The sequence below is a fragment of the Hymenobacter sp. BT188 genome, assembly GCF_014333585.1.
Lineage (GTDB): Bacteria > Bacteroidota > Bacteroidia > Cytophagales > Hymenobacteraceae > Hymenobacter.
Genome location: NZ_JACSCW010000001.1, coordinates 461,372 through 519,042 on the forward strand (window position 1 = coordinate 461,372; position 57,671 = coordinate 519,042).

Sequence of the window (57,671 nt, forward strand, 5' to 3'; positions counted from 1 at the left end):
CGCATCGAGACGGAAGCCAAACTTCGCTTCTTCACCAACTTCTCCCACGAGCTGCGCACGCCTCTCACCCTCATTCTGGGCCCAGTAGAGGAAATGCTGACCGCCAGCGCCGATTTATCAGCCGGGCAGCGCCACGATTTAACCTTGGTGCACCGCAATACGCAGCGGTTGTTGCAGCTGGTTAATCAGCTCATGGATTTCCGCAAAATTGAAGTAGGCAAAATGCCCGTTCGGGCATCGGAGGGCAATATTGTGGCTTTCGTGCGCGAGATTATGGACGTGTTCGAGAAGTCGGCCCGGCAGCGTGGTATCATGCTCCGTTTTTTGCCCGCTGAACCCATTATTCCGCTGTGGTTTGATGTCAATATTCTGGATAAGGTCTTCTTTAACCTGCTATCTAACGCTCTGAAATTCACTCCCGACCGGGGCCAAATCACAGTCAGCATTCAGCGCGTACCCACCGACAATACAGTGCGCGTGAGCGTGGAAGATACGGGCAGCGGCATCTCGGAGCAAGACCGGGAGCACATTTTCGAATGGTTTTATCAAGGGCATCAGCCAACTGCCAAAGGCTCGGGCATGGGCTTGGCACTAGCCATGGGCCTTGTGCGCCTGCACCAAGGGCAATTATCGTTTACTAGTCAGCCGGGGCAGGGCAGCACCTTTGTCGTGACTCTACCGCTGGAGCTGCCAGCAGCGCTCCGCAGCAATACACCCTATGCGGGCCTGCCCACTAGCTTCGCTCAGGAGGAAGAAATGCCCCCCAGATCGAAAGAAGACCCAACACCCACGCCTGTTTCTGCGAGCGAGTCCTTGATATTGGTGATTGAGGATAATGAAGACGTGCGGGAATTTGTGGTGCAGAAGCTGGCGCCGCACTTTCAAGTATCATCGGCTGCCGATGGTGACACCGGCTTGCGCCTAGCTGCCGAAACCATTCCGGACCTGATTGTGTGTGATGTGATGCTGCCCGGCCTGAGCGGGCTGGAAGTAGTAACCCAGCTACGTGCTGATTGGCGCACCTCGCATATACCAGTAGTCATGCTCACGGCTCGCAACGCCCCCGAGCAGCAAGTGGAAGGCGTGCAGTCGGGCGCCGACTTATATCTGACCAAGCCTTTCAACCCAACGTTTCTGTTGGAAAGCATCCGCACCTTGCTGGCCAACCGGGCCCACCTGCGCGAGCACTTCCGCCGCGAATTATCAGTAGATACGGCCACGGTCGCTCCCCAGCGCGTGGATCAGAAATTCCTGGCTGAACTCACTGCCATTGTAGAGGCCAACCTCACGCGCTCCGACCTGAGCGTGGAAGATGTAGCGCGCAGCTTGGGCATCTCGCGGGTGCAGCTCTACCGCAAAGTGAAGGCCCTGCTGGGCACCGGCGTCACCGACTTTATTCAGGGCATCCGCCTGACTAAAGCACGCCAAGTTTTGCTCGACGACAGCCTGACTATTGCTGAAGTAGCGTACCAAATGGGCTTCTCTTCGCCCTCATATTTCTCCACCGCTTTCAAAGCCAAGTACCAGATTTCGCCTTCCGAGTTCAAAGCTCTGCACGTTACGCCCCAAAGCTGAATCAAATTTGAAAGGCAGGTATCATGAGCGAAACCCTGGTTTTAAAAATGAATCAGGAATTGTATTTAAGTTATTGATTACAAATGATTTGAGCATTACGTAAACGTTGTATCAAAAATGGAAGACTTTGGAATAATAGAGCACGCTTAGCTAGGCTTCACGACCGAATTTTGAGAAAAAAACAAACGGTCGTGAAAAACAGCAAAGTAGTCTTCTGGTCCATCGTCATTGCCCTGGGGGGCTTTTTGTTTGGCTTTGATACGGCCGTTATATCCGGCGCGGAAAAAGCTATTCAGCAGCTCTGGCAACTCACAGCTTTCGAGCACGGGTTCACCATATCCATCGCGCTTATAGGTACGGTGCTCGGCGCCTTGCTGGGGGGCATTCCTTCCGATAGACTGGGTCGCCGCAAGACCCTGATCTGGATTGCGGTCCTCTACTTCGTCTCGGCTTTGGGCGCGGCCATGGCTCCGAGCTGGGTGCCTTTTCTGATCTTCCGCTTCCTTGGTGGTCTGGGGGTAGGCGCCTCCTCCGTCACGGCCCCGCTCTACATTTCCGAGATTTCACCAGCCGCCTCCCGGGGCCGCATGGTGGCGCTGTTTCAGTTCAACATCGTCTTTGGAATCCTGATTGCCTACCTCTCCAACTACCTGCTCGCTGATAGCGGCGACGCGGCCTGGCGCTGGATGCTCGGCGTGCAAGTGTTCCCGGCCGCCGCATTTTTACTCCTACTTTTCCGCGTCCCCGAAAGCCCCCGTTGGCTGATCACGAAGAAGGGTCTGGTAGAAGAGGGCCGCGAAATTCTGCGCATCATCAACCCCACTTCATTCGACAGTGACGTCACGGCTATCCTGACGTCGCAGGCTCAGGAAGGTGCCGGGGGGGAGTCGCTCTTCACCAGGAAGCATATTGGGCCGGTAATGCTGGCCGTGCTGTTCGCCGTTTTCAATCAGGTTTCCGGCATCAATGCTATCCTGTATTATGCCCCCCGCATCTTCGAAATGACGGGCCTTGGCACCAACTCGGCCCTGCTTTCGTCGGCAGGCTTGGGCCTGATCAACTTCGCCTTTACCCTGCTGGCCATGAACTTCATCGACCGGTTTGGCCGCCGCAAACTAATGCTCATTGGCTCCTTTGGCCTGATTGTCACGCTCGGTTTGGTAGCACGTTCTTTCTACACCGAGCAGTTTACGGGCTTCACGGTACCCATCCTTTTGTTTGTGTACATCGCCTTTTTCGCCTTCTCACAAGGCGCTGTTATCTGGGTATTTATCTCCGAAATCTTCCCCAATAGCGTGCGCGCTAAAGGGCAGGCGCTGGGTAGCTCCACGCACTGGATCATGGCAACCATCATCGCCTTCACCTTCCCTTATTTCGCCGAGCACCTTGGCGGCGGCCACACCTTCCTCTTTTTCTGCCTGATGATGGTGCTGCAATTAATCTTTGTGTGGCGCTTCATGCCTGAGACGAAAGGCACCAGCCTAGAGCAAGTTGAGAAGATCTTGGTGGTGCATTAAGAGTCTATCATAGAAGGCAAAAAGCCCCCCACAAGAACGTCATGCAGAGCACAGCGAAGCAGCTCGCGTGCTGAAGCCTAATTAGTAATCCAGCTAAACACGCGAGATGCTTCGCTGTGCTCTGCATGACCGCCTGATTGGATTGTGGCAATGGTCACCTGATTTAAAAGCGTCTTTCCGAAAACGATTACAGCTGCCGGGTTGCTTTTGCCCACCAGCGCTGGTCAGCTTTTTACTCCCTCTACTTTATACAACTCCCATGAAAAAGCTTGTACTCATGCGCCGCCGGACACTCCTGCCCACGGCGCTGGCTGCTCTGCTGCTGACGGCCCCAAACCTCGTCGCAGCCCACAACCGAATAGAACGGATCAGTGTCTATAAGGCTGACATCCAGGTAACTGGTCAGGTAGTGGACGACAAGGGCGCGGGCATACCCGGCGTAACCGTGCTTGTGAAAGGCACCACCAACGGCACCGCTACCGACCCCGACGGCCGCTTCAGCCTCACCGTCCCGGACGATGCGGTGCTGACCTTTTCTTCTATCGGGTTTTTGTCGCAGGAAATCGTAGTCGGTGGCCGCACCAGTATCAACGTAACGATGGCCTCCGATACCAAAACCCTGGACGAAGTGGTGGTGACGGGCTACCAGACCCAGCGCAAAGCCGACCTGACCGGTGCCGTATCGGTAGTCAAAACCGAGGAAATCAAGGACATGGCCTCCAACGATGTAACCCGCAACCTACAGGGCCGGGTGCCGGGCGTGAACATCACTACCGACGGCGCGCCGGGTAGCTCGGCTACCGTGCGCATTCGCGGCATCGGCACCTTGGGTAACAACGACCCGCTCTACGTCATCGACGGAATTCCGACGCGGGAAGGCATCAACCAGATCAACCAGAATGACATCGAGTCAATTCAGGTGCTGAAAGACGCTTCGGCCGCCAGCATCTACGGTTCGCGGGCCAGTAACGGCGTCATTATCATCACGACCAAGAAGGCCAAGCAGGGCGCTACGCGGGTAGATTTCTCGACCTTCTTCACCCTCCAGACGCCGGGTCCGCACATCCAGATGCTCAATACCCTGGACTATGGACGGGTGTACTGGCAGGCGGCCACCAACGACGGCGCCGTGCCCAGCCGTCCCTTTTACACGTTTCAGACGCGCACGGGTCCCGACGGCCGGCCAGTGCTTGACCAGGTTATTGTGCCCGAGTTTATCGACAAAGAGCAAACGATGCGCGCTGCCGATACCGACTGGTTTAAGGAAACCCAGCAGAACGCCCTGATTCAGAGCTACAACCTAAGCGTGAGCAGCGGCGGCGAGCGGGGAGGAGCGTTGTTCTCCCTGAACTACTACGATAATTCCGGTACTCTTAAACACTCTGGCTTTAACCGCTACACGGCCCGCCTCAACTCCGATTACAACTTCCTGGGGGGCAAATTAAAGATTGGCGAAAACCTGACCATCGTCAAGTCGCAGCGAGCGGAGTTCGACCTGAACCTGGTGCGCGACCGGACCACCCAGTTGCCCTCTATCGTTCCTGTGCGCACCGTGGATGGCATCGGCTGGGGCGGACCCGTGGAAGGCATGAGCGACCGTGACAATCCCTTGCGCCTGCTCGCTGACAACCAGCAGAACCGCTCCAACACGGGTCGGGCCTTCGGTAATGTGTTTGCCGACGCCGAACTGCTGCCCGGCCTGCACCTACGCACCAGCTTCGGCATCGACTACAGCATGTACAAGTTCCGCCAGATCTACAAAACCTATAAGGCTGGTTTCCTCTCCGAAGCGAATAACCGGGTCACCGACAACCAGCGCTTCTTCGGCAACTGGGTGTGGCAGAACACTTTGAACTACGACATGACGCTGGGGGGCAAACATCAGCTCAACTTCGTGGCCGGCACCGAGCGCATCAGCTACTACGACGAGGGCAGCTACGCTTCCCGCACCAACTTCGCCAGCGAAGACCTGACCTACGCCTACCTCGACGCGGGCGCGGCCAACAAAGACAACGGCGGCTCCGGCACTGCCTACAAGCTGGCTTCCTACTTCGGTAAATTTAACTACTCGTTGGCTGACAAGTACTTAGCCTCTGTGACCATCCGCCGTGATGGCTCCTCCCGCTTTGGTGAAGACAACCGGTTCGGGGTATTTCCGGCCGCGTCGGTGGGCTGGCGCTTGAGCGAAGAGAACTTCGTGAAAAACACGGCGCCGTTCTTTGCTGACCTGAAGCTGCGCGCCGGCTGGGGCCAAACCGGTAACCAGGACATCGCCAACTTCGCCTCCCGCGGCCTCTACCAGTCGCTGCTAGGCACCCTGGACCCCAACTTTGAGTACGACCGCGGCACGGCTTACGACATTTTCGGCAACGACACCAATTTGCCTTCCGGCTACCGCCGCGTACAGCAGGCCAACCCTGATCTGAAGTGGGAAACCACCACCCAAACCAACCTCGGTGTTGACTTCGGCTTGCTGGATAACCGCCTCACAGGTTCGGTCGATTACTTCATCAAGAAAAGCGAAGACATCCTCGTGAATTTGCCTTACCTAGCCGTAGTAGGCGAGGGCGGCGACAAGTTTGTGAACGGCGCTTCGATCGAAAACAAGGGCTGGGAATTTCTGGTAGGCTACCAGAATGAGCTGGTTAACGGCCTGACGTACAGTATCACCGGCAACCTCTCTACATACCGCAACAAGCTCACTTTCCTGCCTGATGAGGTTATCAATGCTTACGGCGGGAACGGCCAGGACGTAACTCGCTTGGGCCACTCCATCAACGCGGTGTACGGCTACGTAGCCGACGGCTTGTATCAGAATACCAACGAAGTAAGCGAAGGTCCCACGCAAGTAGGCGCCGCTCCCGGCCGTATCCGCTACAAGGACCTGAACGGCGACGGCAAAGTTGACAATTTCGACCAGACCTGGATTACCGAAGGCGTGCCGGACTTCAACTACGGCCTCAACCTGGGCGCTGGCTACAAAGGCTTCGACGTGCAAGTGTTCCTGCAAGGGGTGCAAGGCTTGGAGGCTTATAACAACGCCAAATTCCGGACTGACTTCGCATCCATCGCTTCGGGTGAGAACTGGGGTGAGCGCCTACTCGATGCTTGGTCGCCAACTAACACAGGCTCCTCGATTCCGGCTCTTACCCTGCAAAACTCCAACAACGAAGGCCGCGCTTCGACCTACTTCATCGAAAATGCTTCTTACCTGAAGCTGCGCAATATCCAGCTGGGCTATTCGCTGCCCTCTACCTTGGTAAACAAGATCAAGCTGCAAGGAGTGCGCGTGTACGTGCAGAGCCAGAACTTATTCACTGTCAAGAGCAAGGAGTACACCGGTCCGGACCCTGAGGTAACCAACTACCAGTACCCGGTTCCCCGCATTTTCACCACCGGACTCAACGTTTCCTTCTAATCATCCGCCAGCCTTACTATCATGAAAATTCTGAAAACCAGCGTCCTGGCTATTTCGCTGCTCGCCCTTTCCCCTGGCTGCAACGACAAAGAGTTCCTCAATGTGCAGCCCACCGGCGCGCTCAGCGACGACCAGCTGAATACCGCCGCCAATATTGAAAAGCAGGTTATTGCCACCTACTCCCAACTTGGCAACGACGTGTACCGCGCGCCTTACACCTCGCTGTGGCCCTACGGCAACGTCCGCGCCGGCGACGCTTACAAAGGTGGCAACGGCACAGCCGACGTGGATGCGTTTCACTTCTACGAAACCTTCACCTTCAACCGCGTCGATGTAGGCAACACCGACGAGCTGTGGTTCCTGATCTACATTGGCATTTCGCGGGCCAACGACGCCCTTCGCCGCCTGGAAACCGTTGATGCGGCAGCCATGCCGAATAAGGCCATTCGCCAGGGCGAGATGCGCTTTCTCCGCGGCCACTTCTACTTTATGCTGAAGGAGCTTTTCAAGCGCGTTCCCTACATTGACGAGAAAGTGCCCACTGCGGAGTACGCTACTGTTTCGAACGTAGCCCTAACTAACGACGAGCTATGGACTAAGATTGCCGACGACTTCCGCTTTGCTGTGGCTAATCTGCCTGACGCTCAGCCTGAAATTGGGCGGGCCAATAAATCGGCGGCGCAGGCTTATCTGGCCAAAACGCTTCTTTTTCAGGCTTACGTACAGAGCGACAACAACGCTGTTACGTCCGTTGATCAGGCTAAGCTTCAGGAGGTTGTAGCCTTAACTGACCAGGTAATTGCTTCGGGCAAGTACTCGCTGCACTCTGATTTTGCCACCAACTTCCTGACGGCCGGCGATAACGGCGTGGAGTCGGTGTTTGCTATCCAGTTTTCGCGCAACGATGGCACCCCCAAAGGCCGCACGGACCGTGGCAACTGCCTGAACTATCCAATGAACCCCGACTATGGCTGCTGCGGGTTTCATCAGCCCAGCCAGAACCTCGTTAACGCCTTCAAGACGGACACCCAGGGGCTGCCGCTGTTTGAGACCTTCAACAACTCGGACCTAAGCGCTCCTGCTGATTTCCAGGCCAATACCGTCGATCCGCGCCTCGATCATTCTGTTGGCATTCCGTCTCATCCTTACAAATACTCGCCGTCATTCATCTTTGAAACCTCCTGGCTCCGCGATCAGAATACCTATGGGGTGTATATGTCGATGAAGGAAAACGTGCTGCCCTCGGATCCGAGCTTCCAGAAAACGCCCCCCTTCATGACCTCATCGAAGAACTGGACCATCATCCGCTACGCCGATGTGCTGCTCTGGAAAGCGGAAGCCTTGATTGAGTTAAATCGTGCGGCCGAAGCGCTGCCCATCATCAACCGGATTCGGCAACGGGCCCAGAACAGCACGGCCCGGTTGAAAACCACCACCGGCGCCAACATCTCCAACTACCGGATCGGCCAGTATTCGGCCGGAGCTTGGAACCAAGCCTACGCCCGCCAGGCGCTGCGCTTTGAGCGTCGCTTAGAATTTGCGTTGGAAGGGCAGCGCTTCTTCGACCTCGTACGCTGGGGAATCGCCGCTGAGTACTTGAATACTTACTTCGAAAAGGAGAAAACGAAGCGTCAGCATCTGAAGGACGCCCGCTTCACCCGCGGCCGCGACGAATACCTGCCAATTCCGTTAAACCAAATCAACTTCAGCAAAGGACTTTATCAGCAGAATCCGGGTTGGTAGGCGCGGCAAACGATTGCCTCACCCCCTAGCCCCCTCTCTTAGGGGAGGGGAGTAACTAGCTTTTAGTTTTTCTAGACGAGTATTTTGTAGCAGTCTAATTTTTAGAGCTAGTTCTCCCTCTCCCCTAGGAGAGGGGGCTAGGGGGTGAGGCCCGTCGATTGAACGCTACCATAATCATAAAATCAACTTCTTATGCAAAATACAGTTGTGTGCTTCGGTGAAACGCTCTGGGATGTGTTGCCCTCGGGCAAACAGCCGGGCGGGGCCCCCTTCAACGTAGCGGTGCACCTGCATCAATTCGGACAACCCGTGGAGCTGATCAGCCGGGTCGGCGACGACGATCTGGGAACGGAACTATTGGATTTCCTGGAAAACCGAGGCGTCAGCACGAAGTATGTGCAGCGCGGCAAAACCCATCTAACGGGCGTAGTGAAGGCCAACGTGGACGACCGCAATGAGGTGGTTTACAAGATTGTGCAGCCCGTGGCCTGGGACTACATTCAGTATGACAACGAGGTGCGCGACCTGGTCGCTGGAGCTAAAGTATTCGTGTATGGAAGTCTAGCGGCGCGGAGCCAAGCCACGCGCGAGACCTTGTATCGGTTGTTGCAGAGCGCCCAGCTCAAGGTGTTCGACGTGAACATGCGCCCTCCGCACTACACCCGCGAGGTCATTAAATACCTCCTGGAACAAGCCGATGTGGTGAAGATGAATCACCACGAACTGGCCGAAATTATGGATTGGTTTGGCGGCAGCACCGAAGACGAAGCGGCCCTGGCTGGACTGGCCAGCCGTTTTGACCTGAAGGCCGTGTGCGTGACGCTCGGCGCCGACGGGGCTATGCTGTGGGCTGGGGGGCAATTTTACCGCGCTCCCGGCATCAAAGTCGAAGTGGTGGACACCATCGGCAGCGGCGACGCGTTTCTGGCGGCGTTTCTGCGGGCTTGGCTAAGCGGACGCCCCTACGATGAATGCCTGCGTATTGCCTGCGCTAGTGGGGCTTTAGTAGCTACTTATCAGGGCGCAACCCCGGCCCTCAGCGAAGCACATATAACTGAGTTGCTGCAAGTAGGCCGCCCCGCCTAGATTCAGTTAGAACGTCATGCAGAGCGAAAGCGAAGCATCTCGTGTGTTTGACAGGATTAGTAACCTCACATCAGCACGCGAGATGCTTCGCTGCGCTCTGCATGACTACCTTACTTAAATAAAAATGCCTCTCCCTATGAAAAAACTGATTTGTCTAACCATGGGCCTGCTGGGTTTGACGCTCAGCGGCTGGGCCCAACGGCCACAAGCTACTGAGCAGTACCGCCCCAAGTTTCACTTCACCCCGAAGGCCAACTGGATGAACGACCCCAACGGCATGGTCTTCAGCAAGGGCACATACCACTTGTTCTATCAATATTATCCCGACAGCACCATCTGGGGGCCGATGCACTGGGGGCACGCCACCAGTAAAGATCTGGTAAGCTGGCAGCACCAGCCCGTTGCCTTATATCCTGACAGCCTGGGTTATATTTTCTCGGGCAGCGCCGTGCTGGATGTGAATAATACTTCGGGCTTCGGCAAAAACGGGCAGGTGCCGATGGTGGCCATTTTCACGCATCACAACCCTAAGCTGGAGAAACTGGGGGGCAATAAGCACCAGAATCAAAGCATTGCTTATAGCCTCGACGAAGGCAAAACCTGGACGAAATACGACAAGAACCCGGTTCTGAAAAACCCCGGCATTCAGGATTTTCGCGACCCCAAAGTGAGCTGGTACGAGAAGGATAAGAAGTGGATCATGACCCTGGCTACCAAAGACCGTATCACGTTCTACTCTTCGCCCAACCTGAAAGACTGGACTAAGCAAAGTGAGTTTGGCGAAAAGGTAGGCGCCCACGGTGGCGTATGGGAGTGCCCCGACCTGTTTCCGCTGACGCTGGGGGGCAAAAAATACTGGGTGCTGCTGGTCAGCATCAACCCCGGTGGACCCAACAAGGGCTCGGCCACGCAGTACTTCGTGGGCGACTTCGACGGCAAGAAGTTCACGCCGCTTTCTACTGACACCAAATGGGTTGATTACGGTCCCGATAACTATGCGGGCGTAACGTGGTCGAACACCGGCGACCGGAAGATTTTTCTGGGGTGGATGAGCAACTGGGAGTACGCTAACCAAGTGCCTACTTACCCCTGGCGCAGCGCCATGACCATCCCGCGCGACTTATCGCTGCGCAAAGTGGGAACGGAATTGCTGTTGGTGTCGCAGCCATCCAAGGAAGTAAGCAAGCTGGAATCGGGGGAAATTACGCTGGATAATGTGGCGGTGAAAGGGGAGATGAACCTGTCGGACAAGACCAAAAACACGGGTCCATTTCAACTGAAACTAACTGCTGATCAGCTTGCTGATTTTGCTGTGGTTTTGACTAACGACCGCAAGGAAGAAGTACTGATTGGCTACGACAAAAAAGCCAATCAATATTACATCGACCGCACTAAGTCGGGCAAGTTTGACTTCAGCGACAAGTTTGCTATGCGCGCCACCGCGCCCCGCCTCACCACGGCCGCCAAGATGGACCTCACGCTCATTGTGGATGCCGCCTCGGTGGAAGTATTTGCCGATGAGGGTCTGACCGCCATGACGGGCATTTTCTTTCCCACTGAAGAATTCAAAACCATCAAGGTGCGGGCCGTCAATCCGCTTACGCTGCGTAAAGTCACTTACAAACGCATGGGCATCGGAATCTGATAACGCTGTGACGGTTTCATCTGAAGAAGCCGCGAGCTAAAAGCCAATCGGGTAGCGTGCTGAGCTAAGTTCAGCACGCTACCCGATTGGCTTTTATAACATCATCATAAAATACAACATTGACGTAGGCTTAAGGCCTCTTCTTACTCTGGCATATAGTGCAAGATGACTTCAGAATCGCATTATTTGAGCAAAATCAAAAGCCCGAGTGGGAGGAATGAGAACGTTCCCGGTAACGATTGCGCAAATAAACTCTTCGCTAAGTCCGTTTCCCTCGCGACTCCGTCTGTAGCTTAAGCTATTGCTCAATAGCTGCTGAAGCGGCCGCATCAGGAAAGAATTATACTCCAGCCCGAGCTGGGGGCTTTTTTCCTTAAAGCTCATTCGATGAAAAAATACGCTGTATTGCTCCTGTCTTTGATCGCCCTGGCCTTCCGACCGGCCGAGGAAAAGAAGGTTCAAGTATTCCTGGTTGGCGACTCTACAATGTCGGAGAAGCCGGACCGCAGCAAGCCGGAGCGTGGCTGGGGCATGTATTTCGATCAGTTCTTTGACGGCGAAACCACCGTGCAGAACCACGCCATGAACGGGCGCAGCACCCGTAACTTCCGCCACGAAGGCCGCTGGGCCAAGGTGATGGAGCAGGTGAGGCCCGGCGACTGGGTGCTCATCCAGTTTGGTCACAACGACAGCAAGAAAGAAGACACCGCCCGCTACGCCGCGCCCCAAACTGATTACCGCAAGAACCTAACACGCTACGTGCAGGAAGCCAAGCAGCGGGGGGCAAATCCGGTGCTGCTCACGCCCGTGGGCCGGCGCTACTTCGATGAGCAGGGCAAGCGCAAAGACGACCACGGTGAATATCCGGCTGTGGTGCGCGAGGTAGCCAAGTCGCAGAAAGTGCCGCTGATTGACATGCACGAAAAGAGCTGGGCGCTGTACTCCCAACTCGGTGAAAAGGGCAGCCGGGACCTTTTCTGGAGTTACCAGAACGGCTACTACCAGGAGAATCCGGTGGCGCCTGCTAAGAACGATAACACGCACTTTTCCGCCTACGGCGCTGAGCTGATAGCACAGCTAGTAGCTCAGGATATAAAGAAGCAAAACTTAGGTTTGGCTGGTCACCTGAAGCCGCTGGCCTTCGATGGCAAATACGCCTTCGACTTGCCAGTGGTGCTCCAAGCTTCATTCCGTGCCGATACGTTCAACATCACCAAGTTCGGCGCCGTAGCCGATGGCCAAACCCTGAACACCGAAGCATTTCGCAAAGCTATTGATGCATGCAGCCAGCAAGGTGGCGTGGTGCTCGTGCCGCGCGGCCTGTGGCTCACGGGTCCTGTCCAATTGAAAAGCAACGTGAACCTGCACGTGCAGCGGGGCGCTTTGGTCCAGTTTAGCAACAAGCTCTCGGATTACAAACTCATTAAAACCAACTGGGAAGGCGAGGATGCCGTGCGCAATCAGTCGCCCATTTCGGGCTACGATCTGGTAAATATTGCCATCACCGGCGAGGGTACCTTCGACGGTGCCGGCGATGTGTGGCGCATGGTGAAAAAGGAAAAGCTCAGCGAAGGCCAGTGGCAGAAGCTGGTGAAGTCGGGGGGCTTTTTGGATGAAAAAGGCACTACTTGGTACCCCACGGCCAACTCGCTGAAAGGCTCGCTGTCTCCTAAAATCTGGGTTATTCCGGCTGGTCAAGCCGACGTAGATTTCAACCGCTACACCGAAGTAAAAGACTTCCTGCGGCCCAATATGCTCAGCCTGCAGCGTTGCAAGCAGATTCTGCTCGAAGGATTCACCATTCAGAACTCACCCGCCTGGACCATTCACCCATTGCTCTGTGACAACATTACGCTACGCAATGTGACCGCCAAAAACCCTTGGTACGGCCAAAATACGGACGCGCTAGACCTCGAATCCTGCCGCAACGGGCTGGTGGAAGGCTGCACCTTCGACGTGGGCGACGACGGCATCTGTATCAAGTCAGGCCGCGACGAGCAGGGTCGTAAGCGCGGCATCCCCACTGAGAACTTCATCATCCGCGATACGAAAGTGTACCACGCCCACGGCGGCTTCGTAATTGGCTCCGAAATGTCGGGCGGCGCCCGCAACATTTATGTGACCAACTGCACTTTCATGGGTACCGATGTGGGTTTGCGCTTCAAAACAGCTCGCGGTCGGGGTGGGGTAGTAGAGAACATCTTCGTAGACGGCGTGGACATGACCGATATTGCCGGTGAAGCTATCCTGTTTGATATGTTTTACGCGGCCAAAGACCCGGTGCAGGTAAACGGTGAGGCTTTTTCTATTCCTGAAATCAAGGCTGAGCCTCTGAATGAAGGCACTCCGCAGTTTCGCAGCTTCCGCATCAAGAATGTAACCTGCAAGGGCGCCAATACCGGCATTCTAATTCGCGGTGTGCCCGAGATGAACATCAAGGATATTGAGATTGAAAATGTCGTGCTGGAAAGCAAGAAAGGCCTCGTGTGTCAGGAAGCGGATGGTATTCGACTGAAAAATGTCGCGCTATTTTCCACCGAAACCAAGCCAGTGCTGGAAGTGCAAAACAGCCGCAACATCGTGCTGGACAATATCCGCTATACCAGCGGCGCCGACTTGCTGCTCCGCGTAACCGGCGACCGGAGTAAGAATGTGAAATTGGTAAACACCAACACCAAAGGCGCGAAGGAGGATGTGGAGTTCGGGAAGAAAGTGTCAAAAAAAGTAGTTACCGTTTCCAGCCGCTAACGCCAGAACCGAAATTCCCCTCCTCGATTGGGGTGGGTAACTTGCTCATCGCTTAAGCTCACACAAAGCCTATGTTCCGCAGTCTCTTCCTTGTCGGTTTTCTATTCTCGTTTGTTGCTGCGACGGCCCAAAAAGCCTCCCAGACGGCCGCGCGGCCCATGTCGCAGCGCATGGCTGATTCATTTATCAAATGGCATCCCGATTCCATCGTTATCGGCAACCGGAAAACGACGCGCTGGGACTATGAGCAGGGCCTGATGCTGAAGGCGCTGGAGCGGGTGTGGCAGCGTACCGGCGACGCGAGATACTTTACCTATATCCAGAAAGACCTCGACCTGTTTGTGCAGTCCGATGGCACCATTCGGACTTACAAAATCGAAGATTATAACCTTGATAATCTGACCACCGGCCACGCGCTGCTGTTGATGAGTCAGATGTCGTTGGGCAGCTCTGCCGCGCAGCAGAAGTACGTTAAAGCCGCTCAGCTGCTGCGCAAGCAATTGGCCGAGCAGCCCCGTACCAAGGCCGGCGGCTTCTGGCACAAGAAGATTTACCCTAACCAGATGTGGCTTGATGGCCTGTATATGGCCCAGCCATTTTACGCCGAATACAACCAGGTTTTCAATCAGACTCAGGACTTCGACGACGTAGCCAAGCAGTTTGCGTTGATCGAGAAAAATCTGGTTGACCCCAAAACGGGCTTGCTCTACCACGGCTACGACGAAAGCCGGGAGCAACAGTGGGCCAACAAGCAAACGGGCCAGTCGCCCAACTTCTGGGACCGGGGCATGGGCTGGTACGCCATGGCGCTGGTTGATGTGCTCGACTATTTCCCCAAAGAACACAAAGAATACGCAAACCTGGTGAAATATGCACAGCGCCTGGCGCCCGTGTTGGCGAAGTATCAGGACCCAAAAACGGGCACTTGGTCGTTGATAGTAGATCAGGCTTCACGCAAAGGCAACTACGCCGAAGCTTCAGGCAGCAGCATGTTTGTGTACATGCTGGCGAAGGGCGTGCGCATGGGCTACTTGGATAAATCGTATCAGAAAGTGGCCGAAAAGGGCTACCAGGGCCTGCTAAAGACTTTCGTGTCGAATGAAACTGACGGCGCTCTTGCCTTCAACGGCACGGTGAGCGTGGGCGGTCTGGGGGGCAAACCTTACCGCGACGGCAGCTTCGAATACTACTTGACCGAGCCACTGCGCAAGAACGATTTGAAAGGTGTTGGGCCCTTCATCCTCGCCAGCGTGGAGATGGAAATTGCCGCTGAAAACAAGCTAGGCCAGGGCAAAACCGTGGGCCTGGATACATACTTCAACCACGAGTCGCGCAAGAGCCCGATTACCGGTGAGCCGGAGCCGTTTCACTACACCTGGGAAGAGCGCACCCACGGCGGATTTTGGTTCTGGGGCAACCAGTTTCGGGAGCTGGGGGGCAAAACTGTATCCGTGCCGACCGCACCGACTGCTGCCTCCCTTAAAGGCTTAGACGTGTACGTTATCGTAGACCCAGACACGCGCAAGGAAACGCCAAACCCCAACTTTGTGGAGGCTGCTCATGTGCAGGCTATTAGCGATTGGGTGAATGCTGGCGGCACGCTGGTAATGCTAGCCAACGACACTTCCAACTGCGAAATTCCGCGCTTCAATCAGTTGGCTCAGGCCTTCGGATTGCGCTTCGCGAACACCAGTCTGAACATGGTAAAAGGCGACCAGTTTGAGCAGGGCAAAGTTGACCTGACCGGCGGCAAGTCGGTGTTCAAAACTGCCAAGACGGCTTACGTAAAAGAGCTGGCACCTTTGGAGGTAAAATCACCCGCGCAGCCGCTGGTAAAAAACGGCAACCACGTGATTATGGCCACCGCGAAAGTGGGTAAAGGAACCGTGTTCGCGCTGGGTGACCCATGGCTGTACAATGAGTACGTAGACGGCCGCAAAATCCCGGCTACCTACGAGAACTTCCAGGCTGGTAAAGACCTGGCTACCTGGCTGCTACAGCAAACCGTTCGCAAGTAAGGCTGCGCCACTTAGCTTTACTTCTTATGAGAATTTTAGGCGTTCTGTTTTTAGTGATGCTGCCTGTTTTGGGTGCAGCGCAGTCATCCTCTTTGTCGAAAGTGTGGGTGCCAGATTTGGGCAACGGCACCTACAAAAACCCGGTGCTTTATGCCGATTATTCCGACCCCGATGTGGTGCGCGTGAGCTCCGATTATTACCTGACTTCATCGAGCTTTAATGCTGCGCCGGGCCTGCAGATTCTGCACTCGAAAGACTTGGTAAACTGGTCGATTATCAGCACTGTTTTTACCCAGCAGTCGCCAGTTGACGTGTTCAGTAAACCCCAGCATGGTAACGGAGTTTGGGCTCCCTCCATCCGCTACCACAAGGGGCAGTTTTATATCTATTATCCCGACCCCGACTACGGGATTTATGTAACGCGGGCGAAGAATCCGGCTGGCCCCTGGGAAACGCCTATTCTTATCAAAGAAGCGAAAGGCTGGATTGACCCTTGCCCGCTCTGGGACGCGGATGGTCAGGCGTATCTGGTGCATGCTTTTGCCGGCTCGCGGGCGGGCTTTAAGAGCGTGCTGGCCGTGTCGCGCATGTCGCCCGACGGACTGAAATTGCTGGGCGACGAAGTGCTCATTTTTGACGGCCATGACAAGCACCCGACCATCGAAGGTCCCAAGTTTTATAAGCGCAACGGCTACTACTATATTTTTGCGCCGGGTGGGGGAGTATCTACGGGTTGGCAGGTGGTGCTGCGCTCCAAAAATGTGTTTGGCCCGTACGAAGACCGCATTGTGATGGCTCAGGGCAATACGCCCATCAACGGCCCTCACCAGGGCGCATGGGTGACTACCCCTGGTGACAAGGAAGATTGGTTTGTGCACTTTCAGGACCAGGGACCTTACGGGCGGGTGGTGCATTTGCAGCCCATGGTCTGGAAAAACGACTGGCCCGTCATCGGCAACGACCCGGACGGTGATGGCAAAGGCGAGCCCGTACTGACCTACCGGAAACCCGCGCACAAAGGCTCGGCTCAACCGCTGGCCACGCCCGCCACCTCCGATGAATTTGACGGCACTACGCTCGGCCTGCAATGGCAGTGGCATGCCAACCCACAACCGGGCTGGGCCTTCATAAATCCCCCCCAGAGCACACTGCGCCTTTATTCCGTGCCTCTGCCCGCCGACTTTAAGAACTATTGGCAAGTGCCGAACCTGCTGCTGCAAAAACTGCCCGCCGCGGCCTTTACGGCTACCACCAAGCTCACGTTTATTCCTCGCTTCGAAGGAGAAAAAACGGGTCTGATTGTGATGGGGATGGACTACGCGCACCTGAGTATCACCAACCAAAACGGCCACCTTTCGCTAGCTCCGGTTGTTTGCCAGAACGCTGATAAGCTAGCCCCCGAATCAGCAACTGCGCCGCCGGTAGATGTGCCCGCTAACCAGCCGATTTATCTGCGCGTGGCCGTGCGCGAAGGCGCCAAATGCCAGTTTAGCTACAGCCTCGATGGCCAGCAGTTTAAGCCCATCGGCACCGAGTTTCAAGCTCGTGAAGGCCGCTGGATTGGGGCTAAAGTAGGTCTGTTCTGCACCCGCGCCAGTAAAACCAATGACGCCGGCTCCGCCGATGTAGATTGGTTTCGGATTGAATAAAAAAGCCCCCCAGGCGCAGGTAAACTGACGCTGGGGGGCAAATCCTTTGCTGGGTTTCAACTTAAATAGACAGCACAAAGTCCCGCGGCTTCGACTTCTGATCTTCTGGTGATGCCGTCGCTAAGCGAGCCAATATGTGCTCTGGTAACCGCGTAGAGTCGCGCGCGATGAGTTCGGTAGCAATACGCACGGTGCCTACGGGCTGCGCACGGTGCTTGCGCTCAATCAAATCGATGAGGCGCTCGGCCGCCACCTGCCCGATTTCCTGTGCCGGCTGAACTACGGTGCTTAGCGAGGGCGACAAGAGCTCGGCTACGTTCAGATTGGTGAAGCCAATAAGCGAGACATCGTCGGGAATGGTGAGATTGCGCTGGCGCAGGGCCGTGAGGCAGCCCACAGCCAGCCGGTCGCTGGCGGTAAAAAAGGCATCGGGCGCGACAGGCAACGCCATCAGTTCATCCACCATAGGGCCTACTTCATTGGGCCCGAAGGTGCCGTAGCGCACCAAGTTTTCATCGTATGCTAAGCCGTACTTTTCTAAGGCCGCCCGATAGCCGGCCAGGCGCTCCTGCGTAATACTGAGCCAAGGCTGAATGGTGAGGTGAGCAATGCGCCGCCGCCCCGACTGAATCAGGTGCTCGGTGGCTGCAAAAGCGCCCTTAAAGTTGTCGGCCACCACTTTGGTCACTTCTAGTTCCGATGAAACCCGGTCGAAAAGCACGATAGGAACGCCCTTGTCGTGCAGCTCACGCAGGTATGTAACATCGGAAGTCTCGCTTGATAAGGACAGCAGCAAGCCATCAACACGCCGCGACATAGCCTGCTCTACGTTAGCGACTTCCCGCTCGTAGGACTCGTGGCTTTGGAAGATGATAACGTGGTAGCCGCGGTTGTAGGCAATGGCCTCAATGCCATTGATAGCCTGGGAGAAAAAGTAGTTGGCAATCTGGGGAACGATAACGCCAATGGCGCGGGTGCCGCTGCCTTTCAGGCTCAGCGCTATCGGGTTAGGACGATAGTTGAGGCGCTCGGCGCATTCCATCACCAGCCGCTTGGTCTCGGGGTTGATTTCGTAGCTGCCGCGCAAGGCTCGCGAAACAGTGGAGGTTGAGATGTTCAGTTCGCGGGCAATATCCTTAATGGTGAATGTTTCCAAGAAAGTAGCAGTGTAAGGGAGAGGAGTAAGTAGCGTCGGGGAGGCAAAACTGACTAAAGTTCAAGAACCATAAGCGTGCCGCCACTGCTTGTAGCACCTTGGCAGCAGAAATATCCACTTGTTTTCAGCGCAAATCCTAGTCGGGGCCGGGGAGAGTCGGCTTTGTGGCAACGTTCCCGATAACGTTTGCGCGAATAAAAACCGGGTTATACTTCCTGTTAAGCATCACTTCCTATGATATTAACAGAGCGAATATTTCGATCAGTGTCTTAAAAGTACACTGAATTTCTTTGAAAAGTTTATAACAATAACACCTGCATGAGTGCATCTTCTCTCTTCAGCTTAGCTGGCAAAGTGGCCTTGGTAACGGGTTGTAACCGCGGTATTGGGCAGGCGATGGCCATCGGACTGGCCGAAGCCGGCGCCGATATCATCGGCGTGTCGGCCTCGCTGGAAGCAAGCGGAAGTGAGACGGAACGGCAGGTGCAAGCCCTAGGTCGGCAGTTCACGGCTTACCAAGCCGATTTCAGCCAGCGCGCCCAGGTGGACGCCTTTATCCAGCAGGTGCAGGCCGACTTTCCCCGCATCGATATTCTGATCAACAACGCCGGTACCATCCGTCGCGCTCCCGCCGCCGAGCACTCCGATGCCGACTGGGACAATGTACTGGCTATTAACCTCGACTCGCCCTTTCGCCTCGCCCGGGCTATCGGGGGGCAAATGTTAAAGCAAGGCAGCGGCAAAATCATCTTCACGGCTTCGCTGCTCACCTTTCAGGGCGGCATCAACGTGCCGGGCTACGCGGCCAGCAAAGGCGCCATCGGCTCACTAGTGAAGGCGCTGGCCAACGAGTGGGCCGGTAAAGGCGTGAATGTGAACGCCATTGCCCCCGGTTACATCGCCACCGATAATACGGAGGCGCTACGTAACGACCCCGAGCGCAGCCAAAGCATCCTGGGCCGCATCCCGGCCGGGCGCTGGGGCACGCCTGAGGACTTCAAAGGACCCACCATTTTCCTTGCCTCCGAGGCCGGTAACTACGTGCACGGCACCATCCTTACCGTCGATGGCGGCTGGATGGGCCGCTAATTTCAATCATCAGCAACTACAGCATAAAGTATTACGCCCCATGCAGCAACGCCACGCCAGCAGCCCCCGCGAAACCGTCACTTTGACTACCGACCAGCTCCGCGAGCAGTTCCTGATCGAACAGCTCTTTGTCGAAGGTCAGATTGAATTCGTGTATTCTCACTACGACCGCATGATTGTAGGGGGCGCGGTGCCCGCTGGACAGACGCTGACTTTGCCGAACCCCGCGAACCTGAAAGCGAACTACTTTCTGGAGCGCCGCGAGTTGGGAATTCTTAATGTGGGCAGCGCGGGACAGGTGACCGTGGATGGCACCAGCTACGAACTCGGCAACCAAGACTGCTTATATGTCGGTAAAGGCGCGCAAATCATAATGTTCAGTGGATCAGCGGCCCGCTATTATCTGCTTTCCGCCCCGGCGCATGCTACGCACCCAACCACGCTACGCACGCAAGCCGAAGCCACTCCGGTAGAAATGGGGTCCATGGAAACGGCCAATGAGCGCACTATTTACAAGTACATCTACAACGAAGGCATTCAGAGCTGCCAACTCGTGATGGGTCTCACCCAGCTTAAGCCCGGCAACGTGTGGAACACCATGCCCGCTCATACCCACGACCGGCGCATGGAGGCCTATCTGTACTTCAATTTGCCCCCCAACCAGCGGGTACTGCACCTGATGGGCGAGCCGAACCAGACCCGGCCGCTGTGGGTGAGCAACGAGCAGGCCATCATCTCGCCGCCCTGGTCTGTGCACACGGGTTGCGGCACCAGCGCCTACGCCTTCATTTGGGGCATGGCTGGCGAAAACCTGGAATACACCGATATGGACGCCGTGGGCATCCATGATTTACGGTAAGTCAATCATTAAATCCCACCATTTCCACTATCCCCGCACATGAAAAAATATCTATTGTTCTTCTGTTTGCTGCTAGGGGCGGCGACGGGGGCCTTCGCCCAAGCCCAGCGAACCATTACGGGCGTGGTGCGGTCGGCAACCGAGGCTTTGCCCGGTGTAACCGTGCTCGTGAAAGGCACTACTAATGGTGCATCTACTGATCCCGAAGGTCGCTTTAGCCTCACGGTGCCAACGGGTCAAGCTGTGACGCTGAATATTAGCTCTATCGGCTACGTGTCGCAGGAAATTGCTGTTGGCGACCGTGACCAGATCAACGTTACGCTGAAGGAAGATGCCCAACAGCTGAATGATGTAGTAGTTATTGGATATCAAGAAGTTAATCGCCGTGATGTAACTGGCTCGGTGTCGTCAGTTGGCGCTCAGCAGATTAAGGACGTGCCGGTAAACTCGGCCGCGGAGGCGCTTACGGGCCGCTTGGCCGGTGTACAGCTAACCAGTTCGGAGGGTACGCCCGGCAACCAAAACGTACAGGTTCGGGTGCGCGGTGGCGGCTCGGTAACGCAGGACAACTCGCCGCTTTACGTGGTCGACGGTATTCAGATTGAAAACGCTCTGGGCGTAATTGCCCCCCAGGACATTGCTTCGGTCGATGTACTGAAGGACGCATCGGCTACGGCTATTTACGGTGCTCGTGGTGCCAACGGTGTTGTAATTATCACCACCAAAAAAGGCTTGGAAGGCAAAACGGTTATCAGCTACAATGGCTTCGCCGGTGTACGCAAAATTACCAATACGCTAGGTGTACTTGGGCCCGATGAGTACCTCAACTACCAGTACGAGCGTTCCCGGTATGCTGGTACTGCTGGCCTGAACAGTTTTAGAACGCTGTTTGGCTCTAGAGACTTTGCCAGCGACACCATTACACGGGCTCGCAATTCTCCCTTTGTAGACTGGCAGGATGATGTGTTTGGCAAGAACGCTTTCCAGCAAACCCACAATGTATCGTTAGCTGGCGGGGTGAAAGGCACCACCTATTCACTAAGCCTGACCCGCAACACCGAAGACGGTATTCAGCGCGGCTCCGACTACGAGCGCAGCTTGATCAACTTCCGCTTTGACACCAAAGCGACCGACAAGCTCACTGTTGGTCTGAACGTGCGTTTCAATGACCAAGAGTCCAATGGCGCCGGTACCTCTACCTCAGGTTCATCCGTTACCTCGCGCCTGCGCAATACGGTGCAGTATCAGCCCCTGATCATCCCTAGAGCTGATGGTACTGTCATAGATGTATCAGCCTTCGATCCGGAGTTCTTCGAGACTTCCTCGCTAGTAAACCCCATCCTTACCATCGACAACGAATACCGCCTCGATAAGCGCCGCACCTTCAACGTGGGGGGCAATATTGCGCTAGAATTGGCCAAAGGATTAGTCTTCCGCTCAACGGCTGGTTTCGACATTACCAATTTTGACCTAAGCACCTTTAACGGTCGCTATTCGCCTACTATCCGGCAGGCTGCGGGGGGCTATCTGAACTTGCCTTTCGCCACCATCACGACCACTAGCCAGAATACCATCAACAACTCTAACGTGCTGGACTATTCATTCAAGAAAGACCAGCACTCTGTTGGTATTTTGATTGGTGAAGAGATTTATCAGCAGCGTAACACCCAGCAGTTCATCCAAACCAACTTCCTGCCGCTGGAAATCACGGCTGAGCGGGCGTTGGCCAACATCAACCAAGGCGTATTACCGGCTGGCCAGACTTCCCAGCCCGTGCTACCCCAAACCAGCATTCCGCAGGACTACCGCTTGCTATCGGGCTTTGGTCGCTTGACGTATTCTTACAATGACAAGTACCTCTTCACGGGTACGTTCCGGGCCGACGGCTCGTCGAAATTTAAGGACAGCAACCGCTTCGGCTTTTTCCCTGGTGCCTCGGTTGCGTGGCGGATTTCGCAGGAAGAGTTCTTTAAAGGAGTTCCAGCTGTATCGGATTTGAAGCTGCGCTTGAGCTACGGCCAGGCCGGAAATAACCGCATCGCTGACTTCCTAACCGACCAGCTGTACCGAGCCGGCAGTGCTCCCTATGCACTCAATAATAACATCGTAAACGGTTCAGCACCTGTAAGCTTACCTAACCCTGACTTGAAGTGGGAAAAAACCACTTCGCGCAACTTAGGTCTGGATTTGTCTTTGCTCGACAACCGCATTCAGTTCACGGCTGACGCCTACTACAACACTACCAGCGACCTGCTCATCAACCGTCCGATTCCGGCTTTCACCGGCTACACCTCGCAACTCCAAAACATTGGCTCAACCTCTAACCGCGGTCTGGAATTGCAGGTTATCGGCAACATCGTAAACAACGAGAACTTCACCTGGACGGCTACCGCCAACACCTCCTTCAACCGGGGCCGCATTGAGGACTTAGGTCCTAACACCACCGAAATTCTGGGCATTGCTTCCGGCTGGGCCGGCACTGCACTCAACCAGGATTTCGTAGCCCGCAAAGGTCAGCCTGTAGGGCAGATGTACGGCTACGTAACCGACGGCTACCTCACCGCCGACGACTTCATTGGCTATGTCCCCGCAACTACCCCCACGGGTGTGGGCACCTGGACGGTTAATCCTGATCGGCCCTTGGTGAATAACTTGGGTATCATTGGCGCGAATGAATTCCGTCCAGGCTTGATCAAGCTGCGTGACCTGAACAACGACGGTATCATCAATAATCAGGACCAAACGGTAATCGGAAACGCTAATCCGAAAGCAGTAGGTGGCTTGAACCAGCAGTTTACCTACAAGAACTTCGATGCCAGCATCTTCCTGAATTTCGTGGTTGGCAATGATGTTTACAACGCGAACAAAATCGAGTTCACGACCAACACGGCCAACACCACCTTCAACAACGTGCTCGACATCATGGGTAACCGCTATCGCACCATTGAGGAAGATGGCAGCCCCATCACGACACTGGAGCGCTTGCGCGAAGTGAATCAGAACGCCGACATCTGGACGCCTACGCAGGCTTACTTCCTGCACTCATGGGCAGTAGAAGATGGCTCTTTCCTGCGGGTGAACAACCTGACCCTGGGTTACTCTTTGCCAAAGGCTCTGATCAGCCGCGCCAAGCTCTCGACGCTGCGCTTCTACGTGACGGCCAACAACCTCTACACGTTCACCAAATATACGGGCTACGACCCTGAAGTGAGCACCCGCCGTGCTACGCCCCTGACGCCAGGCGTCGATTACGCTGCCTATCCCCGCAGCCGCGCCTTCCTGTTTGGTGTGAACGTTTCCCTCTAATCTAGCAATCTCTTCAACTCATGAAATTCCCCATTTCTTTTCGAGCTGCGCTAGCTGCTGTCGCCTTGGCCGGCACCGCTGGAACCCTGTCTTCCTGTAAAGACTACCTGGATGTTGATCCGGTAGGTTTGAATACCACTAGCTACACCTTCAGCACCGTGGCTGGTGCTACCGCCGCCGTTATCGGAGCCTACGATCCGCTTTCGGGCGATAATGGATATGGTACTCGGGTTAGCATGTATTACCCCTTCGATTCGGATGAGATGATCGGTTCTATTGGGCCAGTTGATGGTGGTCGGCGCAGCATTGCCCGCTACGCCGCGCTGCCTGCCAATACCGAAATCACCAACCCCTGGAACCAGTTATATCAGGGCGTGGAGCGCTCAAACATTTGCATCGAGCAGATTCCGCTAATGGCGCTGTATACCACCGGCACCCCCGCCGATACGGCCGAGCTACACCGTCTGCACGGTGAAGCGTTAACCCTGCGGGCCCAGTACTTTTTTGAGCTAATACGCAACTGGGGCGATGTACCAGCTCAGCTTACACCCGCCAAATCAGGCCAAGACTTTGCCTTGCCTAATGCTGACCGTAATGCTACGCTCACCAAGATGATCGAGGACCTGGGTGTCGCTGCTAAGCTGGTGCCGTGGCGCTCAAAGGCTGGTGCTGCTAATGAGCGTATCACCAAAGGTGCCGTGAAAGCGTTGCGGGCGCGGCTAGCGCTGTATCGGGGCGGCTACTCGCTGAAAGGCAGCGAAATGGTACGCCCCTCTGACTACCTTGAGTACTACGCTATTGCCCGCCAAGAATGTGCTGAGCTGATGGCAAACCGCGGAGAGCATAACCTCTCGCCTGATTTCCTGCAGCTATTTAAAAGCATCAATGAGAAGAAGATTTCGCCTAACAACGAAATTATGTTTGAGGTAGGCATGGCCACAGCTACGGCTGGTTCAGGAAGCAAAGTGGGCTACTATAACGGCCCCCGCATGAATTCCTCACCGATTTATGGCTCTTCGCAAGCTGGCGTAAACATTGCGCCCACTTATTACTACGCCTTCGATTCTACTGACACGCGTCTCAACGTTACAATTGCCCCCTACACCATTCCATCGAATAACTTCCAGACAGGTGTAACATTGAACACCGTTTACGACGGCAAATTCCGCCGGGACTGGCACATTCCACCCGTGCCGGGCACCGGTAACTACTTGGATTACAACTGGCCTTTGATCCGCTTCGCCGACGTATTGTTGATGTTTGCGGAAGCCGAAAATGAATTGAACGGTCCAACCGCCGCCGCTCAAAATGCGCTGCTAGAAGTGCGTACTCGTGCTTTCGGAGGCAATCGGACGCGGGCTACTGCTACGCTTGCCCAAAGTGGCTTCAGCTTAACCAGCAAGCAGAATTTCTTTAATGCACTGGTAAATGAGCGTTATCTGGAATTTGGTGGCGAAGGTATCCGCAAGTACGACTTGCTACGCTGGAACCTATTTGCCCAGAAGATAGCCGAGGTCAAAGCCAACATTGAGAAGTTGTCTAAGGGCGAGGCTCCTTATCAAAACGTGCCGCAGTACATGTACTTCCGCACGCCGTCGGCTAGCCCTTTACAGTGGACTCGATCATTCTATCGGCCTTCGCCGGCTAACAACGCTGCTCCCGCGGGCACCGTGCGCATAAACTGGCGTTTGAGTGTAGATGCCCAATATGTGGCGAATACCAAACCAGTAGGAACAGTTTACGTCCAGAATGCTACTACACGCGCCACTAGCACAGGTGCTGGCTTAGCTGCTGAGTATGTGCCCGGCAAAGGCAAGGAACTGCTCCCAATTCCGCAGAGCACCATCGCTTCTGACCCGGCGCTTGTGCAGAACTTCGGCTACTAGCTGTTTGCTCATGGCAACTACGCCCACGTCAGACACCTTCTTCAAATCCGACCGTCTTCCCTGGGAGACGGTTGGAGAGGGGGTGACGCGACAGATACTTACCCACGAGCCCAGCTTAATGCTGGTGCGCGTAAACTTTGAAGCGGGTGCAGTGGGTGCTCTGCATCATCATGTGCACACGCAAATGACTTATGTCGAAAGCGGCGTGTTTCGGTGCACGGTAGGAGAGGAGGAGCGCACGTTGCGGACCGGTGATGCATTTTACGCGCCCTCCAATGTGTGGCACGGCGTGGTGTGCGAAGAAGCAGGAAAATTGGTGGATGCCTTCAGCCCCATGCGGGAGGATTTTGTGTAATGCCCCGAAGGCGCCTATACGATGCATATGAAACAACTACTCAAATCACTGCTGCTGCTATTGCTGCTGGGGGGCTTTTTGCTCCCCAGTCAGGCTCAGCAGATTGTGGTGTCTCAGAATGGCTCGGGGAAGTTTCGCACTATTCAGGAGGCCATCAATAGCCTGCCGAACGAGTCTGCGAAAACACGCGTGATTCTGATCAAAAACGGCACCTATCGGGAAAAGCTTTTCATCGACGGCAAGAGCAATATCACGCTCAAAGGTCAGAGCGAAAAGGGAACAGTCATAACCATTTCGCAGGCCCGCGACGCCTGGCGCTGCGACCCCGTAAAAGGCGCCGATGACTGGGGCGTAGCAACGCTAAACATGCGTAACTCACCCGACGTCACGCTCGAAAATCTAACCTTCATCAACAGCTACGGCTTCGATGCCAAAGGCGAGACTACCATAGACTGCCCCGCTGATCCGAGCGGTAAAAAAGTAGTGCAAAAAGATGGTCACCAAATGGCCATGCGCACCTTCGGGGGTGCTACTAGAATTACGGTACGGCAATGCACATTTCGCGCCCTGGGTGGCGATACGGTGAGCCCCTGGGACACCGAAGGCGGCATGTTCTATTTTCAGAACTGCACCATGGAAGGTGGCGTCGATTTCTACTGCCCACGGGGCTGGGCGTACATCGAAAACAGCCGCTTTATCTGCCATAATATGTCGGCGGCTATCTGGCACGATGGCTCAGGTAACCGCGACTCCAAAACGGTGCTGAAGAACTGCACATTTGAAGGTGATGACAACTTCAAATTGGGGCGCTACCACCGCGAGTCGCAGTTCTATCTGATCGACTGCAAGTTTCCCAAGAACATGGCCGACGCCGATATCTACCATTCGCCTTCCGGGCCGGGTACGCCCAACTGGGGTCGGCGTGTGTACTATGCCAGCTGCCACCGCGACGGCGGTGATTATGCTTGGCACCGCGACAACTTGAGCACCGCTGAAAATGCCCCCCAGGTTCGTCAAATTACGGCCAACTGGACTTTTGGCGGCCGCTGGAATCCCGACCATAAATCGCCGGCCATCACAGCCATTGCGCCTGTGGGTGTTGATACCATCGCCGAGAAAATGCTGGTGTATCAGCGCAGTGTAGGTGGGTGGCCCAAAGCCGTGGGCGACGTGAAAGTAGATTACAGCAAGCCGTTGAGCGCCGCTAAAAAAGCAGCTACGCTCGACGACGCCAACCGCAACGACGCCACCATCGACAACGATGCCACTACTCGTGAGATTAAGTATTTGATAGAGGCATTTAAGAAAACCAATAACCAAGCTTATCGGAGTGCGGCTCAGAAAGGCATTCAGTACTTGCTGAAAATGCAGTATCCCAACGGGGGATTTCCGCAGTTCTACCCCGACATGAGCAACTACCGGCACTACATTACCTACAACGACAACGCCATGATGCGGGTGCTGGTCCTGCTTCGGGATATAGCGCAGCAGAAAGGCAACTTTGCCATCGTGAATTCGGCCTTAATACCCCAGGCCCAGGCTGCCGTAGCGCGGGGCATCGATTGCATTCTCAAAACCCAGTATGCGCAGAATGGAAAGCTCACCGCTTGGTGTGCCCAGCATGATGAGAAAACCTTTCAGCCAGTGAAAGCACGGGCCTTCGAGCTGGCCTCGCTGAGCGGTATGGAGACGGTAGAAATAGTTGAATTCCTAATGGCCGTAGACATGCCTTCGCCTGAGATAAAAAAGTCGATTGAGGCGGCGGTGGCTTGGCTGGAGTTGGTGAAAATTCCCGGCTACGCAGTGAAGCTCATTGATGCTCCTAAGGAACCTACTGGCAAAGACCGCGTGATTGTGCCAGAGGCTGGCTCGGTTATCTGGGCCCGCTTTTATGATTTGGAGACTAACAAGCCCATTTATGTGGGCCGCGACGGGGTGAAAAAAGCCACTCTTGCTGAGATTGAAAACGAGCGGCGCGCCGGCTATGCCTACGCGGGCACCTGGGGGGCAAAGTTGTTAGCAAAAGAATACCCCAAATGGCAACAGAAATGGGCCAATACCACCGGAGCGAAACTATAAGTACTAGATTATGAAAAATTTATCTCGCGCTGTAGCCTTGACAGACACTGAGGCATCCGTGCTCCGTCCCACGGCCGCGCTGCTGGAACTGCCCGAAAAAGTAATGCAATTTGGCACCGGCGTCCTGCTGCGCGGCCTGCCCGATTATCTGATTGATAAAGCCAACCGCCAAGGCATTTTCAACGGCCGCATTGTGGTTGTAAAGTCTACAGATGGTGGCGACCTGACCGCTTTCGAGCGCCAGGACAACCTCTATACCGTAGGTATTCGGGGTGTGGAAGATGGCCATAGCGTCGAAGAAAACGTGCTCTGCGCGTCTATTAGCCGGGTGCTGTCAGCGAAAAGTCAGTGGGCGGAAGTGCTGAAGTGCGCTGCCAATCCAGACCTGCAAATCGTGCTTTCAAACACCACTGAAGTCGGAATTCAGCTTACGGCTGATGATATTCAGCAGGAGCCGCCGCACTCATTTCCGGGCAAGCTGCTGGCCGTATTGTATGCGCGTTTTCAGGCGTTCGATGGTGATGTTTCCAAAGGCTTAGTCATTGTACCCACGGAGTTAATCCCAGAGAATGGCAGTAAGCTGGAAGCAATTCTGCTGGAGCTGGCCCACCGTAACGGGCTGGAGCCGGAGTTTATTGAGTGGCTGGAAACGGCCAATACCTGCTGCAATTCCCTGGTGGACCGTATCGTGCCCGGCAAGCCTGACGCAGCTACGCAGCAAGCTCTTGCCGCGCAGCTTGGCTACAACGACGAGCTGTTGACCATGACGGAAGTGTACCTGCTGTGGGCCATTGAAGGCGACGAGCGGGTGAAGAATATCCTGTCCTTCCATCAGGCGGATAAAGGGATTTTTATTCGGCCCGATATCAACCTGTTTCGGGAGCTGAAGCTGCGCCTGCTGAATGGCACGCACACGCTGAGCTGCGGCCTGGCTTATCTGAGTGGGTGCGAGACGGTGCGCGGAGCCATGGAGAATGATTGTGTAGCCACTTTTGTACACAATCTGATGTTGGGTGATTTGCTGCCAGGCATCCCGTATGCCGTGGACGAGAAAGTAGGTCAGCGCTTCGGTTTGCAGGTATTGGACCGCTTTCGGAATCCTTACATCGAGCATCGGTGGCTGGCCATTACCATGCAGTACACCATGAAAATGCAGATGCGCAACGTGCCTACTTTGCTGCATTATTATAAGCGGTTTAACACGGCGCCGCAGTATGTGGCGCTTGGGTTTGCGGCCTATTTGCTGTTCATGCGTGGCATTCGTCAGGACGGCAAAATTTGGTACGGGACGGCCAACGGCACAGAGTATCCCATCAACGATGATCAGGCGGGCTATTTTGCTGAGTTGTGGAGCCGCAACTTATCTGCATCCGATCTGACGAACACTGTTTTACAAAATCAAACGCTTTGGGGCCACGACCTCAGCCAATTAACTGGCTTTGCTAAGCGCGTAAGCGACAACCTTCAGCAAATGCTGGATATAGGCGTTGCGGCCACGGTATCAAAGCATTTAAATAAAAAAGCCACCTTAGTCAAATGAAGCATCAGGTAGCCCGAATTCATCCCGACGATAACGTATTGGTAGCCCTGGTCGATTTGCCAGAAGGCACGACCGTACCTTGGGATGGAACGACCATCACTACTACGGCTCGTATTCCGGCCAAGCACAAGCTGGCCACCCGCGACTTCGAGCCCGGCGATTTAATAACTATGTACGGGGTGCTGGTGGGCAAAGTGCGCCAGTCGATACCATCGGGCGGCCTGCTCACGACCAGCAATATTCAGCACGCCACCGACAGCTACGACGAGCACCAGCACGAAAAAGCCCCCTGGACGGCCCCCGACGTAAGCCGTTGGCAGGACCGCACCTTTATGGGCTACCATCGCTCCGACGGGCGCGTGGGCACGGCCAACTACTGGCTGGTTATCCCATTGGTATTCTGCGAAAACCGCAACGTGCAGGTGCTGGAAGAAGCCTTAATAAACGACCTGGGCTACGCCCGCCGCAAGAGCTATCAGCCCCAAACGCAGGCCTTGATTTCCTTGATGCAGGCGGGTAAGTCGGTGGAAGAAATTCTGCAAACGGACCTGCACAGCGACGAAAATGCCCCCCAGGGACCGAACCGGCTGTTTCCAAACGTGGACGGTATCCGATTTCTGAGCCACGAAGGTGGCTGCGGTGGTATTCGCCAGGATGCGCAGACGCTGTGTGGGCTGCTGGCCGGCTACATCACGCACCCCAATGTGGCGGGTGCTACGGTGCTGAGTCTGGGTTGCCAGAACGCGCAGGTGACCATGCTGCAGGACGAAATCAACAAGCGCAGCCCCAACTTCGATAAGCCACTTTTCATTCTGGAGCAGCAGAAAATCGGGACAGAAGAAGCCATGATCAGCATGGCTCTGCGGCAGACGTTTGCGGGCTTGATGCAGGCCAATCAGATTCGTCGTCAGCCGGCGCCGCTGAGCAAGCTGAACATCGGTTTGGAATGCGGCGGCTCCGATGGATTCTCGGGTATTTCGGCTAATCCAGCCGTGGGCTACGTGTCGGATATGGTTGTGGCACTGGGTGGCTCGGTTATTCTGGCTGAGTTTCCAGAGCTGTGCGGCGTGGAGCAAGAGTTGGTAAATCGGTCAGTAGATAATGCTACGGCTGAGCGCTTTAGCCAACTGATGAAAGCTTACGGCGACAGTGCTATTGCGGTGGGCTCAGGCTTTGATATGAATCCTTCACCCGGCAACATTCGGGACGGTTTGATTACCGATGCCATGAAGTCGGCGGGTGCGGCACGCAAGGGCGGCAGCTCGCCAGTGGTGGCGGTGCTCGACTATCCCGAGCCCGTGACCAAGCCCGGCTTAAACCTGCTGTGCACGCCCGGCAATGACGTAGAATCTACCACGGCTGAGGTTGGCTCGGGAGCCAATGTGGTGCTGTTTACCACTGGCCTCGGCACGCCCACTGGCAACCCGATTGCGCCAGTTGTGAAGATTGCGACCAACACCGCTTTGGCCAAGCGCATGCCCGATATCATTGATGTGAACACCGGCACCGTCATCGACGGCGAGGAAACTATTGAGCAGGCGGCCGAGCGAATTCTAGATTATGTAGTTCGGGTAGCTAGCGGGGAAGAAGTCGCCGCCGTGCGCCACGGACAAACCGACTTTATTCCGTGGAAACGTGGGGTTTCGCTGTAAGTAAACCCTGACGAAAAGCCCCAGAACACTAAGCCAAGATCATCACTATGAAAAAGCCCTTTCTCAACGACGATTTCCTGTTGCAAACGGAAACGGCCCAGCAACTCTACCATGAGTTTGCGAAGCAGATGCCCATCATCGATTACCATTGCCATTTGCCCCCCGACCAGATTGCGGAGGATCGGCAGTTCGAAAACGTCACCCAAATCTGGCTGTACGGCGACCACTACAAGTGGCGCGCCATGCGCACCAATGGGGTAGATGAGCGCTACGTGACGGGTGATGCGTCGGATTGGGAGAAGTTTGAGAAGTGGGCCGAAACTGTGCCTCAAACGGTGCGTAATCCGCTTTACCACTGGACGCACCTAGAGTTGCAGCGCTACTTTGGCATCACGGAAGTGCTGAATAAAGACAGCGCCCGCCGCATCTATGATGCCTGCAACGAGAAGCTACGCACGCCGGAATATTCGGTGAAAAACTTGCTGCTAAAAATGCAGGTGAAAGTGGTGTGTACGACGGATGATCCGGCCGATTCGCTGGAATATCATCAGGCTATTGCGGCCCAGCCATTTGGGGTACAAATCTTGCCTACTTTTCGGCCCGATAAAGCGATGTCGCCGGAGGATGTAACTGCTTACAACAGCTACCTGGATAAACTGGGCGCAGCGGCTGATATCAGCATCGCGACTTACGACGACTTGCTCGAAGCGCTGCGTCGTCGGCACGATTTCTTCCACGCTCAAGGCTGCCGCCTTTCCGATCATGGCTTGGAGCGTCTGTATGCTTCTGATTACTCAGCGGAGCAGGTCGCTAATGCCTTTGCGCAAGTGCGCGGGGGGCAAAAAATAAATCAGGAAGACACCGAAGCACTGAAGTCGGAGCTACTGCTGGAATTGGCTCGCATGGACCACGCTCGTGGCTGGACGCAGCAGTTTCATGTGGGTGCGCTGCGTAACAACAACGCCCGTATGCTGCGCCAGCTCGGCCCCGATACGGGTTGGGATTCTATTGGTGATTTCCCGCAGGGCCGCGCCCTATCTACCTTCCTCGACCGCCTCGATTCGTCGGATCAACTGGCTAAAACCATTCTCTACAACCTCAACCCCGCCGACAACGAACTGATGGCTACCATGATTGGTAACTTCCAGGACGGCACCGTGGCCGGTAAGGTGCAGTGGGGTTCGGGCTGGTGGTTTTTGGACCAGAAAGACGGGATGGAAAAGCAGATTAACGCCCTGTCGAATATGGGGTTGATCAGCAAGTTTGTGGGCATGCTTACCGACTCGCGCAGCTTCCTTTCCTATCCGCGCCACGAGTATTTCCGCCGCGTGCTGTGCAACCTGTTTGGCAACGACGTGGAAAACGGCGAGCTGCCCGATGATATGGAGCTGCTGGGGGGCATTATTGAGAACATTTGCTACTACAACGCCAAGCAATATTTCGGCTTTGACGCAGTAGCTCAGGCGGCACCAACCGCCGCTTCAGGTGAGTACATGAAGGTATAGCCGATCTAAGTGTTCATCTTGCTCTTAGCACCAAACGCAAAAAGCGTGAAAAGATAGGAGCAGGATGAGCTTCGGCTTACTACTGGCGAACTAGTTTCGCTTTTCCTCTCAGCATTCCTTACATCTCGATGAAACAGGTTGTCACCTTCGGCGAAATCATGTTGCGGCTCTCGCCGCCTCTTAACTATCGGTTCACGCAAGCGGCCAGCTTTGAGGCGACGTATGGTGGGGGCGAGGCTAATGTAGGCGCAGCGCTTGCTGGGCTGGGCGTACCAGCCGCGCACGTCACCTGTTTTCCGGCCAACGAGCTAGGCCAGGCCGCTACCCAAAGCTTTCAGCGCCTCGGAGTGGACATGAGCCACACAGTGTATAGCGGCAAGCGGCTGGGGCTTTATTTCCTGGAAGTAGGTGCCTCCATGCGAGCCAGCAAAGTGGTGTACGACCGTGCCGATTCGGCCTTTGCCGACCTCGACCCAGCCGCTTTTGACTGGGATGAAATTCTGAAAAATGCCCAATGGCTGCACTGGACGGGTATTACGCCCGCTATTTCAGCCTCAGCAGCGCAAGCCATCGGCGAAGGCATCCAGGCGGCTCGCCGTACGGGACTTACCGTGTCGGCTGATGTAAACTACCGCCGCAACCTGTGGCAGTATGGGCAGCGTGCTCAGGATGTAATGCCTGACCTCGTGGCCGGCTGCGATGTGGTGGTGTGCTCCGAAAACGACGCTGATGACTTGTTCGGCATTCGTCCCGAGGCGGGTGTAGAAAACAAGTTTGCTTCCATCAGCGAGCAACTGATGACTCGCTTCCCGCAAATCAAGCAGGTCATCAGCACCCGTCGCAAAACCCAAAGTGCCTCCCACGAGCGCATCAAGGGCCAGCTGTTTGACGGCTCTTACTCCGAAACGCCCTACTACGATATCACGCCCGTGGTGGACCGCATTGGTGGTGGCGACGCTTTTCTGGGGGGCTTTATTTATGGCACTTTAAAGTACGCGACGCCGCAGGAGGCGCTGCACTTCGCCGTGGTGGCCTCGGCCCTCAAGCACACCATTCACGGCGACGTGAACCTGGTGACGGTGGCCGAAGTGGAGCACGTGCTACAAGGCAATACGACTGGCCGTTTGGTACGGTAGGTTGTCAAGTACCGCGAAGCTCTAGCTTCGCGAATCGTTTGGGTGTTATCAAAAAAGCCTCCTGCGCTCATAATTTCACAATTCACGAAGCGGAAGCTTGACTGCGTCTTCCTTCGGTTCACGTTACAAACTTCTAGAATGCCTCGTTTTTCCTCTGATCATATTTTAGAAACCGTCCTGCACCACCCCATTGTGCCGGTTTTTTACCACGCTGAGGCTGCCTACGCGAAGCGTATTATGCAGGCTTGCTACGATGGCGGACTGCGGGTATTTGAGTTTACCAACCGCGGCGAAAAAGCCCCCCAGGTCTTTGCTGAGCTGGTGACTTTTGTGCGCGACACCTGCCCCGATATGTTACTGGGAATCGGCACTATTTATCAGGCCGAAGAAGCGGAGCGCTTTATTGCCGCCGGCGCCGATTTTGTAGTGCAGCCCGTGACCACGGCTGCCGTAGCGGCGGTGTGCCAGCAGCACGATGTGCCTTGGCTGCCCGGCGCTATGACGCTAAACGAAATCTATAACGCTACCCAGCTGGGCGCGAAGCTCGTGAAGGTATTTCCGGGCAACGTGGTAGGGCCAGGTTATATCAAGAGCTTGCGCGGGCCCATGCCTACGGTGAAGATAATGGTGACCGGTGGCGTGGAGCCCACAACGGAGAGCTTACAGGAGTGGTTTGGCGCCGGGGTAAACGTTGTTGGGATGGGTTCGCAGCTCTTTAAAAATGCCGATGATACCGAAGCGTTAAGCCGTCAAATTGCCGACTTGCTAAAGTTTGTAGATACCTTGAAAAAGTAGCGTTGCCCGGGTGGCGCGTCGTTCGCGTCGTCGTTTTGCTTACGAATACTGCTCTGACTTTTATTCCCACAATCGATGATACCTTCTCCCACTCAATCGCCGCCCGGCACCTTACTTACTGCCCCTGAGAAGATGAGCAAGTATCGGTGGACCATCTGCGCGCTGGTGTTCTTTGCCACCACGGTCAACTACCTTGACCGGGCCGTTATTTCGCTGTTGAAGCCTTACCTGGAGACGGAGTTCAACTGGAATTCGGGCGACTACGCTAACATCGAAATTGCCTTCAAAGTAGCTTACTCGCTGGGCATGCTGGGCGCGGGTCGCATCATCGATGCGCTGGGCACCAAAATCGGTTACGCTTTATCTACTTTTCTGTGGAGCCTGGCCGCTATTGGTCACGCTTTTGTCAGCAGTACTTTCGGGTTCAGCGTAGCGCGCGCTTTTCTGGGCGTAACGGAGGCGGGTAACTTCCCGGCCGCCATCAAAACGACAGCCGAGTGGTTTCCGCAGAAGGAGCGGGCCCTGGCTACTGGTATCTTCAATTCGGGCTCCAATGTGGGCGCCATCATTGCCCCGCTCACCGTGCCACTTATTGCCGAAACCATCGGCTGGAAATGGGCTTTCATCATCACGGGCGCCATTGGCTTTGTGTGGCTGATCCTGTGGTTTATTTACTACGAAGTACCCGCCAAGCAGGCCCGCCTGACCAAAGCTGAATTCGATTACATCCACAGCGATGTGGATGATATGGCCGCGGCTTCCATTACGACCCAACCCAAAGTTTCCTGGTTTAAGCTCCTGACTTTCCGTCAAACTTGGGCTTTCGTGTTGGGCAAATTCCTCACCGACCCGGTGTGGTGGTTTTACCTCTTCTGGCTGCCTGACTTCCTGAACAAGCAGTATGGTTTGAAAGGCACCGACGTGGCCTTTCCCGTAGCGGCCGTGTACATCTTGTCGAGCATTGGCAGCGTGGGTGGTGGCTGGATTCCGCTGAACTTTATGAAGCACGGAATGCCCGCTTTTAAGGCTCGCAAAACATCCATGCTGCTCATCGCGCTGTGCGTGTTCCCGATCGTGTTTGCCCAGTACCTCGGGCAGATTAACATGTGGCTAGCCGTGTTGGTAATCGGTATTGCCGCCGCTGCTCACCAGGCCTGGAGTGCCAACATCTTCACCACTGTATCAGACATGTTCCCCAAGCGCGCCGTGGCTTCGGTTACGGGTATTGGTGGCATGGCCGGTGGTCTGGGGGGTATTTTGCTGACAGCTTTGGTGCAGAAACAGATGTTTGTGTACTACGAGAGCATCAACCAGCTCGAAACTGCTTACTTCATCATGTTCCTGATTTGCGGTGGCGCTTATCTGTTGGCCTGGGTGCTTATGCACTTCTTGGCGCCGCGCATGAAGCAAATTTCCCTTGATTAGGTAACTGACTTCGTGCTGCTGCGATGTCCTTTTGCACTCTAACTCTCCCCGTATTATGCAAAAACATTTTCTGCTACTGGCGCTCCTGTTATTAGTGCTGCCAGTGCTCAGCTTCGCCCAAAACAAGAAAGATATGGATGCCGCCAAACAAGTGGAAGCGCTGGAGCGTCAGCGCTTTGCGGCCCAGGTGAAGAAGGATTACGCTCTGTTGGATAAGTTCTTCGGTGAGGATCTAGTGTACACGCATTCCAACGGCAAACAGGACAACAAAACGTCCTACATCCAAAGCATCCGCGACGGCAAAAGCGTGTACGACAAGATTGATGTAGAAGCAGTGAATGTGCGTGCCTACAACGACGGCCAAACTGCCGTAGTGAACGGGACAATCACCATTACGTCGCCCCCTAAGCCGGATGGCCAGCTAAATATTGCCCATCTGAAGTACGTAGTGGTGCAAGTAAAAGACCCCAAAAAAGGCTGGCAGGTCGTGCTCTGGCAGTCGCAAAAGCAGCCCGAAGTCAAGAGCTAATCTCTAGGCTTAATAGAATATTTCTGGTCGTTGCGCATACCGTAACGTCCCGCATTAAAAGACGCAAAATGATGCGCCTTTCCATTACTCCTGCACGACGAAGTGGCTTACTATTCGAGTAGAAATCGCTGCTTTTATTATGCAATCGTTTGATATTCAGCCACTAATTCCTCGCTCTCTAACTATCCTCTTCCTATGAATCCCGCCCACGAAAACAACTTAGCCCAACCCGTTGGTACCACGCTGGACCGGTATATTATGCGCAATCAGTCCGAGTTTGCATATGCAACCGGTGAATTGTCGCAGCTGCTGCGCGATATTGCCTTAGCCGGCAAAATCGTGAACCGTGAGGTGAACCGAGCAGGACTGACCAGTATTATTGGGGCGGCTGGGGCGCAAAACGTGCAGGGGGAGCAGCAGCAGAAACTGGATGTAGAGGCCAATATTCGCTTTATCCGCGCCCTCACCAATGGTAAGGAAGCCTGCGCGGTACTGTCGGAAGAGAACGAGGATATTATTCATACGGGCAACTGCGAAGGCCGCTACGTGGTAGCCATCGACCCGCTGGATGGCTCGTCGAATATCGACGTGAATATTAGCATCGGCACGCTGTTCAGCATTTATCGGCGTGTGTCGCCGATAGGTACGGAAGCTACACCCGCCGACTTTTTGCAGGGTGGGCGCAAGCAGGTGGCGGCTGGCTACATTCTATACGGCTCCAGCACCATGCTTGTGTACACCACCGGGCACGGCGTGGCGGGCTTCACGTATGAGTCATCCTTGGGCGAGTTTTTTCTCTCTCATCCCAACATCCGTATTCCCGCCACCGGCCCCGTATTCTCTTGCAACGAAGGCTACTGGTTTGAGTACCCCGAGTACGTGCAAAAATTCCTGATGAGCTGCAAGCGTCGCACTATGAGCGGGCGCTACGTGGGTTCTCTCGTTGCCGACTATCACCGCAATCTGTTTACGGGGGGCATTTATTTGTATCCACCCAATAAAAAAGCCCCCCAGGGCAAGCTGCGCCTGCTATACGAAGGCTACCCGCTGGCCTTCATCATCGAGCAAGCCGGCGGCCTAGCCTCTTGTGGCAAGCAACCTGTTCTCGACCTCGAACCCACCGATTACCACCAACGCTCCCCACTGTTTATCGGCTCGCCCGAGTTAGTAGCTGAACTGATAGCGGGCAACATGGAGCCCGTCACGGCTTCCGCTTACGAGACGACATCGGATCTGCATAGTGTTTAAGTCTTGACTTTCTCTCCTTTTTACTTCTAGACTCTCTTCCTATGAATGCGAATACGAGCGATGCCTCCCGCCGAGATTTTCTGCAAAAGTCGATGCTGGCAACGGCAGGTTTGCTCACGCCGCTGCCGCTCACTGTGTTGGGCGCACCAAAAGCTAAGCGCCGCGTGGCGATGGTGGGCACGGGCCACCGCGGCACCGGCATGTGGGGCAAGGAATTGCTGGCTGAGCACGGCGACGTGATTGAGTTCGTGGGCCTATGCGACAGCAACAAAGGCCGTCTCGAAACCTCGAAAAAGATGATGGGCGTAAAGTGCTCCACCTTCACGGATTTCGAGCAGATGATGCGCAAAACCAAGCCCGAAATCCTCATTGTGACCACTGTGGATAATACCCACGACGAGTTCATTATTAAGGGCATGGAAATGGGCGCCAACATCGTGTCGGAGAAGCCCATGACCACCGACGAAACCAAGTGCCAAGCCATTCTGGACGCGGAAAAGCGCACGGGTAAGAAGGTCACGGTCACGTTCAACTACCGCTACTCGCCCCACCGCCAGAAGATGTACGACCTCATCCGGCAGGGCGAAATAGGGGAGGTCACGTCCGTCGATTTTCACTGGTACCTCGACAACCGCCACGGCGCCGACTACTTCCGTCGCTGGCACCGCCTCACCGAAAAAAGCGGCTCGCTGTGGGTGCACAAAGCCAGTCACCATTTCGACCTGCTGAACTGGTGGCTGGAGTCGGAGCCCGAAACGGTGTACGCCAAAGGCGCTTTGGAAAACTACGGAAAAAACGGCCCGTTCCGCTTCACCAACTGCCGCCCTTGTCCGCACAAAGACAAGTGCCCCTATTACTGGGACATGACCAAAGACGCCCGCCTGATGGCCCTCTACGCCGCCAACGAGCAGTACGACGGCTACCACCGCGACGGCTGCGTGTACAAAGAGGACGTAAATATTTATGATAAGATGGCCGCCACCATCGGCTACGCCAACGGGGCACAGGTCAGCTACTCGCTCACGGCTTACTCGCCCTACGAAGGGTACCGCATTGCCTTCAACGGCACCAAAGGCCGCATTGATGCTTGGATAAAAGAGTCGGGAGCCATGGAAATGGAGCCTTACGATGAGATTATGCTTTCCCGGAACTTCGGCAAAGTGGAGTACTTTAAAATACCTCAAGCTGAGGGCCACGGCGGCGGCGACAAGCTGCTGCGAGCCCAGATTTTCCGCCACCCGGAAGCCCCCGACACTTACCGCCAGGCCGCTGGCAGCCGCGATGGTGCCATGGCAATCCTGGTGGGTGTAGCAGCCCGCAAAAGCATTGCCAGCGGCCAACCCGTCCGCATCGCCGATCTTACTAACCTGAAACCCGTGGCCGTCAAGGCTTAAAGCTTTACTAACTTAGGCGAGGCGGTCATGCAGAACGAAGTGCAGCATCTCGCTCACGCCATTAGAGTAGTAATCTAATCGGGTGTCAGCACGCGAGATGCTGCACTTCGTTCTGCATGACCGCCTGTCTGGATAGGAATACAGCCTGTTGCGCTGAGTACCTTCCTTATCGTTTTAAACAATTCACCATTACACTTTTCCTTCGAGAGCCAGGTTACCCTAAACTTCACAACCGGCTCTTTTCCGCACTATGTCTAAAATAATTGCCCCCCAAGTCGAGTTCAGCCACTTGCTGAGCCAGGTTAAAAGTGTTACGCCCGAAATTCTGACGCCCGACGGGCAGTTTCTGAACCTGATGGAAGGCCGCTGGCAGGAGCCCGGTAAGCCCCGCAAATTCACGTCGCCCGTAGACGGCACCGATCTGGGTGGATTGCCCATGCTCGACCACGACACTGGCCTGCGGGCTGTCATCTTCGCCAAGCAAGAAGCCGCTGCCTGGGCCGCTACCGACCTCGACGAGCGCAAAAGTCGGGTGCAGGACTGCCTCAACCAGCTTCGCGACCAAGTAGACTTAGTGGGTAAGCTACTCATCTGGGAAATCGGCAAAACCTACAAGCTGGGCTTCACCGACATCGACCGGGCTATTGAGGGCGTGCAGTGGTACGTTGATAATATTGAGGACATGCTGGGCCAGCGCAAGCCCCTGGGGCTAGTGAGCAATATTGCCTCCTGGAATTACCCCATGTCGGTGCTGCTGCACGCGGTGCTAGTGCAGGTGCTTTGCGGCAACTCCGTGATTGCCAAGACGCCCACCGACGGCGGTTTTATCTCCCTTAGTCTCACCTTCGCCATTGCCCGCCGATGCGGTCTGCCCGTTACGTTGGTGAGCGGTCCGGGGGGCGAATTGAGCGACGTGCTGGTGAAGCACGATGCCATCGACTGCCTCAGCTTCGTGGGTGGCCGCTACAACGGCCGCAACATTGCCGATGCGCTAAGTGCCCACAATAAGCGCTATATGCTGGAAATGGAAGGCGTGAACACCTATGGCATCTGGGATTACAGCGACTGGAACAGCATGGCCGACCAACTCAAAAAAGGCTACGACTACGGCAAGCAGCGCTGCACCGCCTATGTGCGCTTTGTGGTGGAGCGTCGCCTGTTTCCGCAGTTTCTGGAAACCTACCAGAGCGCCATCCGCAGTCTGAAAGTGGGCAACCCTACGCTCGTCGATAACGCCGACGATAAGCTGCCCGACTTGGCTTTCGGTCCCGTCATTCACGCCCAGCAGGCCCAGGATCTGGATCGGTTGTATAAAAACGCCCTCCAGACGGGCGCCACGCCCATCTACGAAGGCAAGCTGGACGACAGCCTCTTCCTCCCTGGCCAGGATCGTTCGGCCTACGTCGCGCCCCGTGCCCTCGTTAATCTGCCTCGCCAAAGTGAGCTGTACTTCAAAGAGCCTTTCGGCCCTATCGATTCTATTGTGCTGGTAGATAGGGTAGAGGAGCTGGTGGGCGAGATGAATATCAGTAACGGAGCCTTAGTAGCTGCCATCGCCTCCGACGATGAAAAGCTGGCCCGCCGCACCGCCAAGGAAGTGCGCGCTTTCAAAGTAGGTCTCAATAAGCTGCGCTCCCGCGGCGACCGGGAGGAAGTCTTCGGTGGCCTGGGCGAATCCTGGAAGGGGGCCTTCGTGGGGGGCAAATTGCTGGTCGAAGCCGTGACGGAAGGTAGCCCTGGTCAGCTGGTGTTGGGTAACTACGAAGAAGCTACGCTGCTGCCAGAAAAAATTTAAACGCTAGTTTCTTTCAACTTTATGAAGGCTCGAAAAAGGACCCTGGGGGGCTTTTTCGAGCCTTTTACTTATATAGGGCGCAGGTCTTGAAAGTAGATTGCTTTACATAGCATTTGCTTCCAGTGCACCTACTGAAGAAATAATGCGCCACTGCTCGTTTAAGCTTTTCGCTGGTACATAACTCTCAGCCTGATACCTTTACCTACTCTCCTTGCCCCACCGCATGAAACTATCCTTACTCGTGCTGTTACTTGTAGGCTTGGCCATACAGGCTCGAAGTCAGGAACGTAAACGCGCCAGAGAATATGGCATCCGCATTGGGGTGCTGCCCACCGGTGCGCTCAACGCCATTACCGATGTACAAGGCGTGCGCGTAGGGCATACTACCCTAGTGCAAGGCCAAGAAGTGCGCACGGGGGTAACAGCCATTGTGCCGCACGCTGGCAACGTATTTCAGCAGAAAATACCGGCGGCGGTATACGTTGGTAACGGCTTTGGTAAGCTGGCGGGCAGCACGCAAGTAGAAGAGCTTGGCAACCTTGAAACGCCCATCGTCCTGACCAATACGCTCAGTGTGGGCACGGCTATGAAAGCGGTGGTAGAGTATGTGCTGCGGCAGCCTGGCAACGAAGCAGTACAGTCGGTAAATGCCTTAGTAGGGGAGACTAACGACGGTGGCCTCAACGACATACGTGGCCGTCATGTCACGGAGCAACACGTGCTGGCCGCCATTGAGCAAGCGCGGGCTGGCCCGGTAGCTGAGGGTAATGTGGGTGCCGGTACAGGCACGGTGTGCTTTGGCTTTAAGGGCGGCATCGGTACCGCCTCGCGCCTGTTGCCTGCCAAGCTGGGGGGCTATACTGTGGGCGTGCTGGTGCAAACGAATTTTGGCGGCGTACTCCAGATCAATGGGGCGCCGGTAGGGCAGGAACTAGAGCAGTTTTACCTGAGTAAGCAGCTGAAAGACCGCGCCGATGGGTCCTGCATGATTGTGGTAGCCACCGATGCACCTGTTGATGCCCGCAACCTGGAGCGCTTGGCCAAACGTGCCTTTTTGGGCCTGGGCAAAACGGGTGGTATTGCTACCAACGGTAGCGGCGACTATATCATCGCTTTCTCCACTCATCCGGGCTTGCGCGTGCCGTATGCGTCGACGGCTGCTACCCAAACGACTACCACACTCAACAACGAAGCCATGTCGCCGCTGTTTCTGGCAGTTATCGAAGCCACAGAGGAAGCCATTATCAACTCGCTTTTCAAGGCCGAAACCATGCAGGGCAAGCAGCAACAGCGCATTGAGGCTTTGCCGCTGGATAAAGTTCTAAAGATTTTAAAGCAACATCATGCCCGCTAACCAGCCTCTGTACGCTTATATCCACGGCCAGATCACGCCTCTTGAGCAGGCATTTCTGCATGTCAGCGACCTGGCCATACAGCGCGGCTACGGCGTGTTCGATTTCTTCAAGGTGCATGCGGCGCAGCCGTTATTCCTCGATTATTACCTCGACCGCTTCTACCAATCGGCGCAGCTCATGGAGTTGACTGTACCGTTAGCGCGCCCGGCGCTGATTGAGGTGATTCAAGCCCTGATACGGCGCAACGACCTGCCCCTGTCTGGCATTAAGATGATCCTGACCGGCGGCTACTCAGCCGACGGCTACAATCCCGTCGAGCCCAACCTCCTCATCACGCAGCAGCCGATGATGCTGCCTACGCCCGAGCAGGTAGAAAGAGGCATCAAAGTAATAACGCACGACTACCTGCGCGAAATCCCGCCGGCTAAAACCATCAATTACTCCATGGGTATCCGGCTCATCAAGCAGATTAAGGCTCAGGGTGCCGACGATGTACTGTATCACCATCAAGGCGTGGTAACTGAGTTTCCGCGCGCCAATTTCTTTCTGGTAAAGCATGACAACACGGTAGTTACCCCCGCAACCAATGTGCTGGCGGGTATCACGCGCCGCAACATACTGGCGCTGCCTGAGCAACCCTATTCAGTAGCAGTGGGCACAGTAACCCTCGACGATATATATCAGGCCAAAGAAGCTTTCCTAACCAGCACCACTAAGCGGGTGCTGCCGGTGGTGCAGATTGATGATGTCGTACTAGGCACTGGCAAGCCGGGGCCCGTAACAATGGCTCTACTCCAGGCGCTGCTGCAAATGGAAGTGCAACAGCAGCAAACGGTTGTCATAAACTAGGCAACGGAGCAGGCAGAGGCAACCCAACACACGCCATTTATCATGCTCAAGCGTTTTGGTGCTGCCGAAATGCTTCCGGCGTTTGGCCTACGTACTTTTTGAAATAGCGAGTAAAGTAGGAGGCATCTTCAAAACCCAGCGCGTCGGCTACTTGGGCGACAGACTGCGCAGAGTGCTTCAATTGACGCTGCGCCTCAGCCACAACCCGCTCATGAATCAGGGCACTGGCCGTTTTGTTGAGCAAGCGGCGGCAGATGGCATTTAGGTGATTAGCGGTGAGAGACAGGCGTTCGGCATAGTAGCCAACCGTTTTTTCATTGCGAAAATGCTCATTAAGCAACCGGCCAAACTCCCGTATATGTTGCTGTCCATAAGCGGGTTGTTGGGGCGACTGGTGCGGATACCACCGGGCCGAAAGTTCCAGATAGAGGAAGAGGTATGCCCTCACAACCATGTCACGATTTGGAACGGGCTGCTCCGCGGTATTCTCCTGATAAATGCCCCCCAGCAAAGTCAGCAGGCCATTCTCGGCGGGCACTGAATAGATGACAGGAGCATTACTCGGGTTAAAAAAAGGATACTCAGCCAGTCTGCTAGCAGGGTACTGCTGTATATAAAATGCCTCGCTAAAAAATAGGATAAACCCACGCGTATCAGCTGACAAGGACCAGGAATGGACCTGCCCCGGCATCAGGAAAAATAAGCTGCCTGGTTGCAAGTCGTAGATAATCAGATCAATGGTGTGCGTGCCGTGCCCATGGGTGACATAGAGCAAGAGGTAAAAGTCGTGCGCGTGGGGCTCCTGCACATGCGGAAACTGCGCTACGTGTACCTCTAGCTGCTGAATATAGTAGAGGTGCTGGTGATGCGAGGGAAACGCAGCAAGAGCCAAAACCGGCAGCGACGGAGCTTTCATAAGGCCAGCAGGCCAGCGCTGCTATCCAGGCGCTGGCTTGTCCGTGCAAGCTACGCAAATTCGCTACTGAGTAGAGCATTGGACTATGGCTCTCTTTGACTCAGTAGGCGTAAAACAGCGCTGCCAGCCCAGACAGGCCGACAGCGTTAGTAACTTAAGCCACAGCTTTCAGGGGGCTTTTTCGGTCATCAAGCTGCGGGCCGGAATCCAATGACTGCCGGTTATTGTACCTTAGGTCATACTTAATGAAGCCAAACAAATAGAGCATGATGGCGCGGGAGTAGCGCAACGTAAGCGGAGCCGTGATCAGCACAAACCCGGTAACCATCAGCACATATACCCACACGGCCGGATCATTAAACAAGTAGTAAGTTGCTACTCCCCCCACGGCAAAACAGGCTACCGAAAAGACGTAGCTCACAAACATTGCCCCCCAGTAGAAGCCTGGCTCAGGCTCAAACTGTACCTCGCACACAGGGCACCGCTCGGGCATCAGCGCGTACTTAGTAAGGTTGTAAGCAGGAAAGGAGAAGAGCTTGCCCTGATGACAACGCGGACAGCGCAAATCCAGCAGGGCTAAGATCGAAGAATCAATGGGTTTCATAATAAGTTGATTATGAATATTTTAATACCACAAAGATAGTTTGCGTAGATAAGCGAGGTAAGACACAAACTCGGGGAGATACCGCACAAATCAACGATCGGTTCTCAACTGACCTTATACGCTCTCCGTAGCCCACTGCTTTTTGTGCTCAATCAGGATCATCCTCTTACAGTCCTAAATACTGTCAATGACAGAAGAGCTTAGCTATGCGGTTTATAAGGAAGGTCTAGTAAAATAAATTGCGCTGTTTCACTAGCTAAACGCGAATCATTTAGCTAGTGAAATGATCATAGCTTAACGGTATAATAATAACTATTATTTTATTTGTTATATATTTTAAAAAGGATTATTATTGTTATACAGATCCACCAACTTGTAGACTAAGCGCTCACACCCGCTAGCCTACCACACACCTATCAACGGACACTCGGCGACGCGCTGGAGTAGTAGGTCTTGGCATCCTATTGCCAGGTGAAGATGACGTACATCATCTATTTAGTAAGTACGGGCTCAATATCTCCGTGGTGAACCAAGAAAACACCTGATTAGTACTGCCCAATCTTAGTGTGCCTTTATAGGGCCTCGCCCAATACTTGTTGGGTAGCCTAATCAAATACCTTCCCGTGCCAATTCCTTATCGCCGCTGAGGCTTTTAGGCTGCATTATGCATTGCTGTATACAAGCCTTGGGCATTTGAGGGGTGCGCGAACAGCCAGTTAGAGGCTGAAAATAAGGGGTTTGATTTCAAGTTAAGTCATTGTTTACTACTCGTTGGTATCATGGCAACTCCAAATAGTAAGGTTTCCAATCAGCAAAAAGCGGTGACGGATAACTTTATGGATAAGCTCAAGAAATTCGTGCGTACTCGTGGGCCAGATTTCTTAGCAGATCCCAACATCACTTCCGTGGGTATCGGGTACAAGCAACAGGACGGCAAGACGACTGATACGTTGTCAATCCAGTTCACGGTGGAGCAAAAGGCAGGTTACGATGTAGTACTGGAGAGCCTGAAAACGAAAAAAATCCCCAAGTGCTTTTTAATAGACGGCAAAGAAGTACCTACCGATGTAATAGAGCGTAGCTACCAACCCGCTTACCGTAGAGTGCCTGTTGCGGTAAGCAGCCCCCGAAAGCAGCGCGTCAACCCTATAATGCCGGGTATAAGTGTGAGCCACGCTAAGGGCACGGCCGGCACCATTGGGTGTATTGTATATGACCAGCATAGCGGTGCGCCATATATTCTAAGCAATTGGCATGTGCTACATGGCCCTGGGGGGCAAATTGGCGATGAAGTAGTGCAGCCTGGGCCCTACGATGATAACAGGGTGGCGCAAAACCGGCTGGGCAAGTTGGTACGCTCGCACTTGGGGGCCGCCGGCGACTGCGCTATAGCCTCCATCGAGGGCCGCAACTTTCAGGCTGACATTTTTGATCTGGACGTAGGCATCGACGAAATAGGGGAGCCGGAGCTAGGCGATAAGGTGATTAAAAGTGGTCGCACCACGGGTGTTACCCAAGGTGTCGTCACGCGCGTTCACACCATGGCTCGTATCAATTATGGCGGGCTCGTAGGCAATCAGGCAATAGGATGCTTTGAAATCGGCCCCGACCCAGCCCACCTGCCCGCTGATGGCGAGATAAGTAAAGGCGGTGACTCGGGGGCAGTATGGCTGTTTAAATCGGAAAACGGCCGCACTACGCGCATTATGGCGGGGCTGCATTTTGCGGGCGAAACGGCCGGCGTACTCCACGAGCAGGCGTTGGCGTGCTACGCCAAATCGGTGTTTGAGAAGATGGAAATCGGCTTCAGCGCGCCACCTCTTCTTCAGCAAACTCTAGAATTGCAGCTGGCGCAAGGCTACAACACGAAGTTCTTGGGCCTCACGGTATCCGAACCAAAACTTACAGTGGCAGGGCGCAATAATGCCGTGGGAGGAGCCACTGGCACCGAAGTGATACGCCACACGCATTATTCGGTGGTAATGCATGCTGAGCGCCGCTTTGCCATGTGGGTAGGGTGGAATATTGATGGGGGACAAATTCGCCGCATCAACGGCAACGGCATTGACTTTGGGCTCGACCCGGACGTAGACCCTAAGTATCAGGTAACCGACAAACTCTACGCTGGTAATCGCCTCGACCGTGGTCACCTGGCTCGGCGCGCCGATTTATGCTGGGGCAGCGAAACGGAAGCCCGGCAGGCCAATCGGGAGTCGTTCTATTTCACCAACATCACGCCTCAGATTGAAAACTTCAATCAAAGCGGTCAGGGCGGTATTTGGGGCAAGCTGGAGAATGCGCTTTTCGCTCAGGTAGATGTGCAGAACCTGCGTGTAAGCGTATTCGGTGGCCCTGTCTTTCATGAAGAAGACCGCACGTACCGCGGGGTGCAGATACCCCGCGAATTTTATAAGGTGCTGGCTTACATGGTGAGCGGCAAGCTACGGGCGCAGGCGTTCTTGCTCACTCAAAACATTGAGGGTCTCGAATCCATCGATTTAGAGAAGTTTCGGGTGTATCAGGTCACGCTAAGTGAAGTGGAAGGCCGCTGCGAATTTCGGTTTCCGGAGGTGCTCAAACGAGGTGATGCCTTCAGCAAGCACATAGCGCGCATTGCTGGAATGGCCACGCATCGACCGCCCCTAAGTACGGTGAATGATATCATATGGTAACGTCAAAGATGATAGCGACGGCAATCTGACGACATGCATAAGCGATTGATGACTAGTTGAATACGATACAACTATGCCTGTAGATAGGGGGCAGCTGCTCGCTCTCCCACCGGAATTCATAAAATCTATGAGAGCCTCACTACGGACACATCCTATTGGCAATCTACCTACTTACAACCAAATGCTATGGACCCCTAATATGCTTCACTCTCAAGGCTGCCTGCCGCGCTAAAGCGTGAGGCAACTCTCCCTCAGCTAATCGGAACCGGGCTTACAGTGCGCCAACGGCGCGGAGAGCCACGGGCATGAGAAGTTGTGTCGAACGACGTTGCGACTTCTGCATAAATATCATTAAACCAACGCAATACGAGTTACTACTTTATCAATCATGGCAAAGAATAAGAATGGTTCTGCGAATAGCGCAGGAAATACGAATGCCTCCTCCTCCGTGGATGAGCTATTGCTGGCGGCCCTCGAGCGCGGCGACGATAGTTTTGAAACGGGCCGCTACCTAGTCACCTTCAAGGATGGCGCCGGCGACCAGGGCCTACAGTCCCTCGGTACCCAGGGCATGCGGGTAGCCGATGCCCGCGATTTTGAAGGCCAAGCGGCTACCCTGGAAAATATTGGCGACGCCGACGCCGTTGTGTTTCCGGAAATTGGGGTGGCTCTGATTGGCGGAAATGCCGCGCAGGAGCGGAGTATGGGCGCGCAGATGGAAATCGCGAGTGATAGCCCCATTGAAATCATTGAGCCTGAGCATTTCGTGTTCGCCGAACAGTTTTTCAGAGAGGCAGCGTACCTGTCTGCTACCAAAACCAATGGCAACGGCTCGAATGGCGGCGGGGTAAATGAGTATCTGCGGGGGTTTCTGGAAGCTACTGATACTATCACAAAGCACCTGCAACATGGCAAGGGCTACACGGAGGTAGATGAACTGGACGAGGAAACCATGGTGCTGGGTGCTACCTGGGGACTGAACGTATGCAAAGTGCCCCCCAGTCTGCGTAGTGGCCTTGGTATACGGGTGGCAGTGCTCGATACGGGCTTTAACATAGGGCACCCAGACTTCGTAGGGCGCCCTGTTATTGGCGCGACCTTCGTGGGCCAGCCAGTACAAGACCTGCATAGCCATGGTACGCATTGTATTGGTACCGCGTGCGGACCCAAATCGCCGGCGGGCACTACTCCACGCTACGGTATTGGGTACCGGTCCTCCATCTTTGCAGGCAAGGTGCTAAGCAATACTGGGTCAAGTGTTGGTGGAAGTGTGCTGGCGGGCATGAACTGGGCCATTGCCAACCGCTGCCCCGTAATTTCGATGTCGCTAGGCGGCACGGGAGGCGTTCAGGCTGCCTACACGGCCGCGGGTCAGGCTGCCCTGAATAATGGGTGTCTTATCATTGCTGCCGCAGGTAATAGCAGCGGCCCGACTGGCTTCCCCGCTAACTCGCCCACGATTATGTCGGTAGCCTCGCTCGATATGAGTCTGTCGCCATCTTCATTCTCCAACTTTGGCAAAGTTGAAATTGCTGCTCCTGGTCGCGACGTATTCTCCTCGGCGCCTATGCCACGCCGGTATACTACCATGAGTGGTACCAGCATGGCTACCCCACACGTAGCCGGTTGTGCGGCGTTATGGGCCGAGACATCACCAAACATGCGGGGCCTTACGTTGTGGCGGCGGCTGCAGGCGTCAGCCAGACGCCTGCCATTCTCCACAGCACGGGTCGGCGCCGGCTTAGTACAGGCTCCCTGAAGCAGCGGCTGAGATTAAATACGTAACTTAACTAGCATAGCCATCGGCTGACCGCAGCCGGTGGCTATGCTACTAACAGGAAGCTTATATATGGCTGCAAAAAAACGATGGACAGTCACCACGTCTGGTGAAAAATCGCTGTCTGAGGTAACAAAGCATCTACGCGAAACAGGATTTGACGTCGATCAGGTGCTGGACGCAATTGGCTGCGTGACCGGAACCGCAAACGACGACGTGGCCGCCCGCCTACGTAAGCTGCCCGGCGTCGTAGCCGTTGAGGCGGAGCCGGGGATAGATATTGGGCCACCAGATGCTCCTATCACCTGGTAGCCCTAGCTATTCTAGAACCCCTGATGAAGCCAGTAGGCTACCTACCTGTTTTGTCCTGTTTTCCTTCATTCCGCAGAAGGTAAGAATGATAACACCTCCTTCATAAAGCTACTGTGACTTTAGCAGTCAGGGCTTTATGAAGGAGGCATCGTGTTGATAGGGTGCTATCTGTATTGCAGGATGATAAACTAAATACCCTTTAGGCAGTGTGCAGCCTAAAATTTCGGGGAGCAAAAGTGCCACTTCCGCTACCTTAGCCGCTATGCGCTACGTCTTGCTGTTTGTCCTGCTGTTATTGGCTCAAATCACCTCGGCCCAAATCCAGAAGGCTGATATTCTTATCCGCAATGGTCGTCTCTACGACGGTACCGGCAATACCTGGACTCTGGGCGACGTAGCCATTCAGGCGGGCCGCATCGTAGCCGTAGGCCGACTTCCAGCCAACTACCCGGCCGATACCGTGCTGGATGCAAAAGGTCTGGCCGTGGCGCCGGGTTTCATAGATGTGCACACCCACATCGAAGACGACGAGGTGCGTCAGCCCACCGCCGATAACTTTATCTACGACGGCGTAACGACCGTAGTAACCGGCAACTGCGGCTCCTCGCGGTTGCCACTGGGGGGCTATTTTCAAACGCTGGACAGCCTAAGATTGTCGGTGAATGTCGCATCGTTGGTTGGCCACGGCACCGTACGCAAGGCTGTGATGGGCCGGGCGCAGCGCACGCCCACTGAAGCGGAGTTGCAGCGCATGGAAACCTTGGTAGACAGCGCCATGCTGGCCGGTGCGGTGGGGTTATCGTCGGGACTGATTTACATTCCCGGCACTTACTCACGGACGCCTGAGCTAGTTCGCTTGGCGCAGGTAGCGGGCCGTCGTCAGGGCCTCTACGCTACCCACATGCGCAACGAATCCGACAGCGTTACCTTCTCTATCCAGGAAGCGTTGCGTATCGGGCGTGAGGCCGGGTTGCCCGTCCAAATTTCTCATCTGAAGCTGGGTGGCCAACAGAACTGGGGACGTACTGCCGACCTGCTCGCGCTTATCGAGGAGGCCCGCCAGGCTGGCCAGCAAGTCACCATCGACCAATACCCTTACACCGCCAGCTCCACTTCCCTGAGCACTCTGCTCCCCGACGACGTGCAGGCCGATGGCCGCGATTCCCTGCGCGTTCGGCTGGCCCGCCCCGCGGTGCGCAAGGCCGTGGAAGCTAGTATGGTAGAGCGGCTGCGTCGCCGCAAGCTCAAGCACTTCAGCTACGCCGTAGTCGCTAGCTTTCCGCCCGATACCAGCTACAACGGCCATAGCATTGAGGAAATAAACCGCATGCGGGGCAGCCGTCACAAGGCCCGTTCTGAGGCCGCTACCATACTCGACTTGGTGCTGCAATATGATGCCGGTATGGTATTTCATGGCATGAGCGAAACGGACGTGCAAAACATCATGCGCTACCCGCAAAATATGGTGGCGTCCGACGCCAGCATTCGGGTGTGGCAGCAGGGCGTACCGCATCCGCGTGGTTATGGCTCTAACGCCCGCGTGCTAGGTCATTACGTGCGCGAAAAGCACGTTTTGACGCTGGAAGAAGCCATCCGCCGTATGACCAGCCTGCCCGCCCAAACCTTTGGCTTTACAGACAGAGGCTTGCTTCGGCCCGGCTTCGTCGCTGATATTGTTGTCTTTGATCCTGTTGCCGTAGCCGACCGCTCTACCTTCGAGAAACCCCACCAGTACTCCGTAGGTATGCAGTACGTGCTGGTCAATGGCCGCCTCACCCTGCGCAATGGACGCCATACGGGAGCCCGTGGGGGGCAAATTCTGTATGGCCCAGGCCGGCAGTAATAGTACTACGCTGGCCTAGGCTTTCTCCAATACGCGCCACCCGTGGCCTAGTACAAATACTCCTTCACCTGTCGCTAGGGTAAGTGTAGCGTCGTTGAAGATGTCAGTCCAGGTGCCTGCTACTTCAGTGGGCAACGACAGAAACTGGGGAGTAGCGGTGCGGTTAATAACGCAGAGCACGGCTTCCTCTTCTTTGTGGCGCCAAAAGCCGTAGAGGTCGTCAGAACTGGGGAGGCGCTGGAAGTGACTGGCGGTGTCGCCGTTACGCAGGGCCGGGTGCCGAAGCTTGAGTTGCAACAAGCGAGTGTAGAAATCCTGTAGTGGAAAGTCCTGCCAGTCAATCGTGTCTTTATCGAAGAAGGCCAACCGTCGGTTTAGGGCTGCTTCCTGACCACTATAGAGCAGCGGCATACCCGGCAGCAGCACTGTGAGCACGGCGAAGGGCAGCGCCAGCAGACCCAGCCGCTCGTACTCGGTGCCATCCCAGCTGTTCACGTCGTGGTTGCTGGTGAAGTGCATCAGATACACCGAAGGCGGATACTTGGCTCGCTCGGCGGCCAAATACTCGTCAATGGCTTGGAGCGGCTGCTTCCCTTCGGCAATATGGTCGAGTAGGTAGTGCAGACGGAGGCCAAAACTCATATTGAAGGCCTTTTCTAGCAGCTTGGTGTCGCCGTTGAATTCCTCCCAAGAAAGCCCCCCAGATGGGTACAATTCGTCCCATTCGGCCAGCATAAATAAGGGCTTCACCGCATCCAGCTCCACACGGGCTTCATCCCAGAAATCAGTCGGTACGAGGCCGGCCACGTCGCAGCGGTAGCCATCAATGTCGGCCTCGCGCACCCAATAGAGCAGGGCATCTGTCATGTAGCGGCGCAGCTCTGGGTGAGTGTAGTCGAAGGCTACTACGTCGGTCCAATCGGCTACGGGCGGCACCAAATTGCCCTGGGCGTCGTGCTGGTACCAGTCTGGGTGTTCGGTTACAAGCTGATTGTCCCAGCTGGTATGGTTGGCTACCCAATCGAGCAATACGCGCAGGCCCAATTCGTGAGCCGTTTGCACCAGGTGGCGCAAATCGTCGAGAGTACCAAACTCTGGATTAACGCCAAAATAGTCGCGGACGGCATATTGGCTGCCCAAGCTGCCCTTGCGTTCCACTTCGCCAATGGGATGAATCGGCATGAGCCATACGATGCTGATACCCATGGCTGCCAGCCGGGGCAGATGAGCCTCAAACGCCCGAAACGTGCCCTCTGGGGTATAATTACGCAGGTTTACTTCGTAGATAGTCGCCTGAGCGGCCCACTCCGGGTGACGAACCTGGAACAGATGAGCATGAGGATGAACAGCAGAATCGGGCACGGCAGCAGTGGGGGGCTTTTTTTGAGCCAATTAATGCATGGCTTGTAGCGGCTGCAAGTTCACCCAATCAAATGGAATTCGTACTTCTTTTACACACGAAAGGCTCTTGGAAAAGCCCCCCAGAGAGCATTTACCAAGAGCCTTTACAGTCTAATTCGTTTAAGCCTACTCGGTGCGCAGGTTTTTGATCGGGTTGATGGTCGCCGCTTTTATAGCCTGATAGCTAATGGTCAGAAAAGCAATTAGGGCCGCCGCCACCCCGGCCGCCACAAAGGCCCACAGGGGAATATCGATGCGGTAAGCAAAGTCCTGCAGCCAGTTGCGCATCACCAGCCAAGCAACGGGGAAGGCAATGACAGCCGCCACAACCACCAGCTTCACAAACTCTTTGGAGAGCAGACCCACGATTGTCGATACATCAGCTCCCAACACCTTCCGGATGCCGATTTCCTTTTTGCGGCGCTCCGCTGCGTAGGCAGCTAGTCCGTACAGCCCCAGGCAAGCCACAAAAATGGCCACACCGGTAAATACCCACAGCAGCGTCTGTAGCTTGTCTTCTGATTGATACATTTTGTCGAAGTTTTCGTCTAGAAACCGGTACTCGATGGGACTATCAGGGCTGAACTTGGCCCATACCTGTTTTACTCCTTCAATCGAGCTGCCGATGTTTTCGCCCTTCATCTTCACGGCCACTTTCCAGTAAGCAGCGGGGAATATTTGGAGCACAGCCGGCTCCAGTTTGTCGTACAGGCTCTTGTAGTGGAAGTCTTTTACCACCCCGATAATCTTACCTACTTTCAACGAATCGGGGTTTGTATCGCTCCACACGGTCCATTTCACTGTTTGGCCAATGGCCTGCTGTGGCGTACCAAAGCCGAATTCTTTCACCGCCGTTTCATTGATAATGAAGGCGTGATCCTTGTCGTCGCTCAGCTCTTTAGAAAAATCGCGCCCCGTGACCAGTTGCAGCCCCAAGGTTTTAATGTAATCGTAGTCCACCATCAGCTGTGTGACCGAATGCTCTTTCATCTCGCCATTGGTGGGCACGATGAGACCATCACCAGCCACCTGGTCGCCGGGGAAGCCGTAGCCGATGCTGGTCGACACCACGCCGGGCACCTGCTGCAGCTCGTTTTTGAAGGTCTCGTACTGCTTGTTCATGTTCTCGCCGCGCATGGGAAAGAACATGATTTGATCACGATTAAAGCCCAAGTCTTTGTTGTGCAGGTACGACACCTGCTTGAATACCACCAAGGCGCAGATAATCAGAAATACCGATAAGGCGAATTGGACCACAATCAGCCCGTGACGTAGCCACTGCACCCGGCCAAAGATTCCCTCCGTAACCACTGCACTTTTCAGCACCTTCACCGGCTGAAAGCTAGACAACACTAGCGCCGGATAAAAGCCTGCTACCAGCCCTACCACTACGGTCAGTAACGCCAGCAGGCCTAGCAGCGCGGGGCTGCGGAGCAAGTCAAATGTCATGCTTTTGTCCGTAAAGGTGTTCAGTGGAGGTAGCAGCAGCGCCGTGAGCACCGTAGCCAGCACCACGCTCACCAACGTGAGGAGCACGGTTTCGGTCAGAAACTGGAGCATCAGCTGCTGCTGACTGGCTCCAATTGTTTTGCGGATGCCTACTTCCTTGGCTCTTTGCATAGACTTGGCCGTGGCCAGGTTCACAAAGTTGAAGCCGGCAATCAGAAGAATGAATGCGGCGATGATGCTCAGGGCTTTCACGTAGGTGATGTTGCCTTTCACCCCCGGATCGTATTTGAAGCTCGAAGAATATAAGTGCGCCTCGAATAAAGGCTGCAAATAGGGCACAGACGTTAGCCGATCCTCTTCGTTGAGCGTGGGCTGCACCTTCTGCACGAGGTAGCTCTGTAGCTTAGCTTGCGTTTGGTTTGCATCGGTGCCGGGCTTCAGCTTAACGTAAGTATAAAACTGCTGCCAGCCCCAGTTTCCCATGCGCTTCTTGGGCAGTTGCGCTGCCGCCAGCGGGACGATATAGTTAATCTTTAAATGGAACTTGGACAGACTATTTTCCAGCACGCCGGTTACCAAAAAAGTCGATTTGCTAATTTTTAGCTCTTTACCAACCGGATTTACATTCCCAAAAAAGCGTAAAGCCACATCCTCAGCCAACACCACCGATGTGGGCGCATCCAAGGCATGGGCGGCCGAACCATATTTGAAGGGCAACTGAAAAACCCCAAAAAAGGTGGAGTCCGCAAAGAGCCCGTTTTCTATGTATATCTTCTTCTCGCCGACTTCTAATAAGTTGAGGCTAGTGCCCGTCATTAAGATGCGCATGGTTTGCTCCACCTCCGGAAATTCCTGCTTTAGGACAGTAGCAAACATAGGCGACACGGAGCTATGCCTGTCGGGCGCTTGGGCTCCCGTCTGCTGGGTATAGACCCGATAAATCCGGTCGCCGTTGGGCACGAACTTGTCATATTGCAGTTCGTCATACACGAACAACCCAATCAGCAGGCAAGCCGTGATGCCCAGGGCCAAGCCAGCGATATTGAGAAACGAAAAGCCCTTATGCCGGATAAGGTTGCGGTAGGCAACGTTTAAATAATTCTTAAGCATGGCAAGAAGTGGTGAAAGTGTAGCGGGACCCAAAAGGCCCGATTGAATTCAAAAGCAGATGGAGTGCGCTGCGCCCTTATTATTCGTCGCGTAGGCAGATGGCCGGGTTAACTCTGGCCGCGCGTATAGCTTGCGTCCCAACAGTGAGCCAGGCAACCAGTAAGGCCAGCAATCCAGCTCCTAGGAAATACCAGAACTCTAGCTCAATGCGGTACTCGAAGCTGTTAAGCCACTGGCTTACTACTAGATAGCTGATGGGAAGGGCTACGCCAATAGCCACAATTACCAGTTTCGTGAGGTCGCTTGAGAGCAGGTAAACTATGCTCAATTCGCTGGCTCCTAGCACCTTGCGGACTCCTATTTCTTTGCGCCTCTTTTCGGCCGCAAAAGCTGTTAAGCCCAACAGACCAAAGCAGGAGATAACAATAGCCAACCCAGCGAAGTAGCGGGAGAGCACCGCCACGCGCCTCTCCGAGGCATATTGCGCTTGGTAGGCGGCGTCCAGAAATTGATAATTAAAGGTAAGGCCAGGGTTGAATTGCTGGTAGAATTGCCGAATTGCTTTGATAGTTTCTTGCTCGCGGCCGGGAGTGAGTTTCACTAGCACAGTGCCAGCCGCCTGCGGCTCCAAACGGAAGATGAAAGGCTCTACTTTTTCGTGGAGCGACTCGTAGTGAAAGTCTTTCGCGACGCCCACAATCTGCGCCTTGCCCAGAACTTTGCCCACTGGATCTTGCATACCCAAACTGGCTACCAACGCTTCATTGACTATAATCTTGGTGCTGTCGGAGCGAAACTGCCGGGAAAAGCTACGGCCTGTCTTGATCTGGATACCTAGCGTTTCCAGCATGTCATAATTCACGGCCAGGTTGTTCACGGATATTTTTCTGCCCTCCCACTCCAGTTGTGGTCCCCCCAACTCGCTGGGGCCTACTCTCACGAAGTAGCCCCACATACCCGAAGCATTTGCCACTCCTGGTATCCGCTTTATCTCGGTAAGAAATGCAGCGGGTTGCTGAGCAGATTTTCCCGCCGTTTCGAAAGAAATGATATTGCTCTTATCATAGCCAAGGCTTTTATTCTGCACATAAGCTATCTGCTGATGTACTACCAACACGCAAACGATGAAGAGCACCGACAGCGCAAACTGAAACACCACCAAGGCCTTGCGTGTCCATAAGTCGGCTATGGAGCTAATGAGCGTACCTCTGAATACAGCTGCCGGCTTAAACCCCGATAAGTAAAAAGCTGGATAGCTGCCTGCCAGCAACCCCGCTAATAAGGTGATTCCCAGAAAGGCGCCGATGATGTTGGGTTTCAATTCGAGGGCCAACTGCTTGCCCGTTATTTCATTAAACTGGGGGAGTACGATCTGCACTATCGTAACGGCCACAAACAAGGCCAGAAAGGCCATCAGCACGGACTCGGCTAGGAAGTGAATGACCAGCGTAAGCCGAGTGGCTCCCAAAGTTTTTCTCACCCCAATTTCCTTTACTCGGCGCGTGGCCTTGGCAGTAGTGAGGTTCATGAAATTGATGCAGGCAATAAGCAGCACGAAAAGGGCAATTCCAGAAAACATCTTCACGTACTCAATGCGTCCGCCCGCCCGGACGCCATTTTCATATTCACCGTACAGGTACTTATCAGAGTAAGGCTCTATAAACAGCGAGCGATTCTTGTTCTTAGCGCTTTTGTGCTCCAGCAGCCCCGCAATCTTGCTTTCAAAGTTGGCTGCGTTAGCGCCTTGCTTCAGCACGATGTAGGTATGAAAAGGACCCATATCTTCCCACGTTATCTGCTGCCCCATTTTCATGATATCCTTGAAGGAATCGAAGGTCAGCACGAAATCAAATTGCTCGGAAGAATTAGCGGAAATAGGGCCAAATACCCCCGAGACAATGCAGGTTTGCTTAAGATTTGCCAATTGCCATTCAACTGACTTTCCGACGGCATTTTTAGGGCTTCCGAACAAGGCAGTAGCAGTAGCCTCTGAAAGAACAATGGCGCTTTTATCTACTAGTACTTGGTTGGCGTTGCCTTGAATAAGCGGATAAGAGAAGATGTTGAAGAAGTTTCTGGCCGCGTATTTCCCGTCGGCCTGAATATTCTTGTCTTGGCCAACCAGTGTGAACTTAGGGAAGAAGCTGGGTGGCGTAACGGCGGCAGCATACTCAATTTCCGGCATCTCGTCTAGCAGTGACTCAGCCAAGAGCGGATGAGTGCCCCAACTGGTAT

General features: G+C 54.8%; 36 protein-coding genes (2 of these 36 running past the window's edge). 30 read left to right on the forward strand and 6 right to left on the reverse strand.

Going from position 1 to position 57,671, the window contains the following annotated elements; translation table 11 throughout:
• The 9 genes from H8B13_RS01860 to H8B13_RS01900 all read left to right on the forward strand — a co-directional run.
• On the forward strand, positions 1-1,575 hold the 3' portion of the coding sequence (locus tag H8B13_RS01860; protein WP_261990188.1) for a substrate-binding domain-containing protein. The gene continues 1,185 nt to the left of window position 1, outside the view; the window shows 1,575 of its 2,760 coding nt (coding positions 1,186-2,760); its start codon lies beyond the left edge, outside the window; its stop codon occupies positions 1,573-1,575.
• A gap of 191 nt (positions 1,576-1,766) precedes the next feature.
• Positions 1,767-3,092, forward strand: a complete 1,326-nt coding sequence (locus tag H8B13_RS01865; RefSeq protein ID WP_410054427.1) for a sugar porter family MFS transporter — start codon at positions 1,767-1,769, stop codon at positions 3,090-3,092.
• 259 nt (positions 3,093-3,351) lie between these two features.
• Complete coding sequence (locus H8B13_RS01870) at positions 3,352-6,510, forward strand: SusC/RagA family TonB-linked outer membrane protein (RefSeq protein ID WP_187309127.1); 3,159 nt, start codon at positions 3,352-3,354, stop codon at positions 6,508-6,510.
• A 21-nt stretch (positions 6,511-6,531) separates the two neighbouring features.
• Positions 6,532-8,253, forward strand: coding sequence for a RagB/SusD family nutrient uptake outer membrane protein (locus H8B13_RS01875; RefSeq protein ID WP_187309128.1), 1,722 nt, complete (start codon positions 6,532-6,534; stop codon positions 8,251-8,253).
• A gap of 192 nt (positions 8,254-8,445) precedes the next feature.
• On the forward strand, positions 8,446-9,339 hold the full coding sequence (locus H8B13_RS01880; RefSeq protein ID WP_187309129.1) for a carbohydrate kinase family protein: 894 nt from the start codon (positions 8,446-8,448) through the stop codon (positions 9,337-9,339).
• 136 nt (positions 9,340-9,475) lie between these two features.
• On the forward strand, positions 9,476-10,984 hold the full coding sequence (locus H8B13_RS01885) for a glycoside hydrolase family 32 protein (RefSeq protein WP_187309130.1): 1,509 nt from the start codon (positions 9,476-9,478) through the stop codon (positions 10,982-10,984).
• Positions 10,985-11,371: 387 nt separating this feature from the next.
• Entirely contained in the window at positions 11,372-13,732 is a 2,361-nt protein-coding gene (locus H8B13_RS01890; RefSeq protein WP_187309131.1) for a glycosyl hydrolase family 28 protein, read from the forward strand.
• A 71-nt stretch (positions 13,733-13,803) separates the two neighbouring features.
• Positions 13,804-15,750, forward strand: a complete 1,947-nt coding sequence (locus H8B13_RS01895) for a glycoside hydrolase family 88 protein (RefSeq protein ID WP_261990189.1) — start codon at positions 13,804-13,806, stop codon at positions 15,748-15,750.
• Between the two features lie 26 nt (positions 15,751-15,776).
• Entirely contained in the window at positions 15,777-17,399 is a 1,623-nt protein-coding gene (locus H8B13_RS01900; protein WP_187309132.1) for a glycoside hydrolase 43 family protein, read from the forward strand.
• Positions 17,400-17,460: 61 nt separating this feature from the next.
• On the opposite strand, the gene H8B13_RS01905 is transcribed toward H8B13_RS01900, so the two are convergent.
• Positions 17,461-18,555 (reverse strand): LacI family DNA-binding transcriptional regulator, encoded by a 1,095-nt coding sequence (locus H8B13_RS01905; protein ID WP_187309133.1) that lies wholly within the window; start codon positions 18,553-18,555, stop codon positions 17,461-17,463.
• 318 nt (positions 18,556-18,873) lie between these two features.
• Here H8B13_RS01905 and kduD point away from each other — a divergent pair, with 318 nt between their 5' ends.
• The 18 genes from kduD (at position 18,874) to H8B13_RS02000 (ending at position 43,352) form a co-directional block, all read left to right on the forward strand.
• Positions 18,874-19,644, forward strand: a complete 771-nt coding sequence (gene kduD, locus H8B13_RS01910) for a 2-dehydro-3-deoxy-D-gluconate 5-dehydrogenase KduD (RefSeq protein ID WP_187309134.1) — start codon at positions 18,874-18,876, stop codon at positions 19,642-19,644.
• Between the two features lie 40 nt (positions 19,645-19,684).
• Complete coding sequence (gene kduI, locus H8B13_RS01915) at positions 19,685-20,503, forward strand: 5-dehydro-4-deoxy-D-glucuronate isomerase (protein ID WP_187309544.1); 819 nt, start codon at positions 19,685-19,687, stop codon at positions 20,501-20,503.
• A 39-nt stretch (positions 20,504-20,542) separates the two neighbouring features.
• A complete protein-coding gene (locus H8B13_RS01920) occupies positions 20,543-23,809 on the forward strand; it encodes a SusC/RagA family TonB-linked outer membrane protein (RefSeq protein ID WP_187309135.1) in 3,267 nt (1,088 codons plus the stop codon).
• Between the two features lie 20 nt (positions 23,810-23,829).
• Positions 23,830-25,695, forward strand: coding sequence for a RagB/SusD family nutrient uptake outer membrane protein (locus H8B13_RS01925; RefSeq protein WP_187309136.1), 1,866 nt, complete (start codon positions 23,830-23,832; stop codon positions 25,693-25,695).
• Positions 25,696-25,705: 10 nt separating this feature from the next.
• Positions 25,706-26,050 (forward strand): cupin domain-containing protein, encoded by a 345-nt coding sequence (locus tag H8B13_RS01930; RefSeq protein ID WP_187309137.1) that lies wholly within the window; start codon positions 25,706-25,708, stop codon positions 26,048-26,050.
• A 27-nt stretch (positions 26,051-26,077) separates the two neighbouring features.
• Positions 26,078-28,129, forward strand: coding sequence for a pectate lyase (pelA, locus tag H8B13_RS21090; RefSeq protein WP_261990190.1), 2,052 nt, complete (start codon positions 26,078-26,080; stop codon positions 28,127-28,129).
• A gap of 10 nt (positions 28,130-28,139) precedes the next feature.
• Complete coding sequence (locus H8B13_RS01945; protein ID WP_187309138.1) at positions 28,140-29,669, forward strand: tagaturonate reductase; 1,530 nt, start codon at positions 28,140-28,142, stop codon at positions 29,667-29,669.
• Positions 29,666-31,321, forward strand: coding sequence for a UxaA family hydrolase (locus tag H8B13_RS01950; RefSeq protein WP_187309139.1), 1,656 nt, complete (start codon positions 29,666-29,668; stop codon positions 31,319-31,321). Before H8B13_RS01945 ends, H8B13_RS01950 begins: the two co-directional genes overlap by 4 nt.
• A 47-nt stretch (positions 31,322-31,368) precedes the next feature.
• A complete protein-coding gene (gene uxaC / locus H8B13_RS01955; RefSeq protein ID WP_187309140.1) occupies positions 31,369-32,826 on the forward strand; it encodes a glucuronate isomerase in 1,458 nt (485 codons plus the stop codon).
• Positions 32,827-32,954: 128 nt separating this feature from the next.
• On the forward strand, positions 32,955-33,962 hold the full coding sequence (locus H8B13_RS01960; protein WP_187309141.1) for a sugar kinase: 1,008 nt from the start codon (positions 32,955-32,957) through the stop codon (positions 33,960-33,962).
• A gap of 138 nt (positions 33,963-34,100) precedes the next feature.
• Positions 34,101-34,757, forward strand: a complete 657-nt coding sequence (locus H8B13_RS01965; RefSeq protein ID WP_187309142.1) for a bifunctional 4-hydroxy-2-oxoglutarate aldolase/2-dehydro-3-deoxy-phosphogluconate aldolase — start codon at positions 34,101-34,103, stop codon at positions 34,755-34,757.
• Positions 34,758-34,832: 75 nt separating this feature from the next.
• On the forward strand, positions 34,833-36,182 hold the full coding sequence (locus tag H8B13_RS01970) for an MFS transporter (protein ID WP_187309143.1): 1,350 nt from the start codon (positions 34,833-34,835) through the stop codon (positions 36,180-36,182).
• Between the two features lie 55 nt (positions 36,183-36,237).
• Entirely contained in the window at positions 36,238-36,711 is a 474-nt protein-coding gene (locus H8B13_RS01975; RefSeq protein ID WP_261990191.1) for a nuclear transport factor 2 family protein, read from the forward strand.
• Positions 36,712-36,906: 195 nt separating this feature from the next.
• The gene (gene fbp / locus H8B13_RS01980) at positions 36,907-37,959 is read left to right on the forward strand and encodes a class 1 fructose-bisphosphatase (RefSeq protein WP_187309144.1); all 1,053 of its coding nucleotides are present in this window, start codon (positions 36,907-36,909) and stop codon (positions 37,957-37,959) included.
• 41 nt (positions 37,960-38,000) lie between these two features.
• Entirely contained in the window at positions 38,001-39,353 is a 1,353-nt protein-coding gene (locus H8B13_RS01985; RefSeq protein WP_187309145.1) for a Gfo/Idh/MocA family oxidoreductase, read from the forward strand.
• A 250-nt stretch (positions 39,354-39,603) separates the two neighbouring features.
• Entirely contained in the window at positions 39,604-41,148 is a 1,545-nt protein-coding gene (locus tag H8B13_RS01990; protein ID WP_187309146.1) for an aldehyde dehydrogenase family protein, read from the forward strand.
• 223 nt (positions 41,149-41,371) lie between these two features.
• On the forward strand, positions 41,372-42,502 hold the full coding sequence (locus H8B13_RS01995; protein WP_187309147.1) for a P1 family peptidase: 1,131 nt from the start codon (positions 41,372-41,374) through the stop codon (positions 42,500-42,502).
• A complete protein-coding gene (locus H8B13_RS02000) occupies positions 42,492-43,352 on the forward strand; it encodes an aminotransferase class IV (RefSeq protein ID WP_187309148.1) in 861 nt (286 codons plus the stop codon). The genes H8B13_RS01995 and H8B13_RS02000 overlap by 11 nt, the downstream gene beginning before the upstream one ends.
• A gap of 46 nt (positions 43,353-43,398) precedes the next feature.
• Here the strand turns inward: H8B13_RS02000 and H8B13_RS02005 are convergent, their stop codons facing one another.
• Both H8B13_RS02005 and H8B13_RS02010 read right to left on the reverse strand, forming a co-directional pair.
• Complete coding sequence (locus tag H8B13_RS02005; protein WP_187309149.1) at positions 43,399-44,268, reverse strand: AraC family transcriptional regulator; 870 nt, start codon at positions 44,266-44,268, stop codon at positions 43,399-43,401.
• 154 nt (positions 44,269-44,422) lie between these two features.
• The gene (locus H8B13_RS02010; protein WP_261990192.1) at positions 44,423-44,872 is read right to left on the reverse strand and encodes a DUF983 domain-containing protein; all 450 of its coding nucleotides are present in this window, start codon (positions 44,870-44,872) and stop codon (positions 44,423-44,425) included.
• A 779-nt stretch (positions 44,873-45,651) separates the two neighbouring features.
• Here H8B13_RS02010 and H8B13_RS02015 point away from each other — a divergent pair.
• The 3 genes from H8B13_RS02015 to H8B13_RS02025 all read left to right on the forward strand — a co-directional run bounded on the left by H8B13_RS02015 (position 45,652) and on the right by H8B13_RS02025 (position 51,476).
• Positions 45,652-47,544 carry a DNA/RNA non-specific endonuclease gene (locus tag H8B13_RS02015; protein WP_187309150.1) on the forward strand — a complete coding sequence of 631 codons (1,893 nt, stop codon included), beginning with the start codon at positions 45,652-45,654 and terminating at the stop codon, positions 47,542-47,544.
• A 388-nt stretch (positions 47,545-47,932) separates the two neighbouring features.
• Positions 47,933-49,303 (forward strand): S8 family serine peptidase, encoded by a 1,371-nt coding sequence (locus tag H8B13_RS02020; protein ID WP_187309151.1) that lies wholly within the window; start codon positions 47,933-47,935, stop codon positions 49,301-49,303.
• A gap of 592 nt (positions 49,304-49,895) precedes the next feature.
• A complete protein-coding gene (locus tag H8B13_RS02025; RefSeq protein ID WP_187309152.1) occupies positions 49,896-51,476 on the forward strand; it encodes an N-acyl-D-amino-acid deacylase family protein in 1,581 nt (526 codons plus the stop codon).
• Between the two features lie 15 nt (positions 51,477-51,491).
• Here H8B13_RS02025 and H8B13_RS02030 read toward each other — a convergent pair whose 3' ends face one another.
• The 3 genes from H8B13_RS02030 to H8B13_RS02040 all read right to left on the reverse strand — a co-directional run.
• Entirely contained in the window at positions 51,492-52,838 is a 1,347-nt protein-coding gene (locus H8B13_RS02030; RefSeq protein WP_222841313.1) for an alpha-amylase family glycosyl hydrolase, read from the reverse strand.
• Between the two features lie 165 nt (positions 52,839-53,003).
• Positions 53,004-55,436, reverse strand: a complete 2,433-nt coding sequence (locus H8B13_RS02035) for an ABC transporter permease (RefSeq protein ID WP_187309153.1) — start codon at positions 55,434-55,436, stop codon at positions 53,004-53,006.
• Positions 55,437-55,515: 79 nt separating this feature from the next.
• A protein-coding gene (locus H8B13_RS02040) for an ABC transporter permease (protein WP_187309154.1) crosses the window boundary here: on the reverse strand, positions 55,516-57,671 show its 3' portion. 211 nt of this gene lie beyond the right edge of the window; only the last 2,156 of its 2,367 coding nucleotides appear in the window; its start codon lies off the right edge, out of view; it ends in the stop codon at positions 55,516-55,518.

What these genes read in the sequence shown, in the direction of transcription:
- H8B13_RS01870 (WP_187309127.1), top strand. Translation starts at nt 3,352, where the DNA reads ATGAAAAAGCTTGTACTCATGCGCCGCCGGACACTCCTGCCCACGGCG.
- H8B13_RS01875 (WP_187309128.1), top strand. Translation starts at nt 6,532, where the DNA reads ATGAAAATTCTGAAAACCAGCGTCCTGGCTATTTCGCTGCTCGCCCTT.
- H8B13_RS01880 (WP_187309129.1), top strand. Translation starts at nt 8,446, where the DNA reads ATGCAAAATACAGTTGTGTGCTTCGGTGAAACGCTCTGGGATGTGTTG.
- H8B13_RS01885 (WP_187309130.1), top strand. Translation starts at nt 9,476, where the DNA reads ATGAAAAAACTGATTTGTCTAACCATGGGCCTGCTGGGTTTGACGCTC.
- H8B13_RS01890 (WP_187309131.1), top strand. Translation starts at nt 11,372, where the DNA reads ATGAAAAAATACGCTGTATTGCTCCTGTCTTTGATCGCCCTGGCCTTC.
- H8B13_RS01895 (WP_261990189.1), top strand. Translation starts at nt 13,804, where the DNA reads ATGTTCCGCAGTCTCTTCCTTGTCGGTTTTCTATTCTCGTTTGTTGCT.
- H8B13_RS01900 (WP_187309132.1), top strand. Translation starts at nt 15,777, where the DNA reads ATGAGAATTTTAGGCGTTCTGTTTTTAGTGATGCTGCCTGTTTTGGGT.
- kduD (WP_187309134.1), top strand. Translation starts at nt 18,874, where the DNA reads ATGAGTGCATCTTCTCTCTTCAGCTTAGCTGGCAAAGTGGCCTTGGTA.
- kduI (WP_187309544.1), top strand. Translation starts at nt 19,685, where the DNA reads ATGCAGCAACGCCACGCCAGCAGCCCCCGCGAAACCGTCACTTTGACT.
- H8B13_RS01920 (WP_187309135.1), top strand. Translation starts at nt 20,543, where the DNA reads ATGAAAAAATATCTATTGTTCTTCTGTTTGCTGCTAGGGGCGGCGACG.
- H8B13_RS01925 (WP_187309136.1), top strand. Translation starts at nt 23,830, where the DNA reads ATGAAATTCCCCATTTCTTTTCGAGCTGCGCTAGCTGCTGTCGCCTTG.
- H8B13_RS01930 (WP_187309137.1), top strand. Translation starts at nt 25,706, where the DNA reads ATGGCAACTACGCCCACGTCAGACACCTTCTTCAAATCCGACCGTCTT.
- pelA (WP_261990190.1), top strand. Translation starts at nt 26,078, where the DNA reads ATGAAACAACTACTCAAATCACTGCTGCTGCTATTGCTGCTGGGGGGC.
- H8B13_RS01945 (WP_187309138.1), top strand. Translation starts at nt 28,140, where the DNA reads ATGAAAAATTTATCTCGCGCTGTAGCCTTGACAGACACTGAGGCATCC.
- H8B13_RS01950 (WP_187309139.1), top strand. Translation starts at nt 29,666, where the DNA reads ATGAAGCATCAGGTAGCCCGAATTCATCCCGACGATAACGTATTGGTA.
- uxaC (WP_187309140.1), top strand. Translation starts at nt 31,369, where the DNA reads ATGAAAAAGCCCTTTCTCAACGACGATTTCCTGTTGCAAACGGAAACG.
- H8B13_RS01960 (WP_187309141.1), top strand. Translation starts at nt 32,955, where the DNA reads ATGAAACAGGTTGTCACCTTCGGCGAAATCATGTTGCGGCTCTCGCCG.
- H8B13_RS01965 (WP_187309142.1), top strand. Translation starts at nt 34,101, where the DNA reads ATGCCTCGTTTTTCCTCTGATCATATTTTAGAAACCGTCCTGCACCAC.
- H8B13_RS01970 (WP_187309143.1), top strand. Translation starts at nt 34,833, where the DNA reads ATGATACCTTCTCCCACTCAATCGCCGCCCGGCACCTTACTTACTGCC.
- H8B13_RS01975 (WP_261990191.1), top strand. Translation starts at nt 36,238, where the DNA reads ATGCAAAAACATTTTCTGCTACTGGCGCTCCTGTTATTAGTGCTGCCA.
- fbp (WP_187309144.1), top strand. Translation starts at nt 36,907, where the DNA reads ATGAATCCCGCCCACGAAAACAACTTAGCCCAACCCGTTGGTACCACG.
- H8B13_RS01985 (WP_187309145.1), top strand. Translation starts at nt 38,001, where the DNA reads ATGAATGCGAATACGAGCGATGCCTCCCGCCGAGATTTTCTGCAAAAG.
- H8B13_RS01990 (WP_187309146.1), top strand. Translation starts at nt 39,604, where the DNA reads ATGTCTAAAATAATTGCCCCCCAAGTCGAGTTCAGCCACTTGCTGAGC.
- H8B13_RS01995 (WP_187309147.1), top strand. Translation starts at nt 41,372, where the DNA reads ATGAAACTATCCTTACTCGTGCTGTTACTTGTAGGCTTGGCCATACAG.
- H8B13_RS02000 (WP_187309148.1), top strand. Translation starts at nt 42,492, where the DNA reads ATGCCCGCTAACCAGCCTCTGTACGCTTATATCCACGGCCAGATCACG.
- H8B13_RS02005 (WP_187309149.1), bottom strand. Translation starts at nt 44,268, where the DNA reads ATGAAAGCTCCGTCGCTGCCGGTTTTGGCTCTTGCTGCGTTTCCCTCG.
- H8B13_RS02010 (WP_261990192.1), bottom strand. Translation starts at nt 44,872, where the DNA reads ATGAAACCCATTGATTCTTCGATCTTAGCCCTGCTGGATTTGCGCTGT.
- H8B13_RS02015 (WP_187309150.1), top strand. Translation starts at nt 45,652, where the DNA reads ATGGCAACTCCAAATAGTAAGGTTTCCAATCAGCAAAAAGCGGTGACG.
- H8B13_RS02020 (WP_187309151.1), top strand. Translation starts at nt 47,933, where the DNA reads ATGGCAAAGAATAAGAATGGTTCTGCGAATAGCGCAGGAAATACGAAT.
- H8B13_RS02025 (WP_187309152.1), top strand. Translation starts at nt 49,896, where the DNA reads ATGCGCTACGTCTTGCTGTTTGTCCTGCTGTTATTGGCTCAAATCACC.
- H8B13_RS02035 (WP_187309153.1), bottom strand. Translation starts at nt 55,436, where the DNA reads ATGCTTAAGAATTATTTAAACGTTGCCTACCGCAACCTTATCCGGCAT.